Source organism: Mumia sp. zg.B53, from assembly GCF_019550935.1.
Lineage (GTDB): Bacteria > Actinomycetota > Actinomycetes > Propionibacteriales > Nocardioidaceae > Mumia.
Genome location: NZ_JAHWCK010000006.1, coordinates 113,797 through 171,467, shown reverse-complemented (window position 1 = coordinate 171,467; position 57,671 = coordinate 113,797). Strand labels below are relative to the sequence as shown.

Here is a 57,671-nt window from a genome sequence, read left to right as displayed (position 1 = left end):
TATGTCTTCGAGATGGGGCGGCACCGGACGCACGCCGCTGCCTGGGAGTCGACGAAGCACGCGATGAAGGCGGCCGGCCTGTCGATCCTCATCGAGCTCGCGGGCGGTCTGGTGTCGGCGACGCTGTGGGTCGTCGGCGTCGTGTTGACCTGAGAGTTCCTGACCCGTGGTTGCGGGGTGGCCGCGCTGAGGACGTGCCCGACGCGTGTCAGACCGGCGCTCTACTATCGAACACATGATCGAACACGGGGTTGGAGCGGAGGCCGCTGCGACGCTGCTCGACGCACTCTCCACCCGTGTCGAGCAGGTCGTCGTGCTGACACGTGCCGACCTCTCTCGCACAGACGACCTCGACCGGGCCGCCGGCGCCACGGAGATCGACGTCATCCGTGCGTGCGAGGCGGTGGTACGGATCGCCCAGGGCGTCCAGCACGACGCGGTCTCGGCCCTCGAAGCCCGCCGTTCGGGTGCCGACCCGAGCCAGGACCCGAGTGCTGGCCTGAGCGCTGCGCAGCCGCGGACGCGTTCGCTTCGGGCCGAGGTCGGGATGGCTCGCGGTGTGGGCAACGGCGCCGGTCAGCACAGCCTCGACGTGGCGATCGCGCTTCGTGACCACCCGATGACCCACGCGCTCCTCCGCGACGGAGCCATCAGTGCCTCCGTCGCCGCAGCGGTCTGCGCCGAGACGGCGCCACTCGACCGACGACGGCGTCGGCGCATCGACGAACGAGTCGTCACCACTCTTCCCGGCATGTCCGTCCGCGAGGCCTCCGCGGCGGCGCGGCGCCACGTCCTCGCACTCGACGCAGAGGGCAGCGCGGACCGGGCCGACGCGGCACGAGCAACACGGCACATCCGGCTGCGCCGACTCTCGGACGCGATGGCCGAGCTGACGGTCCGCGCTCCCGCCGAGCAGGTGATCGCCGCATGGCGACGTCTCCGCTCCGACGCCTTCCGGCAGAAGGCCTCGACCGATCCGCGGACGACTCGCCAGATCGCCGCCGACCACGCGATCGAGGCGCTCACCGGTGTTGACGTCGACACACCGGACGGCTCATCGACGCACGCACCGGCGGAGATCGGTCTGTTGATGAGGCCGGAGACCTTGTTCGGCGTCGACGACGCTCCTGGCGTCCTCGACGGCTACGGACCCGTGCCGGCGGCCCTCTGCCGGCGGTTGGCCGGACGAGAGGCGAGCTGGCTCCGCAGGGTCTTCACCGACGACCGCGGCGACCCGCGCGACGCCGACGAGAGACGGCGCCGCTTCCCAGCACGGATCGCGCGGCTGATCCGGACGATCGACGGGCACTGTCTCCGCCCGTTCTGCGACTGCGACGCCACCGACATCGACCACGTCGACCCGCACGGTGCTGGAGGGCTGACGACCGTCGACAACGCGCAGGGACTCTGTCGTCACGACAACCTCGTCAAAGAGGTGCCCGGCTGGAGAGTGCACGCCTCCACGGGGTCCGCGGCGACAGGCGACCGCACTCCCATCCCTGACACGGTCACGTGGACCACGCCGACCGGCCACCACTACGCCGCCCGGCGTCGCCACCGGGTCGACCAGCCATGGCCACACCGGGCCGGGCGAGGGCGCGGCGAGCTGAGCCCGCTCGAGACCCACCTGCGCGATCTCGTCAGCGTCCATCGACCAGACCGGCGGTGAGGGTAGCCGCACCCAGGAGCCGCGACGGCTGGACTCAGGAAAACCTCGACCGCTGGGGCTGTCGACGCTCGTGGTTGTCCCGCCGGCCGAGCCACCACGCCATGACGACGCCCGCGACGGCGCCCATGAGGTGCCCCTCCCAGGAGATGCCGGCCTGACCGGGAAGGATCCCACCGACGATGCCGCCGTACATCACGGCGACCACCACCGCGACGAGCACCGACAGCAGACGGCGTGTCACGATCCCCCACACCACGAGGAACGCCGCGTAGCCGTAGATCAGCCCGCTCGCTCCGATGTGCACCGTGTACGGGGCACCGATCAGCCACGTGCCGAGGCCCCCGAGGAGCACGATCCCGAAGGTGGCCGGCCAGAATCGGGACCGCGCCGTGTAGGCGAGGAGGATCCCGAGCACGACGAACGCCGTCGAGTTGGCGATCAGGTGGTCGAAGCCACCGTGCAGGAACGGAGCGGCCGCGATGCCGTACAGGCCGTCGGTGTCCCGCGGGCGGATGCCGTGCTGGTCGAGGAAGACGCCCGGAAGCGCGTCGAACAGCTCCAGCAACCACATGGCGCCGAGGAGGACGAGCACCGGGATCGCGGGGCCGAGGAACGACCGACGGCCCGGTGTACGCGTCGTGGACATGCCCTCAGCGTATCGGCGTACGACAAGGCAGCTCACGCACGAGCGCCGCGTACGGGATCCGTACGCGGCGCTCGTGAACGCTGCTTGTGACTGCTGAGATATCGCTCAGTCGAGGTAGTCGCGCAGGACCTGCGAACGCGACGGGTGACGCAGCTTGCTCATCGTCTTGGACTCGATCTGACGGATCCGCTCGCGCGTCACGCCATAGACCTTGCCGATCTCGTCGAGCGTCTTGGGTTGGCCGTCGGTCAGGCCGAAGCGCATCGACACCACACCGGCCTCACGCTCGGACAGCGTGTCGAGCACCGCGTGCAGCTGCTCCTGGAGCAGCGTGAACGAGACGGCGTCGGCGGGGACGATCGCCTCGGAGTCCTCGATGAGGTCACCGAACTCCGAGTCGCCGTCCTCGCCGAGAGGCGTGTGGAGGCTGATCGGCTCGCGGCCGTACTTCTGGACCTCGACGACCTTCTCCGGAGTCATGTCGAGCTCCTTGGCGAGCTCCTCCGGCGTAGGCTCGCGACCCAGGTCCTGCAGCATCTGACGCTGGACACGGGCGAGCTTGTTGATGACCTCGACCATGTGGACCGGGATGCGGATGGTGCGCGCCTGGTCGGCCATCGCACGGGTGATCGCCTGGCGGATCCACCACGTCGCGTAGGTCGAGAACTTGAAGCCCTTGGTGTAGTCGAACTTCTCCACCGCACGGATCAGACCGAGGTTGCCCTCCTGGATCAGGTCCAGGAACAGCATGCCGCGGCCGGTGTAGCGCTTGGCCAGCGAGACGACCAGTCGCAGGTTGGCCTCGAGCAGGTGGTTCTTGGCGCGGCGACCGTCCTCGACGATCCACTCGAGCTCCTCGCGCACCGGCTCCGACAGCTTGCCGCCCGAGGCGAGCTTTTCCTCGGAGAACAGGCCGGCCTCGATCCGCTTGGCCAGCTCGACCTCCTGGCCGGCGTTGAGCAGCGAGACCTTGCCGATCTGCTTGAGGTAGTCCTTGACCGGGTCGGCGGTGGCGCCGGCGACGGTGACCTTCTGCTCCGGCTCGTCGGTGTCGTCAGCCGCGGAGATCGTGAAGCCCGACGCCTCGTCCTCCTTGAGGGTGGGGTCGGTCTTGAGGTCCTTCACGAAGACCTCGTCGGGGATGTCCGGCAGAACCTTCTTGCCGTTCTCGTCGACGATGATCGCGCCGGCGGTGATGTCGACCTCGGCGGCGCCCTTGGCCGCGGTCTTCTTCGCCGGCGCCTTCTTGGCCGCCGTCTTCTTGGCGGCCGCGCTCTTGGCCGGTGCCTTCTTGGCCGCCGGAGCCTTCTTGGCAGGCGCGGCCTTCTTGGTCGCGCCCTGCGAGGCCGAAGCCTTCACCGTGGTGCGGGCGGATCCCGCCTCCGCCACGACCGTCTTGCGTGCTCGGCTATCGGGCGCTGAAACCACGAGATGACTCCCTAGGGGTGCTCGGACCAGAAGGTCGCTGCAGTCTTGAGGGCGCGATCAACCGGCCTCCCGTCAACCGCGGCTCGTCCAGTCTGCCACGCGCTGGGGGCGAACCACGAACCGCCTGGCCCACGATCTCGTACCGTGACCGAAACGCGACCTTTTCGACCAAGGACGGCCGCGTCGTCGACCCGCCAGTCGCCGTCAGGCCTTGACGGCGAGCACCGGGCAGGTGGCGTCGAGCAGCACGCGCTGCGCGTTGCTCCCGAGGATCAACTTGCCGACCGGCGACCGGCGACGCAGGCCGATGACGATGAACTCCGCCCCGGTCTCCTCGGCGACCTTGATCAGATCGTCGGCGGGATCCATGCCGCGGACCAGCTGGCGAACCTCGGAGTCGACGCCCGAGTCGGCGAGCTGCTCGCGGACGTCCTTGAGCTGGGCCTCGGTCCGGACTGCGTCATCGTCGTCGAAGTCTCGCCCGCCGCGGTGAGAGTTGACCACCACGAGGCTCGACCCCCGGAGCTTTGCCTCCTCCACGGCCCGCGCGAGAGCCGCACGTCCCTCTGCCTTAGGGACGTATCCCACGACGATCGTGCCCATCCTCGACCTCCATAGCTCGACGGTGCTCCGACAGTATCGTGATCCATGTCGCTCGACAGCCTTCCACCGCCCTCGGCGCCGCGTCACCCCGACGTGTGGACATCCGAGCTCCGGCGAGACGAGGAGGACCCACCCTGGGTCCATGCCCTCGCTTCCCTCCGGCCCGTCGGTCGGCATCCCTCCTGCGGCTGCCTCGCGGCTCCTCGACGCGCTCGTCGAGCGATGGGTGCGGCGGGCGACCCCGCCGGACGGCGAGCCGAGACTGTCGCTCTGGTCGTACGACGCAGGGCACGCGTCCCTCGTCGGGCGCTGGTCGTCGTCGCCGCGCGTCGTCCAGCGACTTGACGCGTGGATGCGTGCGGACGTCGTCGGTCGGCTCGTGGCCCCGGTCGCCGCAGGCACAGGACCGCGCGACCGCGTGCTCGTCTGGGAGCGCGCGGGTCGGCCGGAGGTACGCGGCGCCGACCTCGCCTGGTACGCGGCGTGGCGGACCTGCGCGCGCGGCGACGGTGAGGTGTTCCTCGTCGTCACGCGGGCGGGCTGGGTCAGCGTGCCTGACGCCACCGTCGGGCCGCGCCGCTCGCGTCGGACGGCTCGGTGAACCGTCGACACCCCGCAGCGGGACGAGCGCGGTCAGTCCCAGGTGTGCACGGGCTCGTTGGTGTGCATCCGCTCGCGATAGTGCATCGTCATCTCGCGCAGCGCCTCCGTACGGTCGGTGCCGGCGCGTTCGTACAACGTGCGGAAGCGTTCGCTCTGCCAGGTCGCACCGTTGCGACCCGTCAGGCACCGCTGCTCGATGATGCCGAGGTACTTGTCGCGGTCGGAGGGGTCCACCCCCATGGCGTCCAGCCCGTCGGCCGCCATCGGGAGGAGACGACGGAGCACCAGCTCGGTCACACCGACGGTGCCGATGCCGGGCCAATAGATGCTCGCGCCGATCCCGCCCCTCGCCGCACTCGTGAAGTTTTCCTCGGCCGCGCTGAACGACATCTGCGTCCAGAGCGGACGGTCGGCATCGGCCATGGCCCGGACCAGCCCGAAGTAGTAGGCCGCGTTGGCCACCGTGTCGACCACCGTGGGCCCGGCGGGAAGCACGCGGTTCTCGACGCGCAGGTGGGGGCGGTCGCCGATCACGTCGTAGATCGGTCGGTTCCACCGATAGATCGTGCCGTTGTGCAGACGCAGCTCCGCCAGTGTCGGCGGGTCGCCGGCGGCGAGGACCGCCTCCGGGTCCTCGTCGTCGAGGACCGGCAGCAGGGCCGGGAAGTAACGGACGTTCTCCTCGAAGAGGTCGAAGATCGACGTGATCCACCGCTCTCCGAACCACACGCGCGGGCGGACCCCCTGGGCCTTGAGCTCCTCCGAGCGGGTGTCGGTCGCCTGCTCGAAGAGCGGGATCCGGGTCTCGTGCCACAGCTGCTTGCCGAGCAGGAAGGGCGAGTTCGCGCCGAGCGAGAGCTGGGTGGACGCGATGGCCTGGGAGGCGTTCCAGTACGACGCGAACTCGGCCGGTCCCACCTGGAGGTGGAGCTGCACGCTGGTGCAGGCGGCCTCGGGCATGATCGACTCGGAGGTCGTGGTCAGGCGCTCCTCCCCCGAGATCGAGATCGCGATGTCCTCCCCGCGAGCGGCGAGGACCTGCTCCGAGAGAAGGGAGTAGCGAGGGCTGGCAGAGATCGTCGACGGGGTCATGTGGCCCGCCTTGAGGGTCGGCATGATGCCGATCATCAGCAGATGTGCGTCGACCGACCTCGCGCGCTTCTCGGCGTGGTTGAGGTCCTCGCGGATCGTCTTCTCGTAGTGGCTCAACCCGTAGCCGTCGAGGGGCCGGGGGTCGATGTTGATCTCGATGTTGAACTGGCCGAGCTCTGTCTGGAAGTCCTCGTCGGCGATCGCCGCGAGGACGTCCTCGTTGCGCAGCGCGGGGTTGCCCACCTCGTCGATCAGGTTGAGCTCGATCTCCACCCCGGTCATCGGCTGGACCGCGTCGAATCGGGTGTCGCGCAGCATCCGGGAGAACACGTCCAGGCTGCGCCGGACCTTCTCCCGGAAGGCGGTCCGGTCCTCGCGGGTGAAGACCTGGTCGTCGACCTCTTGACCCATCTCAGCCTCCTCGGCCTCGTGACCGCGTCGTCGGCGTGTCGCAGCACCAACACTATGAGAGGCCGGGCACCGTCCGCAGAACGTCGTCGGTGTCGAATCCCTCCCAGTGCGCCGGGTCGAGGCACTCGGTGAGCGCCTGCTGCACCAGGGCGGCCATAGAATATCTCGGCGCGACCTCGGCGACGCGGTCCAGCGCGCACTGGGCCTGTGCCCCGTCCCCTGCCAACCATGCCGCGAACGCCGCAAGCGTCAACGGGGCCGCCTGGAACGGAGCCACGGCGCTCACGGCGACCTCGCGCCACATCGTGAGGCTGGCGAGCGCGTTGGCAGGCGTGATCCTCGACCAGAGGACGTCGCGTACGACGACGAGCGACGTCCACACCGACAGCGCAGCCACGTCGTCGGGGACCAGGCGATGGCCGCTGCCGCTCCCCCCGCCGCCCGTCGCCGGTCCACCCGGCCCTGCGCCGAGAGCCGCATCCACCACCGGGAGGACGCGGGCGAGTCCACGGCGCACGGTCTCGGCGTCGCGCTGAGCAGCTCCGTGCGCCCCGACGCGGCCCAAGCCCTGCACCTCTCGCTCGGTCGCTCGCTGCGCCTCCTCGAGCGCACGACCCGACACGGGGGCGAACCGGCGTACGAGGTCGTCCCGGTCGGACAGCACTTCGTGGCCACGGAAGACCGCCTCCGCGAGCAGCGGGGACGAGGAGACGTCGCACGGCACCCCCTCGCGAGGGCAGCACGTCGGGTCCTGGCAGGAGTAGGAGTAGTAGCGCGTGCCGTCGTAGCGGACGGCGTCGGTGACGTGGACGCCGTCCGCGCGGAGCAGTCGGGTCATCGCGTCGGTGAGTGCCCGCGCACCCTCGTCGAGATCGGTGTCGGCGTAGGCGATCAGGGCGACCGCGTCCGGATCCTGGCGGAGCAGGTAGCCCACCAGCTGGTCGGCGGCGAGCTCGGCGGCCTCCGGCGGAGGCAGGTCGACCCGCAGCCGGAAGCCGGCACGGCCGGCAGGACCGTCGAGGCACACGGCCACCAACGAGTCGCGGGGGTGGAACCCGAGCAGGACGGGGACAACACCGATCAGGTCGGACAGGGTGCGAGCGCGCATCACATCGGTCATGCCGAGAGGGTGGGTCCTCGGAGAGCACTCGGGACAGGTGACTTCTGGCCTGTGGACACCGGCCTCTCGACACTGGCCGACGAGCCGTCCGCAGCCGGAGCGAGAATGGGGCCATGCGCCGCCAGGCCACGATCCTCCACCTCGACCTCGACGCGTTCTTCGCCGCCGTCGAGCAGCGCGACAAGCCGTCGCTGCGCGGCAAGCCGGTGGTGGTCGGTGGTCTTGGTCACCGGGGCGTCGTGTCCACCGCCTCGTACGAGGCTCGGCTCTTCGGCGTCAGATCCGCCATGCGGACTGCGGAGGCGCGCGCCCGGTGCCCGCACGCGGCCTATCTGTCGGGACGCTTCGACGCCTACCGTGCCGCGAGCCGGGTCGTGATGGGTCGGCTCCGCGAGATCTCTCCGCTCGTCGAGCCCTTGTCTCTCGACGAGGCGTTCGTCGACCTCGCCGCCGGAGACGAGTCACGCCACCTCGACCTGGACGGCGTGACCGCGCTCGCCGAGCAGATCCGCGCCGACGTCGCCGAGCGCACCGGCGGTCTGACCGCCTCGGTGGGTGTCGCCTCATCCAAGTTCCTCGCCAAGATCGCGAGCGAGCTCGCCAAGCCCGACGGATCGTACGTCGTCGCGCCCGGCACCGAGATCGCGACGCTCGACCCGCTCAGCGTGCGCACGATCCCGGGCGTCGGCCCGGTGACCGCCGAGCGCCTGCGCCGGATCGGCGTCCACACGGTCGAGCAGCTGCGTCGACTCGACCTCCTCGAGCTCACGTCCCTGCTTGGCACGGCGTACGGGACCTCGCTGCACTCGCTCGCTCGCGGAGAGGACCACCGTGGGGTGGTCGCGGAGCGCGAGACGAAGTCGCTGAGCGTCGAGGACACGTTCGAGACCGACATCACCGATCCGCGCGTCCTCGCCGACGTGGCGACCACCATGAGCCGTCGAGTGTCGGAGCGGCTGCGCGCCAACGCCACCTCCGGCCGTACGGTCACGCTCAAGATCCGCCACCACGACTTCGAGACCCACACCCGGTCGGCGACTCTCGCCGGACCCACCGACGACGCGCGCGTGATCGCACGCACGGTGACAGGGCTGCTCGCCGAGATCGACACCTCGTCAGGCATTCGGCTGCTCGGGGTCGGCGTCTCGGGGATGGCCGACTGGGTCCAGGACGACCTCTTCCCGCCCGACGACGACGAGCTCGCGGCCGCCACCGGATCGACGGGCGCTGCGACCACGCTCGCCGGCGAGCCGGACATCGCGACCGCCGGCGCGGTCCCGCGTCCGCTCCGTGCCCGCTCGCGATGGGCCCCAGGCGCCGACGTGGTCCACGACGAGCACGGCCCGGGATGGGTCTGGGGGTCGGGTCTGGGACGGGTCACGGTGCGCTTCGAGACGGCCACCACGGGGCCTGGTCCCGTACGCACGTTCGACGCCGAGGACCCGTCCTTGACACCCGGTACGGTCGAGCCATGAGCACGTCTTCCGGTCCGCGGCCTCCGGTCGCGCCGCGCCACCCCCAGGTCAGGGTCCACCACGGCGACGAGGTCGTCGACGACTACGAGTGGCTCCGTGACAAGGACGCGCCCGAGACCCGCGCCTATCTCGAGGCCGAGAACGCCTACGCCGCCGAGCGGACCGAGCACCTCGAGGCGCTGCGCGGGCGGATCTTCGACGAGATCAAGTCGCGCGTCCTCGAGACCGACCTGTCCGTGCCGGTCCGGCGCGGATCCTGGTGGTACTACGCACGCACCTTCCAGGGCCGCGAGTACGCCGTCCACTGCCGCTGCCCCGTGACGAGCCCCGGCGACTGGACGCCGCCCGAGCTCGGCTCGGACACGCCCGTCGAGGGCGAGCAGGTCCTGATCGACGGCAACACCGAGGCCGAGGGACACGACTACTTCGCCCTGGGCGCGCTCAGCGTGAGCCGTGACGGGTCCCTGCTCGCCTACTCCGTCGACACCGCCGGCGACGAGCGGTTCACCCTGCGGGTCAAGGACCTGAGCTCGGGCGCCCTGCTCGACGACGAGATCAGCGACGTGTCGTACGGCGCGACGTGGTCGTTCGACGCCGATCACCTCTACTACTCGACCGTCGACGACGCGTGGCGTCCGGACAAGGTGTGGCGGCACACGATCGGGACGCCCTCGGACGCCGACGAGCTCGTGTTCCACGAGACCGACGAGCGCTACTTCACCGGTGTGGGCGCGACCCGCAGCGACCGATTCCTCGTGATCGCCTCGGGCTCCAAGGTCACGACCGAGATCCGGGTGCTCGACGCGACCGACCCCACGGGCGAGTTCCGAGTGGTGGCCCCCCGGCGCGAGGGCATCGAATACTCCGTCGAGCACGTCGTGGTCGGCGGCGAGGACCGCTTCCTCGTGCTCCACAACGACGGCGCGGTCAACTTCGAGCTGGCGAGCGCCCCGGTGTCCACGCCCGGACCGGAGCACTGGCGTACGGAGATCCCGCACCGCGACGACACCCGTCTGGAGGACGTCGACGCCTTCGCCGGGTTCGTCGCGCTGAGCCTGCGACGCGACGCGCTCAGCCAGGTGGCCGTGATCACCCTCGACGACGACGCCCGACCGGGCGCTCCGCTCGGCGACCCTGTCCCCGTCTCGTTCGACGAGCCCTTGTTCACCAGCGGGCTCGGGCCCAACCGCGAGTGGGAGCAACCGCTCGTCCGCCTCGGATACACCTCCTTCGTCACACCCGAGACCGTGTACGACTACGTCGTCGCGACGGGTGAGCTCCTCCTCCGCAAGCAGCAGCCCGTGTTGGGCGGCTACGACCCCGCCGACTACGAGCAGCACCGGCTGTGGGCGGTCGCGCGCGACGGCGCGAGGGTGCCGATCTCGCTCGTCGCTCGCAAGGGTGTGGCCCGCGACGGGAGCGCTCCGGCGCTGCTGTATGGCTACGGCGCCTACGAGTCGAGCATCGACCCCGGTTTCCGCGCGACACGGCTGTCGCTGCTCGACCGCGGGGTGGTGTTCGCGGTCGCCCACGTCCGCGGCGGCGGTGAGATGGGGCGCGGCTGGTACGAGGACGGCCGCCTCCTGCACAAGAAGAACACCTTCACCGACTTCGTCGACTGCGCTCGTCATCTCGTCGCCGAGCGGTGGACCACGAGCGAGCGCCTGGTGGCGGAGGGCGGTTCGGCCGGGGGCCTGCTGATGGGTGCCGTGGCCAACGACGCCCCGGACGACTTTGCCGGCATCTTGGCGGTCGTGCCGTTCGTGGACGCGCTGACCTCGATCCTCGACCCCTCGCTCCCCCTGACGGTCATCGAGTGGGACGAGTGGGGCGACCCGCTGCACGATCCCGAGGTCTACGCCTACATGAAGTCCTACACGCCGTACGAGAACGTCACCGCACAGCGATATCCCAAGATCCTCGCGATCACCAGCCTCAACGACACCCGCGTGCTCTACGTCGAGCCCGCCAAGTGGGTGGCGCGTCTTCGTGCCGTCGCGGGCGCGGACGTGCTCCTCAAGACCGAGATGAGTGCGGGACACGGGGGCGTGAGCGGGCGGTACGAGTCGTGGAAGGAGCGGGCGTACGAGCTCGCGTGGGTCATCGACACCCTCGGCGCTGCTCACGAGCCGCTCGCCGTCCGAGACTGAGGAAGGACGTCGGCGAGACTGACCGACCGGGCCAAAACTGTCGGTGCTGTCCGGGACGATCAGCCGATGACCCGGACGATCTACTACACCGCCAGCAGCCTCGACGGATTCATCGCCACGTCCGACCACGACCTCGGCTGGTTGCTCTCCCAGCCTGTCTCGGAGGACCTCGCGGGTGAGATGGAGGGTCTCACCACGCGCTTCGGGGCAATGGTGATGGGTTCCAGCTCCTACGAGTGGATCCTCGACCACGAGAGCCTGCTCGACAACCCCCAGGCCTGGCCCTACACCTCACCGAGCTGGGTGATGACACATCGCGACCTCCCGCGGGTCCCGGGGGCCGACATCCGCTTCGCCCAGGGCGACGTGGCGGCGGTCCACTCCGAGATGCTCGCGGTCGCCGACGACAAGGACGTCTGGGTGATCGGCGGGGGCGAGCTCGCCGGCCAGTTCGCCGACGCGGGTCTCCTGGACGAGCTCGAGGTCTCGTACGCTCCCGTCACGTTGGGTTCAGGCCAGCCGCTCCTCCCCCGGCGCCTCGACCTCACGCTGCGTGACGTTCGTCACGACGACCCGTTCGTGATCGCTCGATACGCGGTCGCCCACCCCTGAGCGGCCCGTGGTTAAGGGATATGGCCTAAGAAACACCTGAGACCGGCACCTTTAGCACGCTCTGTTCGTCTTTTCCAGTGCCAGACGGAATCGACCGGCGGCTGATCGCGTTGTGATGGATCGAGCCGAGAAGAAGTGAAGGAGCTGGTCTGCGTGACGACAGCAACGACTCAGGTGCGTGAGCGCGCCGAGGGACGAGACAGCGTCGGTATGTACCTCGACGAGATCTCGCGCACCCCTCTGCTCGACGCCGCCCGTGAGGTCGAGCTGAGCAAGACCATCGAAGCCGGACTCTTTGCCAAGCACCTCCTGGCCGAGGGTCGCGTGGGCCGCAAGAAGGGCGGAGCCCCGAAGTCGGCGACCCAGGAGGAGCTCGAGTGGATGGTCGCCGAGGGTGAGCGCGCCCTCGACGAGTTCATCACCGCCAACCTGCGTCTGGTCGTGTCGATCGCCCGCAAGTACGGTCGCTCGCAGATGCCGATGCTCGACCTGGTCCAGGAGGGCAACACCGGCCTGATCCGGGCGGTCGAGAAGTTCGACTACCTCAAGGGCTTCAAGTTCTCCACCTACGCCACGTGGTGGGTCCGCCAGGCCATCACCCGCGGCATCGCCCAGCAGGGCCGTGTCGTGAGGCTCCCCGTGCACGTCGTGGAGGAGCTCAACCAGGTGGGTGCCGCTCGTCGCAACCTCGAGCGCAAGCTGGGCCACGAGCCCGACCCGGCTGAGATTGCCGAAGAGCTCGGCATGCAGGTCGAGCGGGTGATCGACCTCATCTCGTGGGGTCGCGATCACGTCAGCCTCGACTCCCCGGTGGACGAGGACGGTGACACGTCCCTCGGCGACCTGGTCGCCCGCGAGACCCAGCCCGGCCCGGACCACGCGGTGCTCGACACGGAGTCCCGTGACCGCCTCTCGGGTCTGGTGGAGCACCTCGGCGAGCGCGAGGCCGACATCATCCGCTGCCGTTACGGTCTGCTCGACGGCCGCCAGCACAAGCTCGCCGACATCGGCAAGCGCCACGGAATCTCCGCCGAGCGCGTCCGCCAGCTCGAGCGAGAGGCGATCCAGCGTCTCCGCAAGATCGCCGACCCGGATCTCGCCGCCTGACGGGGGCGCAGCGAGTCCGCAGACGAACGGGCCGGTGTCCGCGACCGAAGGGTCGAGGCGCCGGCCCGTTCGTCGTCCCAGGCACCGCGCTGCCCCGGCGAGGTCAGCGAGGGGCAAGTGCGGGACGGAGCTCCTCGTACGCCCAAGCGGCCAGCGTCGTCGGCGTCGTGGTCACGGCGTCCCTGGGCTGCTCGGGGACGAATCCGTCGCGGATGCCCGACGTCATGCCCACGATCCCCTGCGCAGCCCTCTTGCCGAGACCGACCGACGTGAGCATCGCGAAGAGCTCGTCGTCCTCGACGTGGTGCACGGCCACGGGATGACCGGTGACGTCGCTCACCGTGCGCGCGACGTCGGAGAACGACAGGTCCTCTGGTCCGTGCACACCCTGGATCCGTCGCCCCGGCCGTCCGCTGAGCAGGTTAGCGGCCACGACGTCGCCGATGTCGCGCGGCGCCACCCACGGCAGCCGGCGATCGGGGGCCATCGCCGTCGGGAGCACACCACCACGGATCGCGTCGATGTCGTCGAGCAGGTTGGTGAAGAAGTAGCCGCAGCGCAGGACCAGCAGGTCGACGCCGGTGTCGCCCAGGATGTCCTCCGCAGCGCCCAGCCCGTCGATGAGTCCGACGCCCTGCCGGCGCTCGGCTCCGACGCTGCTCTGCAGCACGAGCCGCGAGATCGTGTTGCGCCGCACCGCGTCGGCGGCGTGCTCGGCGAGCTCTCGTGTCGAGGCATTGGGGTCGTCGACGGTCAGGTCGGTCGGATCCACCCAGAACAGGGCGTCGACGCCCTCGGTCGCGCGCACGACGTAGTCACGGTCGTGCAGGTCTCCCTCCCTCACCTGCACGTAGGGCAGGAGGTCAGGGTCGAGTCTGGCCGCGTCTCGCAACAGGAGGACGGGCCGCGTGCCGGCCTGGACGAGCAGGCGCACGACATGCGCCCCGACGTGACCGGTTGGCGTTGTCACAGCGATGGTCGTCATGCGATCTGACGCTATCGGCGGTGTCTGACAACCTCTGGGCTCAAGAGCGTGGTCCAGAGCTGCTCCACCTCGCGCGCGAGGTCGTCGAGCGAGCCGGTGTTGTCGATGACGACGTCGGCCGCCGCGAGTCGGTCATCACGTGACGCCTGAGCCGCGATCCGGCTCGCGGCTTCCTCGCGCGACATGCCCCGCTGGGTCACCAGGCGCTCGATCTGGACCTCGACCGGAGCGTCCACGACGACGACCAGGTCGAAGCGAGAGGCCTGCCCCGTCTCCACGAGGAGAGGGACGTCGTGGACCACGACAGCATCGGGCCCTGCCTGGGCCTCGAGGTCAGCGCCACGAGCACGGACCAGCGGATGGACGATGTCCTCGAGGTCTCGACGAGCCGACAGGTCGGAGAAGACCAGCGCGCCGAGCGCCGGACGGTCGAGCTGCCCGTCGGCGGTCAGCACATCGTCGCCGAAGCGTTCGACGACCGCAGCCAACCCCGGCGTACCAGGCTCGACCACCTCGCGCGCGAGCACGTCGGAGTCGATGATGACAGCGCCGCGGTCTCGCAGCAGGGTTGACACAGCGCTCTTGCCGGAGCCGATCCCCCCGGTCAGACCGACGCGGATCACGCGGTCCGCCGTGCGCCGAGGTCAGCGCCCACGCGATGGTCGCTCTTCAGGCTCTCCGCACGCGCGCGGGTCACGTCGTCGAGCGGGATCACGTCGACGCTGGTCATGCGGTCGTACGCACGCAGCAACGTGCTCGCCACCGTGTCGACGTCGAGGCCTGGCACCTCGTCGTAGACCGCGCCCACCGAGCGGCGGCGCATGGGCAGCTCCAGGCGGTTGTGGATCACCGGAAGGGCCGCGCGGAGCATCGGGGCGTCTCCGAGGACGATGACAGCGCTGAACAGCCAGGCGCCTCGCACCACGCGCTGTGCGGTGCCGACCAGCTTGACGAGGCCGCGTGCATTGACGCTGTAGTCGCCGGGGCAGTACTCCCCCGGGACAGCACCGACACGGGCATCGACACCGAGCTCGCCGAGGACCGAGGTCAGGAGGACCCCGTAGTCACGGAACCGGTCACGCATCCCTGTGCCCGGGTCGGGGTCGGGGCTGACGTGGTCCACGACCAGGGTCTGCCCGGTGTACGCGGCCACCCGGCCGCCCGCACCGCGGATGATCGGCTCGAAGCCGAGGGCACGACAGGCCTGCGCCGCAGAGGCGAAGCCAGGCCGGCGGACGTCCGAACGTCCGAACGCCGCGGTGGGGCCCACCGGGACGCTGATGCGCACCGTCGGCCCGATCTCACCGTCGGACGCCTGGCGGAGCAGGGCGTGCGCGGTCGCGACGTCGGTGACCGGGTCGTGATCGACCGGCCGGGGGTCGAGGATGAAGCGCACGGGCACAGGCTACCTACCGCCCGTGGGACGCGACGAGGCCCCCGCCCAGATGGGCAGGGGCCTCGTGCAGCATGTCAACGGGAGCGGGTGATCACTCGCCGCCGGTCAGCTTGTCGCGCAGTGCCTGAAGTGCCTCGTCGGAGGCGAGCGCACCGCCGGTCGACCGGCCGTTGTCCTGCGACGACGACGAGGACGACGAGCTGCTGGAGCCGCCGCCGGTGCTGCCGCTGCTGCTGCTGCTGCTGGCGCCACCGGACGAGTACGACGAGCCGCTCGCGGCCTGCTGGCCGGCCTCGCGGGCCGAGGCCTCGGCGTCCACGATCTGCTTCTTGTGGGCCTCCCAGCGCGAGTGGGCCTCGGCGTACTGCCGCTCCCAGGTCTCCCGCTGGTCGTCGAACCCCTCGCGCCACTCGCCGGTCTCCGGGTCGAAGCCCTCGGGGTAGATGTAGTTGCCCTGCGCGTCGTAGGACGATGCCATGCCGTACAGCGTGGGATCGAACTCGTCGGCGTCCTGCGCGACCTCGGTCTCGTTGGCCTGCTTGAGCGACAGCGAGATACGACGACGCTCGAGGTCGATGTCGATGATCTTGACCATCACCGAGTCACCGACCTGGACGACCTGCTCGGGGATCTCCACGTGGCGCTCGGCCAGCTCGGAGATGTGCACCAGGCCCTCGATGCCCTCCTCGACGCGGACGAATGCGCCGAACGGGACGAGCTTGGTGACCTTGCCCGGCACGATCTGACCGATCTGGTGGGTCCGGGCGAAGTGCTGCCACGGATCCTCCTGGGTCGCCTTCAGCGACAGCGAGACGCGCTCGCGGTCCATGTCGACGTCCAAGACCTCGACCGTGACCTCGTCGCCGACCTGGACGACCTCGGACGGGTGGTCGATGTGCTTCCAGGACAGCTCCGAGACGTGCACCAGGCCGTCCACGCCGCCAAGATCGACGAACGCACCGAAGTTGACGATCGACGAGACGACGCCCTTGCGGATCTGACCCTTCTGGAGCTGCGTGAGGAAGTTCTGGCGGACCTCGGACTGGGTCTGCTCGAGCCACGCGCGACGGGACAGGACCACGTTGTTGCGGTTCTTGTCGAGCTCGATGATCTTGGCCTCGAGCTTCTGACCGACGTACGGGGCCAGGTCGCGGACACGACGCATCTCCACCAGCGAAGCAGGGAGGAAGCCGCGGAGCCCGATGTCGAGGATCAGGCCGCCCTTGACGACCTCGATGACCGTGCCCTCGACGACGCCGTCCTCTTCCTTGATCTTCTCGATGTCGCCCCAGGCGCGCTCGTACTGCGCCCGCTTCTTCGAGAGGATCAGACGTCCCTCCTTGTCCTCCTTCTGGAGGACGAGGGCCTCGACGGCGTCTCCGACGGAGACGACCTCGTGGGGATCGACGTCGTGCTTGATGGACAGCTCCCGCGAGGGGATGACACCTTCGGTCTTGTAACCGATGTCGAGGAGCACCTCGTCCCGGTCGACCTTCACGATGATGCCGTCGACGATGTCACCGTCGTTGAAGTACTTGATGGTCTTGTCGACCGCTGCGAGGAAGTCCTCCTCGCTGCCGATGTCGTTGATCGCGACCTGCGGCGCGGGTGCTGCCTGGATGCTGCTCGTCATATGGGATTGAGCTCCGATGGGTGGATAGGAGTTGTGCGGGGGGCTGCGGACCCGGATCGCAGCGTGCCGGTCGTTGCCGCGTGAGAACCTCGTGCGGTAGGACTGGAGACGCTGGCGAGCACGAACCCGCTCGGTCTGGGGCCGTACGAGTCCACAACGCACATCCAGGGTACGGGGTCGTTCGTCACACGGTCAACGCGGGCTAACACACGCCCGCGGACCACTCAGTACTCGGGGGCCAGGAACGCCGCGAGCGCGTCGGTGTACATCGCCGGGTCGGCCGCTCCCATCAGCTCCCTCGCCGCGTGCATCGCCAGCTGCGGGGCTCCGACGTCCACCGTGGTCATGCCGGTGCGGGCGGCCGTCAACGGACCGACGGTTGACCCGCAGGGCAGGTCGGCGCGGTGCTCGTAGCGCTGGAGCGGGACGCCGGCCTGCTCGCAGGCGAGCGCGAAGGCGCCGGCGCCCGACGCGTCGGTGGCGTAGCGGAGGTTGGGGTGAACCTTCAGGACGGGACCGCCGTTGGGGAGGATCCGGTGTGACGGCTCGTGGCGGTCGGCGTAGTTGGGGTGCGTCGCGTGAGACATGTCGCCCGACGCGACGACGGACCCCGACACCGCGCGATGGTAGTCGTCACGCGTGCCGCCGGCGGCGAGGACGATGCGTTCGACGACGGTCACGAGGAGGTCGGAGTCGGCGCCGCGGTCAGAGGTCGAGCCGACCTCCTCGTGGTCGAAGAGGACGAGCAGCGGAACGACACCCTCGGTCGGCTGGTCGACCACGTCGAGGAGGGCGGTCGTCCCCGCCCAGCACGTCGTCTGGTTGTCGAGGCGAGGAGCCGCCAGCAGGTCGGCCTTCCGGCCGAAGACCTGGCTCGGCACCAGGTCGTGCGTCATGATCTCCCAGCCGAGGAGCGCGTCTGTCTCCACATCGAGCCGGCCGGCGACGTCGGCCAGGAGGTCGGCCTTCTCCCCCACCCCGTAGATGCCGTCGAGATGACGCTGCGGGTCGAGCGCGACGCCCTTGCGGTCCTCCGAGAGGTGGATCGCGAGCTGGGCGACGGTGAGCACCGGTTCGTCGATGCGGACCAGCAGATGCTCCGCGCGCCCCCCGCGCCTCACGGTCACCCGACCTGAGAGGCCGAGCTCGCGGTCGAGCCACGAGTTGAGCAGCGGGCCGCCGTACGGCTCGAGGGCCACGGTCTCCCAGCCGGCGCTGGAGCGGTCCGGGCGCTGCTTGACACGCAGGTTGGGAGAGTCCGTGTGCCCCCCGACGATCCGGAACGCCGACTGAGGTCCGGCCGCCGACTCGGTGGACCAGGCCACGACCGAACCGCCACGGACGAGGAAGTAGCGTCCCTGCTCGGTCGGCCAGGCCTCGGTCTCACGAACCTCGACGAACCCGGCCGCCCCGAGTCTGCGGGCCACCTCCGCGCAGAGGTGGAACGGACTCGGGGAAACGTCGACGAGCGCGCACAGGTCCTGTGCGCGCTCGTCTCGTGGGCTGGGGTCAGTGCTCTGCGTCGACATCGCCGTCATCGTAGCCAGCCGCTACGACAACGTCACACCGCTAGGCCTTGGCGGTCGACGGCTCGGCCGGCGAGTCCTCGTCGGACGAGGTGTGCTTGGGCGTCGAGTCGTCACCGTCGCGGCGTCCCCGGAGCAGCAGCAACGCACCGGCGATGATCAGCAGTCCGCCGAGGATGGCGCCGACCAGCGGGATGGTGGTGCGCACCATCCCGAGGAGCGAGGCCTTCGTCTTGTACTCGTCGACCGTCGCCTTGACCGTCTCGTCGTCGTAGGCCAGCTCCGCGTCGGTGATCGTCGCGCGAGTCTCGCCGTCGACGTCGAGCGTCGCGAGCTGGGCCTCCTGACCCTTGATGATCACACCGGTCTCCGGCTCGACCCACAGCGTGCGAACGTTGCCGTACATGCGGTCGGCGACCACGGTGGACGCCTCGGGCATGCCCACGAGGTTGCCCGGGACCTGCTGCTCGGCGATCTTGGTCGGCTCGATCGTCTGGACGAACTTGTAGACGGTGAGGCCCTCGAGCTCGTCGGTGCCCTCGTACTTGGCGGGCACCGCCTTCTTGAGCGAGCCGTCCCAGAAGTCGAGCGACTCCTTCTGCGTGTTGAACGGGAACTTGAAGTAGTTGCCGAAGAAGCTGAACGGCTCGATCTCGACGCCGGTGCTCTCCGTCTTGGCTCCGGCCCACCGGACCGTCTCGCCGGTGTGGCGGTCGAACGGCACCACGTCGCGCGTGCCGCTGAGCGCCTCCTCGGCCGGCGTGCCCGGAGGCGCCGTGTAGGAGAGCGTGTCCCACACCGCGACGTCCTTGTCGAGCTCGTCACTCGCATCCTTGCCGGCCTCGACCTGGCCGACGACGACGCGACGGGACTCGAGCGGACCCGACTCGATCACGGGGCCGCTCGGAGCGGCGACGTTCAGGTAGGACGCGTCCTTGCCCTCGGCAGTCTTGGAGACCGTCGTGGACTCCTGGTCGAGCGGCACTACGGCCAGCTGGTCGTACGCGTACGTCTTGGCCAGAACGGCCAAGACCAGAAGGAACGCGCCGATCACAACAGCAGCGAACCCGGTCTTCTTGCCCACGTGAACTCCCTCACAGTCGATGAGACGCCGGTGACACTACCAGCCGGTAGCCCGGTCCGGACACGATGTGGTCGACGAGCGAGGCAATCGTGTCCTAATCGCGACCCGGCCGGCCGATGCGTGCACCGAAGCCCGCGGGCCGACGCGCAGAGTGCGGCTATAGTCCGCACGGTGATCCCCGTCTCCCAGGCCGTCACCAGCTGGCTCCCCGACGACCTCGAACGGCGGCAGAAGGCCCGTGCGCTGGCCGGCTCCCTCGTCGTGGTCCAGCTCGCCCTCCGAGCGTGGGCGGTGTTCGGCGGCTTCTTCCTGCTCGACGACTTCAAGATGCTTTCGCAGGCGACCGAGCGCGGACTGACGCGCTCCCTGCTGCTCGAGCCGTACGACGACAAGCTGATGCCGGGCGGTCGGCTCATCGGCTGGCTGGTCAGCGAGGCGGGTCCCTTCAACTGGACGGCCGCCGCGTGGACGCTCATCGCCCTCCAGGCCGTTGCGAGCATCCTGTGCTGGGTCATGCTGAGCACCCTCTTCGGCGAGCGGCTGGCCACGCTGGTGCCGTTCGCCGTCTTCCTCTTCACCCCGATGACGCTGACGGCGCTCATGTGGTGGGCTGCCGGCATCAACCTGCTCCCGGTCCAGATCGCCTTCTTCGTCGCCGTGACCGGGCACGTCGCCTATCTCCGCAGCGGCGCTCTCCGGCACGCACTCGTCGCCACGGTCGGGCTCGCGGGTGGCCTGCTCTTCTACGACAAGGCGCTCCTCATCGCGCTCGTGTTGCCCTTCCTGGCGGTGGCCTACTTCCGCCGGGGCCCGCTGCCCTCGCGGCTCCTGGGTGCCCTTCGGCAGTGGTGGAAGGGTTGGGCGCTGTACGCGCTGGTGCTCGCCGGCTACCTCGGCTACCGCTTGGCGTTCGTCGACTCACCGGTCGCCACCACCGGCGACCTTCGCCTGGGCCTCATCATGCAGACGCTGCTCGTGGAGAGCTTCCCCGTCTCGCTCCTCGGCGGACCGTGGGCCTGGGACCCGGCTGCGGCACCGACCGTGGGGATCGATCCACCGCTGGTGCTGTGGGCAGCCAGTCTCATCCTGCTCGCCGCGGTCGTCGCGACTGGGTTCCTGCTGCGGGTGCGCACCGGGCGGGCCTGGGTGCTCCTCGGCGCCTACCTCCTGTGCGAGGGCGTGCTCCTGGCCCTCGGACGCGGCAGCGCGGCGGGAGAGATGGCCGCGCACGAGCTCCGCTACCTCGCCGATGTAGCGCCGGTCACGGTGCTCGTCCTCGGTCTCGCGTTCCTGCGGCTACGCGGCGCACCCGACTCCAGCGCCCCGCGTCGGGAGCCGCTGCTCGCCGTCGTCCCGTCCCGGAGCGCGATCGTCGCCGTGATGGCGCTGCTCCTGATCGGGTCGGTGGTGTCCACCGTGCGCTACGTCAACTTCTGGCACGCCGACTTCCCGGCACGGGTGTACGTCACCAACGCGATGAAGGCCGTCCAGGGCGAAGGACGGCTGACGATCGCCGACGAGAACGTCCCGGCATCCACCATGTGGCCGCTGCTGTATCCGGCGACCCTCCCCTCCCACTTCTTCGCACCGCTCCCCCAGATCACCGCCGTCGACGCGGGCACCAACCTGGAGACTCTGACCGAGGCCGGCATCCCCGTCTCGGCAGGCGTCACCCCGAACATCGTCGGAGAGGCCGCGCCCGGTGCCGAGCCGGGCTGCATCGCCAGCCTGTCCGAGGGCGACCGCGTGAGCGTCAGCACCAGCGGCCCTGTCCCGGGGTACGCCCCGTGGATCTATCTCCAGTACCGTGCCGAGACCAGCGGCACGGTCGTGGTCTCGTACGGCGGCAACGCCGACGAGATCCCATTGGACGCGGGGGTCAACACCTACGTCGTCCGCAACGACACCACGTTCCGTCACATGGTGTTCGACGACCTCCGAGGCGGTGACCTCTGCGTGACGAGCCTGCAGATCGGCAACCTGGTGGCGGTCCAGTGAGCGGCACACCACCGGCCGCCGGCATCGTGCGGCACCGCCTCCCGGACCACGCCTACCCCGGGCTCGACACGCTGCGCGCGTTCGGCGCGCTCGCGGTCATCATCACCCACGTCGCGTTCGCGACCGGTCACTACCAGACCGAGTTCTTCGGTGGGCTCCTCGCGCGGCTCGACGTCGGCGTGGCGGTCTTCTTCGTCCTCTCGGGCTTCCTCCTCGGACGACCGTTCCTGAGCGCGATGCGCGACCGCCGCCGCCGACCGGCCACCGGGCGATACCTGTGGCGTCGGGTGCTCCGCATCTGGCCGACCTTCGCCCTCGCGGTGGTGGCAGCGATGCTCATCCTCCCCGACCAGGACCTGAGGCCCGTCGAGTGGCTGCGCACGCTCACGCACACGCGACTGATCACGGTCGGGTACGACTTCCCGCACGGGCTGACGCAGATGTGGAGTCTGGAGGTGGAGGTCGCCTTCTATCTGGCCCTCCCCGTCATCGCGTGGGCGATCGCGCACACGGTCACGCGTTCCCGGTGGCGCCCACGGGCCGTCGCGATCGTGCTCGTCCTTCTCGGCGTGGTCAGCGTCGCGTGGACGGCAGGGGTCGCCGATCTGGTCGCACCCGGCGCATCCGCCCCGACGATGTGGCTCCCCTCCTATCTCGCCTGGTTCGCCGGCGGCCTGCTCCTCGCGCTGGCCGATCTCGAGCCCGACAGTGCCTGGACCGGGCGGGCGCGCGTGGTCGCGTCGAGTCCCGGAGCGCTGTGGGTCATCGCCGCGGGTCTGCTTCTCGTCGCCTCGACCCCCGTCGCAGGCGAGGTGGCGCTGGTCCCGGAGTCGGAGTTCCAGCGGGCGATGCGCATCCTGCTCTTTGCCGCCATCAGCACCGTCGTCGTGCTGCCGGCCGTCTTCGCCGATCCCGACAGCCCGTACGCCCGCGTCCTCGCGTGGAAGCCGCTGCGCTACCTCGGAGTCATCTCGTACGCCAGCTTCTGCTTCCACCTGCTGGTGCTCGAGCTGACCTTCCGCTGGCTCGACATCCCTCAGTTCGCCGGCGCGTTCGGCATGGTCCTGCTCGTCACTCTCGCGGCGACGCTCGTCGTGTCGGTCGCCGTCTACGAGCTGGTCGAACGCCCGCTCGAGCGCGCCCGCAACCTCAGTCTGGGGCGGGTCCTGCGGCGACCCCGCAAGTCCTCCAAGCAGGTCGCCGTGACCACGCCCAGCGACGCCAGCGCCAACCACTGAGGCCAGGCCATCCGCCACGCCTCGATCTCGGTCCCGCCGTGCGGGCGGAGAGCGTAGGCGAGCACGAGAGCACACAGCAGGGACGCCGCGAGCGCGAGCGGCACCAAAGGACTCGTCGAACGCCGCCTCACCAGCACGGCCACCCCGGCTCCCGCGCCCGCGGCGAGGAGCGCACTCGTGCCCCCGATCAGGAGCAGCGCGCCTGCGGCGAGAGCGCCGGCGAACCACGGCCAGACCCTCGCCGCACCCAGAGGTGCCGCGGAGGCGCCGAGACGTCGCAGCAGCGGACTGGCCGCCAGGGCGAGGAAGAGCGCCAGGAGGCCGAGACCACCGAAGATCGCGGCGCGGTAGGCCCGGTCCGGGACGAACTCGAGCGTCACCTCACCGCCTCCGGGGGTCGCCCACGCCTGCTGCCACCCGTCGATGGTCATCGCCGTCAGGCGCTCCCCGTCACGCTCGGCGACCCATCCTGAGTTCTGGTTCTCGCGGACGTTGAGCAGTGCCTGTCCTGACGGGACCTCCACCTGCCGACTGGTCGCCTCCCACCGCTGGAGGGCGGCAGGTCGTGCTCCGTTGGCGGCCAACGCCTGCCGCTGGAGGACCAGGGTGGACGGGCGGGCGTACGGGGAGGCCTCGGCGAGGACCCTGCTCGGGCCGGCGGTGAGGGTCACCGGTCCGTCGCCGCACAGTCGCGCGGGGACGGGCGCGCCCGAGAAGAGCTGACGCTGAGAAGCGACGAGCGCGGTCTCGCGACGTACGCCGTCGACCTCGACGGTCGGACCTGTGCCGCAGCGGTACTCGCGACTGGTGTCCCCGAGCAGAGCACCGACATCCGGCCCGCGCCCAGGCAGTGAGATCTCGCTCACGCCGAGGCCGAGGGCCCCGGAGTCGCCCAGGTCCGACAGTCCCCGGCTCAGGCGCGGGGCGTCCAGGTGCACCTCGACGCTGCGGACGCCTCTGACGCGCTTGAACGACACAGGCCGCTTGGTCCCGAGGGTGACCTCACGGACGGATCCGTCGTCGAACCGAAGCGTCGCGCGCGTCGGCGTGGTGGCGGGAAGGTTCTCGTCGTTGCGTATCGCGATCTGCGAGACGACGCTCGGATCGCGCCACCGCAGGGTGAGCGTGGGGTCGGGGTCGAAGGCCGAGGCGATCCAACCCGTGCCGTCGTCGAGGTCCACGGCCGCGAGGCCGCTGGAGGCCAGTCCGTGCGTGGCGCGGCTGGACGTGGTCGCCCTGACCTCACGACCGCGCTGAGCGAGCTCCTCGAGCTCTTCGCCTCCCCAGGGAACCGCCCGCAGGTCGGCGTCGAACGACTCGGCCGCGGGCAGCGACACGAGACGGTCGATCCGGCGGCCGTCCTCGCCGAGACGCTCGCTGAGCTCACGGCACCGTGTCTCTCCGTCGACGGTGAGGCAGCCCGGCCGCTCACGCGCGTCGGTCGACAGGAGGATCTGCGAGGGAGCAGGCCAGCCCTTCGGCAGACTCGGCAGCACGAGCGGTCGCCGCACCGCGACTCCCGCGATCGTGACCTCGCTCAGGCGGAGCGGACTCGTCAGGTCACGGTCGGTGCTGACACGAACGAACCGTGTCTCTCCCCCGAAGAGCGGCACGGTCACCGTCGTCCCCGGCACGAGCCGGGCAGTGCGGCTTCCGGCATCGGTCGTGACGACCACGTCGCGGCCCCGCGCGCCTGGGACGCGAGGGCTGCTCAGGACGACCTCTCGGACCTCCCTCGGCGTGGTCAAGCCCAGCTCGACCGCGTGCTCGCCGTCCACGGCGAAGCCCGACTGCCAGAACGTGTCGGGGTCGCCGTCGAACGCCGCGTACGGCGCGCGCGAGGGCTCCATCTGGCCGAGGTAGTCGGCGTCCGAGGCCGACGTGGTCGCGGTGATCGAGCGGGCGCCTTCGACCATCGCCGCCGTCCTCCAGCGCCCGGAGTCGCCGGACGTAGCGTAGTCGTGGGCAGGACGGTCGACCTTCCACCGGTCCTCGGCGGTCAGCGTGGTGCTGCGGTTCTCGTGCACGCGACCGAAGGTGACCTCCTGCCGTCGGGCACCGTCGGTGAGCACCACGGAGGACGGGGTGCCCCGCACGTCCGGCGCAAGCTGCGTCGGCTGGTCCGTGAGCACGCCGGCCTCGCCGAGCCGGAGCAGCGTCGCGGAGTCCCCGACGACCGCGGGCACGTCGTCGGAGTCGAAGGCCACGACGGCGTCGCCCGCGGGATCGGGATCGATCCGGTAGACCTCGACCGCCGTGTGCCAGGCCTGCCAGCCGCCGTTCACGTGGACGGGGCCGATCTCACCGCCGTCGAGGACCGACTCCCCACCGACCTCGGGCCCGAAGCCCGCGACCCGCTCGAGGCCGGGCGTGTCGGTGATCGACTGGTAGACCCGCGCCATCCCCGGGACGTCAGTGCGCGGGCGGACGTCGTTGCGGACCACCAGGTAGCCGATGCCGGCACGCCGCAGATAGTCCGCGAGGGCCTGCGAGCCGACTCCGCTGACGAGACGCTGCTCGATGGCGTCCAGCATCCTGATGTTGCTGCCCGGGGCCAGCGGCACCACGTTGCGGGTCGCCCACGGGCTGCGTGCCAGCGCCTGGAGCACCTCGTCGTTCGTCGTCCCCCAGAGGTAGTCGCCGAAGTCCTCCCCCGGGACGAGCAGCGCGCGACGACCGTCGTCGTTGTCCGCGAGGTAGTCGACCGTCTCCTGCCAGTAGCCGGGCAGCGACGGGAAGGATCCGCGCGGGGACAGCTGGCCGGACCACGCAGGTGTCGAGGCGCCGAAGACCAGCACGACGGCGAGGACCACGGCACCGGCAGCCCCGAGAGACGGCCGTGCCCCCGGCGCCCCCGACTCCGACGGTCGCGCACGCGCACTGGCCTGACGGGATCGCGCGACGATCGACGACAGCAGGGAGACCATGCCCAAGACGATGGGTATCCGGACGACGGCGTCGTACTTGTGAAGGTTGCGGAAGGGTGCGAGGACACCGTCGAGCGCGTTGTGGAGGTACGCCGAGCCGAAGCCCTCCACGGCACCGAGATGACCGAGGGTCAGGAGGACCAGCCCGGTGAGCAGACCCGCCAGCAGGAACCGCCGGTGCGGCATCCCACGTCGGGCGAGCCCGGCGACGCCGAACGCCATCAGCAGGCCGGTGTTGAGGATGAGCAGCGGCTCGACCAGGAACGAGTTGCCGGGTCCCGAGACGTTGGAGAGATACGGCACCCACTTGGTCGTCCCCCGGAGGGCGTCACCGAGCGACGACGTGAGAGTGGTGGTCTGCGCACTCTCGATGTAGTCGAGGAACTCAGGGCTGTGGCGACCGAGGAGAAGCAGAGGGACGACCCACCACAGCGTCGCGACCGCGACGAACGTCGGCCACCAGACCATCAGGGACCGCCGACGGGGCCCGCGTTCGCGGGTGAGCAGCCACAGGACGCCCAGCGGGAGCACGGCCGAGGTCGCCACGGCGTTCACACCGCCCACGCAGCCCACGGCGACGGCGCTCAGCGCGGCCGCTCGTACGGGCGAACCCCGCCGGCTGCCGAGCACGAGCGGTAGGAGGACCCACGGCGCGAGCGCCAACGGCCACACCTCGATGGAGATGGGCCCCAGGTTGGTCAGCATGCGCGGCGACAGGGCGTACGCCAGGCCGCCGAGGATGCGGAACCACGGTGATCCGATGCCGAGTGAGCCGGCAAGCTTGACCAGGCCCAGGAACGCGACCACGAGCACGAGCGCCCACCACAGACGCTGCACGATCCATGGCTCGATCCCCAGGGAGGACCCGAGCCAGAAGAACGGTCCCATCGGGAAGAGGTAGCCGTACGCCTGGTTCTGCACCTGCCCGAACCCGGCTGTCGGGTCCCACAGGTGGAGCGTCCGGGCGAGGTACAGACCCGGCTCGACGGCCTGGTCCAGCTTGGTGTCGGCGACGATCTCGCCCGGCGCGGAGACGAACGCGACCCCCGTGAGGAGGACCGAGCACGCGAACAGGCGGAGTCGCCACGTCAACCGCGCGGGCGCGTCCTTCATCGTCGCCGGCCCACGATCAGGATGTTCCAGCACGCCACCTCGCGCAGGACAGGCACGTGCACGACCCAGCGGGCCCATCCGGGGTGGTAGCGGGGGAACACGTCGAGCAGGTCCAGGTGCTCCGCGTTTCGTGCCCAGGAGAGCCCGTCGGCAGCCGTCACCTTGAACAACGAGGTGCCGAACCGGTTCTTCGGGCGTTGCGCGCGGACCCGCTCGTAGCGGCGAGCGGCGTACTCTCCGCCCAGGTAGTGCCACGGCGAGGTCTCGTGGCCTCCCCACGGTCCGTACCAGAGGGTCCAGGAGATCGCGACGAGCCCGCCGGGGCGGGTGACCCGCACCATCTCGTCGGCCATCCTCCACGGCCGCTCCACGTGCTCGAGGACGTTGGATGAGTATGTGACGTCGAACGCCCCGTCGCGGAAGGGAAGGTCCATGCCGCTGCCGATGACCGTGCCCCGCTCGGGCTCACCCCGACCCGACAGCTCGCCGATGTCGGAGTCCAGCGGCATGTACGAGGCGCCGGCGTCCCGGAACGCCCGGGCGTAGTAACCCGGACCGCCTCCGACGTCGAGCACGCTCTTGCCCCGGAGGTCGACGTAGTCGGCGACCTGCGCGACCGAGTCCGCCGCCAGCATCCCGTAGAAGTACGCGGGATCGGTCTGCTCGACGCGGTGGGCGCGGAACAGACGCACCGAGCGACCCAGCGTGGGGCGCGAGCTCGGGACAACGGGCGGGGACGCATCGATCACGCGCCGACGATAACCGACCGTGACGAACGTTCCGTGACCCCCTGACTCGCTGGTAATATTGCCCGACTTTGGGAGGGAGTCCGATTTCGATGTCACGGACCCATGTGCTGATCTGTAACTGGCGCGACACCCGCAACCCTGAGGGTGGCGGGTCGGAGCGATTCGTCGAGGAGGTCGCCCTCGGGCTCGTGCAACGCGGGTACGAGGTCACGGCGTTCTGCGCCGCCCACGACCACGCCCCCCGCGACGAGGTGCGCGACGGGATCCGCTTCGTGCGCCGCGGCAGCAAGATGGGCGTGTACGCCTTCGCGCTGCTTGGCCTGCTGCTGCGCCGGTTCGGGCGGGTCGACGTCGTCGTCGACGTGCAGAACGGTCTCCCCTTCTTCACCCGTTTCGCCACCCGCAAGCCGGTCGTGGTCCTCGTGCACCACGTCCACCGTGAGCAGTGGCCGGTGGTCTACCCCGGTTTCGTCGGACGGGTCGGCTGGTGGATCGAGTCGCAGCTCGCACCGCGTCTCTACCGTCGGTCCCGCTACGTCGCGGTCTCCACGGCGACGCGCGACGAGCTGGTGGCGCTCGGCGTCGCCGCAGACAGAATCTCGATCGTCCACAACGGCACCGACCCGAGCCCTGTGACGCACGTTCGGCGCACGGCTCACCCGTCCCTGTGCGTCGTCGGTCGCCTGGTCCCCCACAAGCAGGTCGAGCACGCGATCGACGCCGTCGCCGCGCTCACCCAGCTGCCCGACCTCGAACTCACCATCGTCGGCGACGGCTGGTGGGAGGAGGAGCTGCGCGCGTACGCGGCCGAGCGGGGCGTCGCGGACCGCGTCGTGTTCGCGGGCTTCATCGACGAGCGCACGAAGCACGAGATCTACGCCAGCTCCTGGCTGATGGCGCTGCCGTCGCTCAAGGAGGGGTGGGGCCTCGTCGTGGGCGAGGCCGGCTCGCACGGCACGCCGACGGTGGCCTACCGCTCCGCCGGCGGCACCCGCGAGTCCATCGACGACGGCGAGTCCGGCATCCTCGTCGACGACCACGCCGAGTTCCTCGACGCGATCCTTGCGATGCTGACCGACGACGAGTACCGCGAGCGTCTCGGCAAGGGAGCGTACGAGAAGTCGCGGGTCTTCACGTGGGCACAGACACGAGAGGGCTTCGCCAGTGTCCTGGCGAAGCCCTCTCGATAAGTGTCTGACAGGTCAGCTATTGGACCCGTAGTCGACCACCGACGTCGTCGGCTGTGGCGGATCGTTGTCCGCCGCGTTGCTCTGAACGACGCCGACGACGGTCGCGGCTCCAAGACCGACACCGATGACGATGGCGGCCACGCCACCAAGGAAACTGCCCACGTGAATCTTCCCTCCTGAGGTCCGGGGGCTCACGTTACCAGTGAGTTGCACCGGATGACCAACATCTTGGCGAGGTGGTTCGCGCGGTCACACCGGCCCCTCTCCGTACGGTTCCGATCCCCTAGTGTGACGTCATCATGAGCCCCACCACAGCCCGCCGGTCACCGAGCCGGTCGCTCGTCGTCTCCACGCGGCCACGTCAGTGGCTGAAGAACGTCGTGGTCGCCACGGCGCCCCTCGCCGCCGGCGTGCTCACGCAGCCGCAGGTCGCCCTGCGGGTCGTGGCAGCCGTCCTCGCGTTCACGGCGGTCTCAGCCGCCGTCTACCTCGTCAACGACGTGTGCGACGTGGAGGAGGACCGCCGTCATCCCCTCAAGGCGCTGCGTCCGATCGCCGCCGGCGAGGTGAGCGTGACGACGGCGCTCGTCACCGCGGTCATCCTGTCCGCGGGGGGGATCGGCGGCGGGGCGCTGCTCGACTGGCGGTTCGGGCTGACGCTGCTCACGTACGCGGTGCTGCAGGTGGCCTACGCACTGTGGCTCAAGCACATGTCCGTGATCGATCTCGCCGTCGTCTCCTCGGGATTCCTGCTCCGCGCCGTGGGTGGTGGTCTCGCCGCGGGGGTGCCCCTGTCCCAGTGGTTCCTGCTGGTCGCCGCGTTCGGGTCCCTGTTCATGGTCGCCGGCAAGCGCTACTCGGAGTTCTACGCCCTCGGCAGCAGCAGCGGCACCCGTCGCTCGCTCGAGCAGTACTCCGAGTCCTACCTCCGCTTCGTCTGGACCCTCGCGGCCGGTGTCACGATCACCGCCTACAGCCTCTGGGCTTTCGAGATCTCCTCCGTCGACGGAAACCCCTGGCAGGCCATCTCGATCGCGCCCTTCGTCATCGGAGTCCTGCGCTATGCCGTCGACGTCGACCGGGGGCTCGCGGGGGAGCCGGAGGACATCGTCCTGCGCGACCGCGGTCTGCAGGCGGTCGGAGTCATCTGGTTGCTGATCTTCGCCGTCGGGACAGTCACCGCATGAGCACTCCACCGGCACGCCGTACCAGCCTGTCCGGATGGGGTCGGACCAGCGCAACCGTGGGCGAGCTCCGCGTGCCGCTGACCGTCGACGAGGTCCGGCGCGGAGTCCTCGACTCCGGTCCCCGCGGCGTCGCTGTCCGAGGACTGGGACGCAGCTATGGGGACGCCGCGCAGAACGCCGGCGGCACGGTCCTCGACCTCACCGCCCTGGACGGATTCGTGGCGATCGACGAGGACACCCCCTCGGTGACCGTCCAGGCCGGTGTCAGCCTCGACACCCTGATGAAGGTGCTTCTCCCACGGGGACTCTGGCTGCCGGTGCTGCCGGGGACCCGTCAGGTCACGGTGGGTGGCGCGGTCGCGGCGGACGTGCACGGCAAGAACCACCACCGCGACGGCAGCTTCGGTCGGCACGTGTCCGCGCTCGAGCTGCTCACCGCGGACGGCACGGTCCGGCGGCTGACTCCTGACGGCGACGAGAGCCCGCTGTTCTGGGCGACGGTCGGCGGCATGGGCCTGACCGGCGTCGTGCTCTCCGCGACGATCGCGCTGACCCGGACGTCGTCCTCGTACTTCCTCGTCGACACCGAGCGCACGCGTGACATCGACGACCTCATCGCCGTGCTCTCCGACGGAGACCAGCGCTACCCGTACAGCGTCGCCTGGTTCGACACGACCCTCACCGGGCGCGGGCTGGGGCGGGGGGTGGTGACCCGGGGCCGTGCAGCCACCCCGGCCGATCTCGGTCCGCGCTACGCGAACGACGCCTTGCGGTTCGACGCCCCGTCGCTCGGGACGGTCCCGAGCCTGGTCCCGAGCGGTCTCGTCAACAGCGCGACCGCGCGCGCGTTCAACACCGCCTGGTACCACAGGGCCCCCCGGCACCGCGAGCAGGAGGTGCAGAACATCACGCAGTTCTTCCACCCGCTCGACGTCATCTCCGACTGGAACCGCCTCTACGGTGCGCGCGGGTTCGTCCAGTACCAGTTCGTCGTCCCGTTCGGCGCCGAGGAGACGCTGCGCAGCATCGTCGTGGACATCGCCCGCTCGCCGTACGTGTCCTGCCTCAACGTCCTCAAGCGATTCGGACCGGGCGACCCCGCGCCGATGTCGTTCCCGATCGAGGGATGGACCCTCGCGGTGGACCTTCCCGTGGCTCCGGGACTCGGAGCGTTCCTCGACCGCTTCGACACCCGGGTCGCCGAGGCCGGTGGACGGCTCTACCTCGCCAAGGACTCACGGGCGGCGCCCTCGACCATCGCCGCTATGTACCCTCGGCTCGACGAGTTCCGCCGGATCCGTGCTGACGTCGACCCCGACAACCGTTTCTGCACCGACCTCGCCCGCCGCCTCGCCCTCTGACCTTCGGAGACCCATGATCGACGCCACCGGCACCCCTCAGTCCGTCCTCCTGCTCGGGGCGACGTCCGACATCGGGCTCGCCATCGTCCGTGCCTACGCGGCCAGGCGCCCGGGACTGCGTGTGATCCTCGCCGGCCGTCCGTCCTCCCGTCGCGACGACGCGGTCGCTGCCGTGGGCGGTTGGGGTGCCACGGTCGAGACCGTCGACTTCGACGCCCACGACCTCCAGAGCCACGAGAGGGTCGTCGAGGCGGCGGCCGCCGGCGGCGACATCGACCTCGCCGTCGTGGCCTTCGGGCTGCTCGGCGACAACGAGCAGGCGTGGCAGGACGCGAGCGCCGCGGCCGAGCTGGCCACGGTCAACTACACCGCCGCCGTGACCGTGGGCGTCGCACTCGGTGCGCTCGTGCGACGTCAGGGGCACGGCAGCATCGTCGCCCTGTCGAGCGTCGCCGGCGCGCGGCCCCGGCGGTCCAACTTCGTGTACGGATCGACGAAGGCCGGCTTCGACAGCTTCTACACCGGACTCGGCGAGGCGCTGCGTCCGTCCGGTGGGAGCGTCCTCGTCGTGCGCCCTGGGTTCGTCCGCAGCACCATGACGGCCGGGCTTGACCCCGCCCCGCTCGCCGTCGCGCCCGAGGACGTCGCTGCTGCGGTCGTCTCCGCGGTCACGGCCGGACGCGACCAGATCTGGGTCCCCCGCGCGATGCGTCCGGTGATGTCGGGGCTGCGCCACCTTCCCCGCCAGGTCTTTCGGCGACTCCCGATCTGACGTCCGGAGGGCCGGTCAGGGGCGGGTCGGCGGCACCTCGTAGACCGTGAGCTGATCACCGCTGAAGACCGGCTCGAGGCCCGCCCGGACGGTGTCGAGCTCGTCGGCACCAAACGCGTCCTCCTCGACGACCACGAGGCCGATCCCCTCGGCCCGTAGGGCCGCGGCAGGATCCTCCGACGCGAGTGCGCTCGCCACCGCCCGCGCCCGCTCGTCCTCTCCCGCGACGACCTTGCCGGACACGACGAGGTCGTCATTCACGACCGACGACCGGGGGAAGTATCGGCCCGCGGGATCCAGCACGACCCGGCCGTCGTTCCACGCCGGGGCACGGAACGCGCTGAACGGAAGCACCAGGAGGTCGCCCGTGGCATCGCTGTCGGCGATGGCCTCGCGCGCCTGCTCCCACTCGGCCGGGTACGAGACCGCCTGCAGCCGGCCGCCCGCACCCCAGGCGAGATCGGGCATCACCGCGATCGGCAGCAGGATCGCGACCCCCAGCACGCTCCAGCGAGCGAATCCGGCACGAAGCCGCCCCGCGAGCACGGTGAGGCCCGCCGCCACGAGAATCGCCTGCAGCGGCGCCAGCAGAGCGAGGTAGCGCGCACCGTCACGGAGCAGCCCTCCACCGGGCACGAACTCGACGACCCACTCCAGCAGCCCGGGCACGTACGCCCCGAGGAGGGCGACGACGAGTCCCACGACCGCGGCCGGCGCGAGCGCGCGCACCGGTTCGCGGGCTGGGCCACCCCGCCACGCGGCCGCCGCACCGACGACCATCACCACCCACAGCACCACGCAGAACACCGTGGCGGTCACCAGGCTCCGCGAGTCGGGGACCACGTCGGCGTTCCAGATGCCGCCGAGGCTGAGTGCCGCGCCGAGCCTGCCGAGCCCCGCCTCCGGCCTCAACGCGAAGGCGGCGACCCCTGCCGGGTCGCTGCGGCCCGTCCCGGCGTGGGCGAGTCCGGCCACGATCCAGGGCAGGTTGACCGCCACAGCCACGACGACGACCCTCCCGCAGCGCCGCCAGCCGCACACCGACAGCGCCAGGACCGCGCCGATGACCCCCGACGCGGGACTCAGCGCGGTGGCGGCGAGGGGGACCACCCAGCGCCACCAGCGCACCCCCTCCCCCGCACGGACCTGGAGACAGGCGACGACGAGCCACGGCAGTGCCGCGTACGCCACCAGCAGCGGCCAGTGACCGATGACGAGGCGCTCGGCGACGTACGGGTTCCAGACGTACCAGGTCGTCCCTGCTACCTGGGCGCCGAGACCGAAGCGCTCCAGCATCCTCATCGCTCCGGCACCGGCCGCGACGAGGCTCCCGACCAGGACCACCTTCTGCAGCAGCCACCCCGGGACCACCAGGTTCGCGAGCGCCACGACGGCATCCGACGGAACGGCGCGCGGCGTCGCCGAGCCCAGTCCCCACACGTCGGAGCGGGCGATGTCCAACCGCGGCACGAAGACCATGTCGTAGGACAGGACGTAGCCGCCGGCGAGCATCGGCGCGCACACCAGCAGCGCCATGACCCACGGCCAGGCCTTCCCCCAACGTCGTCGACTCATCACGCATGGTTATATCTGGTCCGTGTCTGAGCCCACGTCCCCACCGAGCCCGTCGTCGACCGCCGTGAGCGCGGGGGGACGCATCGCCGTGGCCATGATGGTCATGAACGCCGGCGCGTACGCCTTCAACCTCGTCGCCGCGCGGGCGCTCGTGCCTGCCTCGTTCGGTGCGCTGACCGCGCTCCTGGGCGTCATCCTGGTCGCCAACGTCGCGGCGCTCGCGGTGCAGACGACGACGGCCCGTCGGATCGCCGTCGCACCTGCCTCGGCCGAGCGGGTCACGGCGACGGCCACGACGGTCTCCCTCGCCCTGGGGGCAACCGTCGGCGGCGTGCTGGCCGTCCTGAGTCCGTTCATCGCCGATGCTCTCCGGCTGGACTCGCCCTGGCCCGTGGTGCTCTGCGGAGCGGCGGTCGTCCCGCTGACGTTGATGGGCGCGCTCGCCGGCATCGCGCAGGGGCAGCACCGGTGGACCTCGCTGTCGGCGGTCTACGTGGCCAGCGGGGTGGGGCGCATCGTGTTCGGGACGGCGGCGATGCTGATCAGCCCGACCCCCACGGCGGCGATCGCCGGCGTCATGGTGGGCGCGTGGCTGCCGATCCTGCTCTGCGGGAGGTTGTTGCGGGTGGGCGGCGTCGTCGGCGCTCGACCGTACGTCTGGGAGGTCCTCGCGGGCTCGCACGCCATGCTCGCCTACCTCGTCCTCAGCAACCTCGACGCGCTCCTGGCCCGCGTCGCCCTCGACCCGCACGACAGCGGGCTCTACGGCGCCGGCCTCATCCTGACCAAGGCGGCGCTGTTCCTTCCGCAGTTCGTGGGCATCGTCGCGTTCCCCCGGCTCGCTCGTGCGCGGGCGGAGAGAGCTCGGAGGCTCGCCATCCTCGCCGTGGCGATCGTCGGCGCCTGCGCGACGGCGGCGACGGCAGCGCTGTCCGGTCTGGCGCTCATCCTCGTGGGAGGAGACCAGTACGCCGAGGTCCAGCCCCTGCTCTGGCTCTTCGCGCTGGAGGGCTCGCTGCTGGCGATCGTCCAGCTCCTCGTCTTCGACGCGCTCGCGCGCCGCTCGCACGGCATCGTCTCGCTCCTGTGGGCCGCGAGCGCCGTCGCCGCGAGCGTGATCCTGCTGGCACCGCTCCACGTCGGTGGCGTCGTGACCACGATGGTGGCGACGTCGGCCGTCGTCGCCGCCACCGCCTGGGCGCTGTCGACCCGCGCCCGAGACTGACGTCGCCGCCGGCGACGACGGGCGCTGCTAGTGGCCCGCCTCGTGCCAGGACCGCCCCACACCGACGGACACGTCGAGCGGGACAGCGAGGGTCGCAGCTGCCGCCATCTCGGCGCGGACGAGCTTCTCGACCTCGTCCCGCTCCCCCGGCGCCACCTCGAGCACCAGCTCGTCGTGGACCTGGAGCAGGAGCCGCGACGCCAGCCCCGACTCCCGCAGGGCCCGGTGCACGCCGAGCATCGCGACCTTGATGATGTCGGCGGCCGATCCCTGGATCGGGGCGTTGAGCGCCATCCGCTCGGCCATCTCGCGACGCTGACGGTTGTCGCTGGTGAGGTCGGGGAGATAACGCCGGCGACCCATGATGGTCTCCGTGAACCCGGTCCGGCGGGCTTCGTCGACCACGCCTCGCAGGTAGTCGCGCACGCCGCCGAACTGAGCGAAGTACTCGTCCATGAGCGCCTGGGCCTCACGGGTCTCGATGCCCAGCTGCTGGCTCAGGCCGTACGAGGAGAGCCCGTAGGCCAGGCCGTAGTTCATCGCCTTGATCCGTGAGCGCATGCCCACGTCGATCGACTCCGGGTCGACCTGGAACACCCGGGCCGCGGTCTGCGTGTGGAAGTCGGTGCCGGAGTTGAAGGCGTCGATGATGCCGTGGTCCTCCGACAGGTCGGCCATGATCCGCATCTCGATCTGGCTGTAGTCGGCCGTCAGCAGCGTCTCGAACGCCTCGCCGACGACGAACGCCTCACGGATCCGGCGCCCGGCAGCCGTGCGGATCGGGATGTTCTGGAGGTTGGGGTCGGCCGAGCTGAGTCGACCGGTGGCGGCGATGGTCTGGTTGTAGGTCGTGTGGATGCGACCGTCGGGCGCCACCGTCTTGCGCAGGCCCTCGACCGTCACCCGCAGCCGGGTGGCGTCGCGGTGCTCGAGCATGTGCAGGAGGAACGGGTGCTCGGTCTTGACGTAGAGCTGTTGCAGGGCGTCGGCGTCGGTCGTGTAGCCGGTCTTGGTCCGCTTGGTCTTGGGCATGCCCAGCTCGTCGAACAGGACGACCTGCAGCTGCTTGGGCGAGCCGAGGTTGATCTCCTTGCCGATCACCGCGTACGCCTCCTCGGCGGCGGTGCGGACCCGCGTGGCGAACTCGTCCTCGAGCGACTCGAGGGCGTCGCCGTCGACCGCGACCCCGACCTCCTCCATGTCGGCCAGCACCTGGACGAGGGGCAGCTCGACGGTGTCGAGCAGCGTGCGCCCACCCTGCTTGTCGAGCTCGGCGTCCAGCGCTGAGCCGAGCTCGACGACGGCGGCCGCCTGGAGCATCGCGTCCTGCGCCGCGGCGTCGTCGGCTACGTCGAGGGTGAGCTGGTCGCCGTGGTCCTCCACCCGCAGCTCGCGCTTGAGGTAGCGCAGCGCGAGGTCCTCGAGGTCGTAGGAGCGCTGGTCGGGTCGTGCGAGGTAGGCGGCGAGCGCGGTGTCGCTGGCGATCCCGTCCACGGCCCATCCCTGGGCCCGCAGCGCGAGGATCGGCCCCTTGGCGTCGTGGATCACCTTGGGCCGGTCGGCATCGCCCAGCCACGACGCGACCGCGGTGTCGTCGGCCGGTGTGAGGGTGGAGACGTCCCACCAGGCGGCAGCGCCCTCGGCGGTGGCGACGGCCAGGGCATCGACGCGCCCCGTGCCGCGCCCCCAGGCGCCGCTCACCTGGACACCGACCCGGACGCCGGGTGGCGCGTGCTCGGCCAGCCAGGGGCCGACCTGGCCCTCGCCGAGCACCTCGCCGGCCACCTCGAAGCCCTCCTCGGCCTCCGGCTCCTCGGTCGAGAGCGTCTCGAAGAGGCGGTCGCGCAGCACTCGGAACTCCAGCCCGTCGAAGACGCGGTGGACGGCATCGCGGTCCCACTGCTGCAGGCTGAGGTCGGCCGTCGTGACGGGGAGGTCGAGATCTCGGACCAGGGCGTTGATCCGACGGTTACGCACGACGTCGCCGAGGTGGTCGCGGAAGGACTGCCCCGCCTTGCCCGGCACCTTGTCAGCGTCGCGGACCAGGCCCTCGAGGCCGTCGAACTGGGCGAGCCACTTGGCCGCCGTCTTGGGACCGACACCGGGGACGCCGGGGAGGTTGTCGCTGGTCTCGCCCACGAGTGCGGCGACGTCGGGATAGCGCTCCGGGGCGACCCCGTACTTGTCCTGGACCGCCTGCGGCGTCATGCGCGCGAGGTCGGAGACGCCCTTGCGGGGATAGAGGACGGTCGTGCGGTCGGTGACCAGCTGCAGGGCGTCGCGGTCGCCGGTGCAGATGAGCACCTCGAAGCCGTCCTGCTCGGCGCGCGTCGCGAGGGTGCCGATGATGTCGTCGGCCTCGTAGCCCTCGAGCTCCAGATAGGTCACCCGCAGCGCGTCCAGCACCTCTTTGACCAGGGCTACCTGGCCGCTGAACTCCTCCGGCGACTTGGAGCGGTTGGCCTTGTACTCGGCGTACTGCTCGCTGCGGAACGTCTGCCTGGACACGTCGAAGGCGACCGCGAGATGGGTCGGCTGCTCGTCGCGGAGCACGTTGATCAGCATCGACGTGAAGCCGTAGACCGCGTTGGTGTGCTGTCCGGTGGTGGTCGAGAAGTTCTCGACGGGGAGCGCGAAGAACGCGCGGTAGGCGACGGAGTGACCGTCGATGAGGAGCAGACGGCCGTTGTCGACCGTTGCGTCGTCGGCCGGTGCGGTGTCAGCGGTGCTGGTCGAATCCACGCACCGACTCTAACGGGCGCGGCAGACAGCGTTCGTCCGGCCGACCGGCCCCTCCCTCGACCGACCGGCTCAGTCGCCGGCGGGGACCGCGGCGAGCTCCCCGCGCGTACGGCGCAGCGACCGGCGCACGGCGATCAGGCGCCCCGTGCCCCGGCTGGCGCCCGTACGGCCGACGGCGCGCGCCCTCAGGACCCGCACTTTCGCGGCACGCACGGTGGCGTAGTGGCCGAACCCCAGCCGGGTGAGGAAGCGGTGCGCGTCGCGCGAGTCCGACGGCGCCCACGCGTACACCAGCGAAGAGTCGACCTGCTCGGCCCAGTCCACCGCGACGTTCATCAGCGCGCAGGCGACGCCCTTGCGGCGGAAGCGCGGGTCGACGTGCAGCTCGCTCACGACGACGACCGTCCGAAGGTGCAGCGGCGTCGCCGGGGACAGGTCGACGTGGATGGCGCCGACCACCCGGTCACCGAAGACCGCCACGCACAACCGCCGAGACGTGGAGTCGCCCACGAGGGTCAGCGCCTGCCGCGCCTCGTCCTCCGAGGGTTCCTCCCACGCGGCCACGACCTGCGTCGGGTCGGCGAGCGCAGCGCCCTCCGCGACGCAGACCGACCACAGGTCGATCAGGCTGCGGGCGTCACCGGGGACTGCCTCACGGACCTCCATCTGAAGGCGCGCCACCACTCCTCCTCCTGCGAGCGGCGGCCCGCGACTCGTGCTCCGGCGGGCGAAGGCCCGCACCGAGCGGCATGGTGTCGAGTTCGGAGTGAAACACTACGCCGTGGCGGAGCCCGCTGTCAGCGGGCTGGGGAGGGAGACTCGTGTTCGTCGGAGCAGGAACGGTCGCCAACGTGGTCGCCGTCCTCGTCGGGTCCGGGATCGGCCTGCTCGTCGGCAACCGTCTGCCGGCCCGCACCCGCGTCGTCGTCACCGACGGGCTCGGCCTGGTGACGCTCCTCATCGCCGGGCTCTCGGCCGTTGCCGTCACCGACCGCGTCCTGTCCGACGCCGTCGGCCCGAGCGCGCCCGTCCTCATCGTGCTCGGTGCGGTCGTCATCGGCGGGCTGATCGGGTCGCTGCTCCGCCTCGAGCACCGTCTGGAGAGCTCGGGCACGTGGCTCCAGAGCCGTCTCGGCGGATCGGACGACGAGGGGGCCCGCGCACGGTTCGTCGAAGGCTTCGTCACCGCGTCACTCGTGTTCTGCGTGGGGCCGCTGACGATCCTGGGAGCCCTCACCGACGGTCTCGGCGGGGGTGCCGAGCAGCTCCTCCTCAAGTCCGCGCTCGACGGGTTCGCGGCGATCGCGTTCGCCGCATCGCTCGGGGTCGGCGTGATGGCAGCGGCCATCACCGTCGGGGTCGTCCAGGGCGGCCTCACCGTGCTGGGGGCGCTCCTGGGGTCCTTCGTGCCCGAGCCGCACGTCGTGGCGCTCACCGCCACCGGTGGCGTCCTCCTCGTCGGCGTGGGCCTGCGGCTGCTCAACCTCAGATCCGTCGCGGTGGGCGACATGCTGCCCGCGCTCGTCGTCGCGCCGCTGCTCGTCCAGTCGGTGGTTTGGCTGCGCTGACGACCGTCGGGCCTACTCCCGCGCGTCGTCTGCGGGTCCGGCAGCGCCGTCGGCGACCGCCGCACCACCGAGGGTGGGCCCGTGCTCCACGACGCCCTCGGCCACGGCACGCATCGGCAGACGCAGGTCCATCGCGGTCTTCTGGATCCACCGGAACGCCGCCGGCTCGGACACCCCGAGAGCCTCCTGCAGCAATCCCTTCGCCCGCTCCACCGCGCGACGCGTCTCGAGCCGGTCCTCCAGGCTCGCCACCTCGGCCTCGAGGGCCGCGACCTCGGCGAACCGGCTCACGGCCATCTCGATCGCCGGGACGAGGTCTGCCTTGCTGAAGGGCTTGACGAGATAGGCCATCGCACCCGCGTCCCGGGCCCGCTCGACGAGCTCGCGCTGGCTGAAGGCGGTCAGCATGACGACGGGGGCGATCCGCTGCGCCGCGATCCGCTCGGCGGCCGAGATCCCGTCGAGCTTGGGCATCTTGACGTCCATCACGACAAGGTCCGGACGAAGCTCCTCGACGAGGGCGACCGCCTGCTCGCCGTCGGCCGCCTGACCGACGACCTCGACGCCCTCCTCGGCAAGCATCTCGGCGAGGTCGAGGCGGATGAGGGCCTCGTCCTCCGCGATGACGACGCGACGGACGGGAGGGGGACTACCAGGGGTGCTCTGCGCAGATGTCACATGAGTAAGGTTATCCCGCGCCTGCCGGTGTCCGACGGGCGCGAGCCGGGTTGGCGGAATGGTAGACGCGGTGGTCTCAAACACCACTGTCCGAGAGGGCGTGCGGGTTCGAGTCCCGCACCCGGCACACCTCACCTTCGCGAGCGCGCCGAGGAATCTCCGCGCACCATGCGTCCCTGACGCTCGCCCTCGCCCAAGATCGTTGACTGGGACAACCGTGTCGTAAGGGATTCCAACCGTTTCATAACGGCTTGCCATCATCGGGCTGCGAACGCCCTCGGCTGTGCTAAAACGATGCAGTTACTGCATGGGACGCACCACCCCCGCCCTCGGCACTTCCGGGGCCGGGCACGACGAATCGGAGGACACCACCGTGTCTCGTTCCACGAAGGCGCTCGCGCTCGCCGCAGCGCTGGCCCTGGCCCTCGCGGGCTGCGCCAACAACGACGATGGCGACAACGGCGACGACAACAACAACGCCGCTCCCGAGCTCGAGGTCCAGACCGCAATCGACGCCCCGGACGATGCCGTCACCCCGGCCGGCGACGGCAAGGCGGAGTGCCCGGCGACGACCACGCTCGCCTACCTCGGCGCCGAGACCGGCCCCAACGCCCAGCTGGGCATCAACATCCTCAACGGCGTCCAGCTCGCGATCAACGAGCACAACGAGGCCAACCCGAACTGCCAGGTCAAGCTGCGCAAGTTCGACACCGAGGGCGACCCGAACAAGGCCACCGGCCCGGTGACGCAGGCGACCAACGACGAGAACATCATCGGTGTCGTCGGTCTCCCCTTCTCGGGTGAGTCCAAGGCGACGGGCAACATCTTCGAGCAGGCCGGACTCGTCCACATCACGCCGTCGGCGACGAACCCGCTGCTGACGACCAACGGCTGGACGACGTTCTTCCGCGGTCTCGGCAACGACAACGTCCAGGGCCCGGCCGTGCCGGTGCTCGCCGAGAAGCTCGGCGCCGACAAGGTCTACGTCGTCCAGGACGACTCCGACTACGGCATCGGCCTCGCGACCTCCACGACCAAGGCGCTCGGTGACGCCCTCGTCGGCACCGACAAGGTGACGACGGGCCAGAAGGACTTCTCGGCCACGATCTCCAAGATCCTCGCCGCGAAGCCGGACGCGGTCTTCTACTCGGGCTACTACGCCGAGGCGGCACCCTTCAACCAGCAGCTGGTGAGCAAGGGCTACAAGGGCATCTTCATCGGCCCGGACGGCGTCAAGGACGACCAGTTCGTCAAGCAGGCCGGCGATGCCTCGAGCAACGCCTACTTCACCTGCCCGTGCATCCCCGGTGAGCTGATCACCAGCTTCGCCGACGCCTACAAGGGAGTCTCGAAGGGTGTCGACCCCGGCACCTACTCGGTCGAGGGCTACGACGCCACGACCGTGCTCCTCGCGGGCATCGATGCCGGCAACACCGACCGCGCCAAGCTGAAGGACTGGGTCAAGAACTACGACGCCCAGGGCATCAGCAAGACCTTCAAGTGGGACGAGACCGGTGAGCTCACCGAGCTTCCCGTCTACGGCTACAAGGTGCAGGACGGCAAGATCGTCTCGGTCGGCGTGATCGAGTAACAACCGACTGCCCAACGGAGGGGGTCCGTCTGATCCAGACGGGCCCCCTTTCTGCCCCTTCCGACTCCCAAAAGGAGCCCTAGTGGACCAGTGGATCACCCTCGACTGGGAGGCACTGGGCGCGAACTTCTGGAGCGCGACCGTCGACGGACTCACGTTCGGCGGCATCTACGCACTCGTCGCGCTCGGGTACACGCTCGTGTACGGCGTTCTCAACCTCATCAACTTCGCGCACTCCGAAGTCTTCATCGTCGGTGCGTACGCGATCGTCTTCACCCTCACGTCCCTCGGCTTCGGCCCTTCCGTCCCGAACCTCGCCTGGTACGCGATCGCAGCGAACCTGCTGCTGGCGGTGGTCTTCGGCATGCTCGCGTCCGCCATCACAGCCTTCATCGTCGAACGGGTGGCCTACAAACCACTGCGTGACAAGGGCGCGCCACGGCTCGTCTTCCTGATCTCCGCGATCGGCATGTCGTTCGTCATCCAGTACCTGATCTTCGTCTGGCGCGGGCCCAACCCCGAGCCGTCGGTGATCATGTTCGAGAACAAGGCGATCTTCGACATCGGCGGGACGCTGATCTACTTCGACTCGATCCTCATCGTGAGCGCAGCGATCCTCATGATGATCCTGGTCGACCAGTTCATCCGGCGGACCAAGCTGGGTCGAGGCATCCGCGCTGTCGCGCAGGATCCCGACACGGCCACCCTCATGGGCGTGAACCGCGAGCGGATCATCATCAGCACGTTCATCATCGGTGGCCTCCTCGCCGGTGTGGCAGCGCTCTTCTACGTCATGAAGGTGCCGTCGGGCGTCCTCTACCTCGGTGGCTTCCTCCTCGGGGTCAAGGCGTTCACGGCGGCAGTCCTCGGCGGCATCGGCAACGTCCGGGGAGCACTCCTCGGCGGGCTGCTGCTCGGACTGATCGGCAACTACGGGCAGATCCTGCTCGGGAGCGCGCAGTGGACCGACGTCGTCTGCTTCGTCGTCCTGATCGTCGTCCTGATGGTCCGACCGGAAGGCATCCTCGGGAGCAACCTCGGAAAGGTGAGGGCATGAGCACCGGTACGCCGATGGGCGGGGCCTCGGAGTCCCAGGCCCGCGCCGACGAGCTGGTCGAGGAGACGACCAAGCCGTCCCGCCTGCGAGGTCTCTCGTACTGGTGGAACCATCTTCCGCGCACGGGTCAGTGGGGCTTCCTGCTGATCGCCGTCGCGGCGGCCTTCGCGCTGCCGCTGGTCAACATCCCGCTGATCACCACCGAGCCCGGCAACAACTGGCCGCTCGCCTGTGCCGAGATGGCCCGTTACGCCCTCGTCGCGATCGGCCTGAACGTCGTCGTCGGCCAGGCGGGCCTCCTCGACCTGGGCTACGTCGGCTTCTTCGCCGTCGGTGCCTACGTCGCCGCTCTGTGGACGTCGCCGGACTCCACGCTGGTGCACATCCCCTACCTCCTGACGCTGCCGCTCGCGGCCATGGTCACGGTGGTGTTCGGGGTGCTGCTCGGTATCCCCACGTTGCGGCTCCGCGGGGACTACCTGGCGATCGTGACGCTCGGCTTCGGCGAGATCATCCGCCTGCTGGCGACGATCATCCCGGCGCTGAAGGGCCAGGTCGGCTTCCAGAACGTGGGTCGCCCGCCGGGCCAGGACGCGGACGGCAACGACGTGTTCGTCAACAGCGCCGGCGCGCCGTGGTACTGGCTGACGATCACGGTGATCATCGTCATCATGATCGCGCTGGGCAACCTCGAGCGAAGCCGTGTCGGACGCAACTGGATCGCCCTGCGTGAGGACGAGGACGCCGCCGAGATCATGGGCGTCCCCACCTTCCGCTTCAAGCTGTGGGCGTTCGGGATCGGCGCCGCCCTCGGCGGCGGCGCAGGTGCCATCGCGGCCGGTCAGATCGGCTTCGTCAACAACCAGCGGTTCGACGTCCAGATGTCGATCATGTTCCTCGTGGCAGTCGTCCTTGGCGGCCAGGGCAACAAGTTCGGAGCGATCATCGGCGGGGCGCTCGTGGCCTACATCCCGCTGCGGTTCACCGCGATCGCCGAGTACAAGTACCTCATCTTCGGTGCCGTGCTCGTCGTGCTGATGATCTTCCGGCCGCAGGGTCTCTTCGGCAAGCGTCCCCACCTGCTCACGTTCGAACGCCGAGCGCACAAGCGGATCGCGAACCTCTCCGAGGCTCCCTCCGCTCCGGCCACGAAGGAGGCAGGACAGTGACCGACAAGCTCACTCCCCCGTCGGCCACCCCGAAGCCGGACGCCCCGCCGCCGCTCGACTCCGAGGTGGCCCAGCTCGCTGCTCCGGAGCGCGAGATCGCCGTCGAGGTCGGGGACAAACTGGTCGAGATCCAGAACCTCACGATGCGCTTCGGCGGACTCACGGCGCTCGACGACGTGTCGTTCGACATCAAGCGCGGAGAGATCCTGGGTCTCATCGGTCCCAACGGTGCCGGCAAGACCACGTGCTTCAACGCGATGACCGGCGTCTACCGCCCCACCGAGGGCCAGGTGCTCCTCGAGGGCGAGGCGATCGGCCGACGCAAGCAGCACAAGATCACGAGGCTCGGCATCGCGCGGACCTTCCAGAACGTCCGCCTGTTCGGCGAGATGACGGCTCTGGAGAACGTCGTCGTCGGTCTCGACGCCCGGCACAAGGTGGGTGTCTGGGGCTCGCTGTTCCGTACCCCGCGGCTCTACCGCGAGGAGAAGGAGGCCATCGACCGCGGCATGGCGCTGCTCGAGTTCGTGGGCATCGCCGACAAGGCGATGGACCAGGCGAGCGCTCTCCCGTACGGCTACCAGCGCCGGCTCGAGATCGCCCGCGCGCTGGCGACCGACCCCAAGCTGCTGTGCCTGGACGAGCCGGCGGCAGGCTTCAACCCTGCCGAGAAGGAAGAGCTCATGGAGCTCATCCGGACCATCCGCGACGACGGCTACACGGTGCTGCTCATCGAGCACGACATGCGGCTCGTGATGGGGGTGACCGACCGGATCGTGGTCCTGGAGTTCGGCAAGAAGATCGCCGACGGGCTCCCCAAGGACATCCGTAACGACCCGACGGTCATCGCCGCCTACCTCGGAGAGGAAGACTGACGTGGCGTTGCTCGAGATCAACGACGTCTCTGTCCACTATGGACGCATCCAGGCGCTGCACGGCATCTCGCTGACCGTCGACGAGGGTGAGATCGTCACCCTCATCGGCGCGAACGGTGCCGGCAAGACCACGACGATGCGCGCGCTCGCCGGGCTGCTGAGCCTGTCCTCCGGCACCGTGATGTTCGAGGGCGAGGACATCTCCAAGCTCGCGGGCCACAAGCGCGTCGTGCGTGGCATCTCCCTCACGCCGGAGGGTCGAGGCATCTTCCCCGCGATGACGGTGCGCGAGAACCTCGAGATGGGGACGTACGCGCTCAAGGAGCGTGACACGGTCAGCGAGAGCTTCGACCGGGTCTTCGACCTGTTCCCTCGGCTCAAGGAGCGGGAGACCCAGGCGGGAGGCACGTTGTCCGGCGGCGAGCAGCAGATGCTCGCCATCGGGCGCGCCCTGATGGGCCGACCCAAGGTGCTGCTGCTCGACGAGCCCTCCATGGGACTGGCGCCGCAGTTCATCCGGCAGATCTTCTCGATCATCTCGCAGGTGAACGAGCAGGGCATCACGGTGCTGCTCGTGGAGCAGAACGCCAACCAGGCGCTCAGCCGTGCCGACCGGGCGTACGTGCTGGAGACGGGACGGATCACGCGCTCGGGCACCGGCCCCGAGCTGCTGGCCGACCCGGCCGTCAAGGAGGCCTACCTCGGCGTCGCCTGAGCGCCGTCGCCGTACGACGAAGCCGGCCCACTCCCTCTCGGGGTGGGCCGGCTTCGTCGTGGCAGGAGTCCGCGCGCGCGGCGACGCTAGTCGCGGACGAGCCGTGTCGTGTACGCCGGGGAGATGCCCTTGATCGCGTCGCCCATCCGGTGGATCCGCAGGGCGTTCGTGGAGCCGGCGATCCCCGGCGGGCTGCCGGCCACGATGACGACCTCCTCGCCCTCCGAGCACTGACCGATGGCGAGCAGCGCACGGTCGACCTGGAGCACCATCATGTCGGTGTGCTCGACCTCGGGCACCAGGAAGGTCTGGACTCCCCACGACAGCGCGAGCTGGTTACGGACGACCGGGTCCGGGGTGAAGGCGAGGACCGGCACCGTCGACCGGTAGCGTGTCATGCGCCGGGCGCTGTCACCCGACGTCGTGAACGCGCAGAGATATCTGGCACCGATGCTCTGTGCCACGCCCGCCGCCGCACGGCCGATGACGCCGCTGCGGGTCCGGGGGTCCCAGTGGTACGCCGCCATCCGCGGGAGCCCGTGCTCCTCGGTGCTCTCGACGATCCGCGCCATCGTGCGGACGGTCTCCATGGGGAACTCCCCCACGCTCGTCTCGCCCGACAGCATCACGGCGTCGGCACCGTCGAGGACGGCGTTGGCGACGTCGGAGGCCTCGGCTCGTGTCGGCCGCGGAGCCGAGATCATCGACTCGAGCATCTGCGTGGCGACGATCACCGGCTTGGCGTTGCGCCGAGCCTTCTCGACGATCAGCTTCTGGACGATCGGGACGTCCTCCAGCGGCAGCTCGACACCGAGGTCGCCTCGCGCGACCATGATGCCGTCGAAGGCATTCATGATCTCGTCGAGGTTCTCGACGGCCTGGGGCTTCTCGATCTTGGCGATGACCGGTCGGCGGACGCCCACCTCGTCCATGATCGCGCGGACGTCGTCGGCGTCCGCGCCGTGGCGGACGAACGACAGCGCGATGAAGTCGACGCCGGCGCGCAACGCCCACCGGAGGTCGTCACGGTCCTTCTCGGAGAGAGCGGGCACGCTCACGCTCACGCCAGGCAGGTTGATGCCCTTGTTGTCGCTGAGCAGGCCGGGCACCTCGCACTCGGTGACGACGTCCTTGTCCGTCACCTCGGTCGCGCGCAGACGCACCTTGCCGTCGTCGATGAGGATCGCGTCGCCCGGATTGACGTCGCCGGTCAGCCCGGCGTACGTCGTCGAGCACCGGTGCTGGTCACCGACGACGTCCTCGACGGTGATCGTGAACGAGTCACCGACCGCGAGCGGCACCGGGCCGGAGCCAAACCGACCGAGGCGGATCTTGGGGCCCTGGAGGTCGGCCAGGATCGCGATGGGCTCCCCGTGTACCTCTGCGGCGTTGCGGATCCAGGCGAACGAACGATCGTGGGTCGCGTGGTCGGCGTGGCTCAGGTTGAGGCGGGCGACGTTCATGCCTGCTTCTGCCAGCTCGAGGATCTTCTCCTCCGACCAGACGGCGGGACCGATGGTGCAGACGATCTTTGCTCTACGCACCACTCAACCCTAGAGCGCACCCCCAGGACCACGCGACCCGACCCGCGATATTTGTTGTTCGAAAACCAGAATTCTGTCGAACGGCGGCCCCACGGCAGGGCCGCGTCCCCGATGTGGGCGGTTGGACACGAAACCGTGTACGGGATTCCGTGATGAACTGCCCACATCGGGGACGAGAGGTCCGCTCAGACGACGAGGGGCCGCTCGGTCGGCCGGATCGGCGACGGCAGCGTGGTGGCGCCGTTCAGATAGGCATCCACGCCCGCGGCGCAGGACCGGCCTTCGGCCAGGGCCCAGACGATCAGCGACTGCCCGCGGCCGGCGTCGCCGGCGACGAAGACCCCGTCGACCGACGTCATGTAGGACGCGTCCCGCGACACGTTGCCACGCTCGTCGAGCCCGACACCGAGCTGCGAGACGACTCCGTCGGTCTCCGGGCCGGTGAAGCCCATCGCCAGCAGCACCAGCTGCGCGGGGATCTCACGGACGCTCCCCTCGACCTCCTGGAACCGGCCGTCGACCAGCTCGACCTCGACCATCCTCAGCGCGCGGACATTGCCCTCGTCGTCGCCGAGGAACTCCTGCGTGGAGACGGCGTAGACACGCTCGCCACCCTCCTCGTGGGCCGAGGCCACCCGGTAGGTCATCGGGTACGTCGGCCACGGCTGGTGGCCGGGTCGCTCCTCGGCCGGACGGGGCATGATCTCGAGCTGGGTGATCGAGCGAGCCTGCTGCCGGATCGCGGTCCCGAGGCAGTCCGCGCCGGTGTCGCCGCCACCGATGATGACGACGTCCTTGCCCTCGGCCGTCACCTGTCCCTCGACCGACTCGCCGAGCGCCACCCGGTTGGCCTGCGGGAGATAGTCCATCGCCTGGTGGATCCCTCCGAGCTCACGTCCCACCGTGGGAAGGTCCCGGCGCACCGTCGCACCGGTGGCGAGCACCACGGCGTCGTAGCGGTCGCGAAGCTCGTCGCCGGTGATGTCGGCACCGACCGCCACCCCGTTGCGGAAGATGGTGCCCTCAGCCGTCATCTGCTCGATGCGGCGGTCGAGGACAGCCTTCTCCATCTTGAACTCGGGGATCCCGTAGCGGAGCAGACCACCAGGGCGGTCGTCACGCTCGTACACGGCGACCGTGTGGCCGGCCCGCGTCAGCTGCTGGGCGACGGCCAGGCCGGCCGGTCCGGAGCCGACCACCGCGACCGTCCGACCCGTCAGCCACTCCGGCGGCTCGGGCACGACACGACCGTCGTCCCAGGCGCGGTCGATGATCGAGACCTCGACGTTCTTGATCGTCACGGCGTCGCGGTTGATCCCGACGACGCAGGCGGTCTCGCACGGTGCCGGGCACAGGCGTCCGGTGAACTCCGGGAAGTTGTTCGTCGCGTGCAGCCGCGAGAGCGCCTCGTTCCAGTCGTCGCGCCAGACCAGGTCGTTCCACTCCGGGATCAGGTTGCCCAGCGGACAGCCGGAGTGGCAGAACGGGATGCCGCAGTCCATGCAGCGTCCCGCCTGCTGCGTGATGATCGGCAGGAGGGCACGCCCCGGGCTGCCCGGATAGACCTCTTTCCAGTCGTGGATCCGGTCTCCGACCGGACGGCGCGGCGCGACCTCGCGCGGCGTCTTCATGAAACCCTTCGGATCAGCCACGGATCGCTGCCTCCATCATCGCTGCGGTGGTCTCGTCCTCGCCGAGACCGGCCTCCTCGGCTGCGGCTCGCGCCTGCAGCACCCTGCGGTAGTCCATCGGCATCACCTCGGAGAAGCGTGCCAGCGCGGTCTCCCAGTCGGCCAGCAGCGCCGCTGCCACCTCCGAGCCGGTCTCCTCGGCATGGCGCGTCACGAGCGCCTTGAGCTCGTCGGGCGCACCGACCTCGTGGACCTCGACCAGCTCACGGTTGACGAGGTCCGGGTCGAGGTCGAGGACGTACGCGACTCCCCCGCTCATGCCCGCCGCGACGTTGCGGCCGGTGCTGCCGAGGATCACCACGCGGCCACCGGTCATGTACTCGCAGGCGTGGTCGCCGACGCCCTCGACGACCGCGGTCGCTCCCGAGTTGCGGACGCAGAACCGCTCGCCGGCGCGTCCGCGGACGAAGATCTCGCCGCTGGTGGCGCCGTACCCGATGACGTTGCCGGCGATGATCTGCTCCTCGGCGGCGAACCGCGCCTCACGGGGAGGACGGATCACGAGGCGCCCGCCGGACAGGCCCTTGCCCACGTAGTCGTTGCCGTCACCCTCGAGCCGCAGCGTGATGCCGCGAGGGACGAAGGCGCCGAACGACTGACCGGCGGAGCCGGTGAACGTGATGTCGATCGTGTCGTCAGGCAGGCCCGCCCCGCGGTAGCGCTTGGTCACCTCGTGGCCGAGCATCGTGCCGACGGTGCGGTTGACGTTGCGGATCTCCAGCTGGGCCCGCACCGGCTCGCCCCGCTCCAGGGCGTCGGCCGAGAGGGCGATCAGCTCGTTGTCGAGCGCTCGCTCCAGGCCGTGGTCCTGACCGACGGTGTGGTGCCGAGGCGTGCCCTCGGGCAGCTCGGGCACGTGCAGGATCGGCGTCAGGTCGAGCCCGCTGGCCTTCCAGTGAGCGATCGCCTCGCGGGTGTCGAGCATCTCGGCGTGTCCCACGGCCTCCTCGATGGAGCGGAAGCCGAGCGCCGCGAGGTACTCCCGCACCTCCTGCGCGATGTACTCGAAGAAGTTCACGACGAACTCCGGCTTGCCCGAGTACATCTTCCGGAGCTCGCGGTTCTGGGTGGCCACGCCCACGGGGCAGGTGTCGAGGTGGCAGACCCGCATCATGATGCACCCGGACACCACCAGCGGCGCGGTCGCGAAGCCGAACTCCTCCGCACCGAGCAGCGCGGCGACGACGACGTCGCGTCCGGTCTTGAGCTGGCCGTCGGCCTGCACGACGATGCGGTCGCGCAGACCGTTGAGCAGCAGCGTCTGCTGGGTCTCCGCGAGGCCCAGCTCCCACGGACCACCGGCGTGCTTCAACGACGTCAGCGGGGAAGCACCGGTGCCGCCGTCGTTGCCCGAGATGAGGACGACGTCGGCGTGGGCCTTGGACACACCGGCGGCGACGGTACCGACGCCGACCTCCGCGACCAGCTTGACGTGGACCCGCGCCGACGGGTTCGCGTTCTTGAGGTCGTGGATGAGCTGCTTGAGGTCCTCGATCGAGTAGATGTCGTGGTGCGGGGGCGGCGAGATGAGGCCGACACCGGGCGTGGAGTGGCGCGTCCTCGCGACCCAGGGATAGACCTTGGGCCCCGGCAGCTGACCGCCCTCGCCCGGCTTGGCGCCCTGGGCCATCTTGATCTGGATGTCGTCGGCGTTGGTGAGGTACTCGGCGGTGACGCCGAACCGTCCCGAGGCGACCTGCTTGATGGCGCTGCGCCGCTCCGGGTCGTACAGGCGGTCGGGATCCTCGCCGCCCTCACCGGTGTTGGACTTGCCGCCCAGACGGTTCATCGCGATCGCGAGGGTCTCGTGCGCCTCCTGGCTGATGGAGCCGTACGACATCGCGCCGGTGGAGAACCGCGTGACGATCGCTGAGACCGGCTCGACCTCGTCGACCGGCACCGGCGGGCGGGCGCCCTCCCTGAGCTTGAGCAGACCGCGCAAGGTCATCAGACGCTCCGACTGGTCGTCGACGCGCTCGGTGTACTGCTTGAAGACGTCGTAGCGACCTGCCCGCGTGGAGTGCTGGAGCCGGAAGACGGTCTCGGGGTCGAAGAGATGCTCCGCACCTCCACGACGCCACTGGTACTCGCCGCCGACGTCGAGCTGGCGACGCGAGGCCGAGATGCCCGCCGTCGGGTACGCCTTCGCGTGCCGGGTGCGCACCTCCTCGGCGACGACGTCGAGGTCGATGCCGCCGAGTCGCGACGTCGTCCCGCTGAAGTAGCGGTCGACGAGCGCGGCGGACAGTCCGACCGCCTCGAAGATCTGCGCGCCCGTGTACGAGGCGACGGTCGAGACGCCCATCTTGGACATCACCTTGAGCACCCCCTTGCCGAGGGCGTAACGCAGGTTGGCGACCGCCTTCTCGGGCGTGACACCGTCGATGTAGACGGCGTTGCGGGCGAGATCCTCCGCAGTCTCGAGCGCGAGGTAGGGATTGACCGCCGACGCGCCGTAGCCGAGCAGCAGGGCGACGTGGTGGACCTCGCGCACGTCGCCGGCCTCGACGAGGAGCCCGACCCGGGTGCGAGTCTTCTCGCGCACCAGGTGGTGGTGCACGGCGCCGGTCATCAGCAGCGACGGGATCGGCGCGAGCTCGTGGTTGGCGTGCCGGTCCGACAGCACGATGATGCGCGCGCCGTCGGCGATGGCCGCCGAGACCTCGGTGCACAGCTCGTCGAGCCGTGCGCGCATCGCGTCGGCACCACCGGCGACGTCGTACAGGCCACGGACCACGTACGTCGAGAGCCCGGGCATGTTGCCGTGCCGGTTGACGTGGCGGATCTTGGCCAGCTCATCGTTGGTGATCACCGGGAACGACATCTGGAGCTGCCGGCACGACGCCGGCGTCGCCTCGAGCAGGTTGCCCTCGGCACCGACCGTGCTCAGCAGCGACGTGACGAGCTCCTCACGGATGGCGTCGAGCGGCGGGTTGGTGACCTGGGCGAACAGCTGGTTGAAGTAGTCGAAGAGCAGCCGCGACCGGTCCGACAGCACCGCGATCGGCGTGTCGGTGCCCATCGACCCGATCGGCTCGGCACCCGTGCGTGCCATCGGCGCGAGGAGGATGCGCAGCTCCTCCTCGGTGTATCCGAAGACCTGCTGGCGTCGCGTCACCGAGGCATGGGTGTGGACGACGTGCTCGATGTCGGGGAGGTCCGAGAAGCGGACGAGGCCGGAGTAGAGCCACTCGTCGTACGGGTGAGCACCGGCGAGCTCGTGCTTGATCTCGTCGTTGGTCACCACACGCTTCTCCTCGAGATCGAGGAGGAACATCTGACCCGGCTCCAACCGGCCCTTGCTGACGATCGTCGCCGGGTCGAGGTCGAGGACGCCGGCCTCCGATGCGAGGACCACGAGTCCGTCCTCGGTCTGCCAGTAGCGTCCCGGTCGCAGCCCGTTGCGGTCGAGGACCGCGCCGATCTGCGTGCCGTCGGTGAAGACGACACAGGCCGGCCCGTCCCACGGCTCCATCATCGTCGAGTGGAACTCGTAGAACGCCCGCAGCCGCGGGTCCATCACCGGATTGTTCTCCCAGGCCTCCGGGATCATCATCATCATCGCGTGAGGGAGGCTGCGACCGCCGAGGTGCAGCAGCTCGAGCGCCTCGTCGAACGACGCCGAGTCGGAGTCCTCCGGGTCGACGATCGGGAAGAGTCGGCTCAGGTCGCCCGGGATCAAGGACGACTCGAGCAGAGCCTCGCGGGCCCGCATCCAGTTGCGGTTGCCGCGGGCGGTGTTGATCTCGCCGTTGTGCGCGATGAAGCGGAACGGGTGGGCCAGCGGCCAGCTCGGGAACGTGTTGGTCGAGAAGCGGCTGTGGACCACGGCGAGCGCCGAGGCCATCCGAGCGTCAGTGAGGTCGGGGAAGAAGTGGTCGAGCTGGTCGGTGGTCAGCATGCCCTTGTAGGTCAGGGTGCGGGCCGACAGCGACGCGAAGTAGACGTCGAGCTCGTGCTCGGCGCGCTTGCGCAGTGCGAAGGCGCGGCGGTCGAGATCGATCCCCGTACGCTCCCCGTCGGCGTCGGCGACGAACAGCTGGGCGAACGAGGGCATCGCGCCTCGCGCGGTCGCCCCCAGGATGCCGGGATTCACCGGGACCTCACGCCATCCGAGCACCGTGAGGCTCTCCTCCGCGGCGAGCCGCTCGACACCCTCGCGTGCCGCCTCCGAGAGCGCCGCGTCGACGGGCAGGAACGCCGTTCCGACGGCGTACGCCCCCGGGTCGGGGAGCGCGAAGTCGACCGCGTCACGCAGGAACGCGTGCGGAACCTGGATGAGGATGCCGGCGCCGTCGCCGGAGTCGACCTCGGCGCCCACGGCGCCGCGGTGGTCGAGGTTGCGCAGGGCCGTGAGGCCCTGTGCCACGATCTCATGGCTGGCCTGGCCGGTCAGGGTCGCGACGAAGGCGACGCCACAGGCGTCGTGCTCGTCCTCGCCGGAGTACAGGCCTTGAGCTGGGGGAATCCCGCGCATGCCGCTCTTCTCCCGTCGTCTTCGCGATGGTGCTGCGGACGGGGGACTCACGTCGAACGCGAGGGCCAGTCCGTCAGCGGGGAACAACCACACCGAAGGGACGACAGTGGCCCTCTATGGCCTGCTCAGGTTACACGATTGTTGCCGCTGGCGACCCGCTGGTACGAATCGGACTCAGACGGCCACTCCCCCGACGAGACTGCCGACGAGGAACGTGAGGCCGGCGGCAGCTCCACCGAGGATCAGCTGGCGCAGCCCGCCGAACCACCAGGGCCGGTCGGTGATCGCGGTGACGACGGCGCCGACGCCGAACAGCGCGAGCAGGGACACCGTGACCGTCGGAACGACCGAGACGATCCCGAAGAGCAGGGGTACGAGCGGGATGATGGCCCCGACGGCGAAGGACAGGAACGAGGAACCCGCGGCAAGCATCGGCGACGGGAGGTCGGTGAGGTCGACCCCGAACTCCTCTCGCGCATGCACCCGCACGGCGTTCTCGGGATCGGAGTGGATCTGCTGCGCCACCTCGCGCGCCACGTCCTCGTCGACGCCCTTGGCGACGAACATGGACGCGAGCTCCGCCTGCTCGGCACGGTCATGGCGGGCGATCTCTCGGCTCTCCCGCTCGACCTCCGCGCGTGCGAACTCTGCCTGGCTGGCGACGGAGGTGTACTCCCCCACCGCCATGGAGAAGGCGCCCGCGGCCAGTCCGGCGAAGCCCGCGAGGATCACGGGCTTCGGGTCGGTGGTCCCGCCTGCCATGCCCATGATCAGCGCAAAGTTGGAGACCAGTCCGTCCGAGGCGCCGAAGACCGCTGGTCGGAGCCAGCCGCCTGTGACGTCGGGGTGCTCGCTCCCGATGGTCGCCGGATCGGGCAGCGGGTACGACGGCTGGTCCGGCGCGTCGTCGGGCGTGCGGCGGTCACTCATGCCCTGAACCTACGACCGCGGCTCGTCGCCGTCATCCCGGGCACGGCTCGTCTCATGGTCGCCGGACGCCGTCGTCCGGTCCTCCGCGGGGTCCTCGGCAGCACCGCTGTCGTCACCGTCGGACGCGCCGTCGTGGTCGCGCCCGTCGATCTGGACGGTCGTCTCGCGGTCGCCACGACCGGTCCGGGTCAACCAGACGAACAACGCGACCGCGGCCACGAACAGCACGATCGACGTCCACTGGTTGAGCCGGAGCCCGAGGAACTCGTGGGCGGTGTCGATCCGAAGACCTTCGATCCAGAACCGGCCCGCGGTGTAGATCGCGACGTACAGCGCGACGACGCGGCCGCCGCCGAGCCGGAACCGTCGGTCGGCCCAGATGAGCACGAAGAAGCCGAGGAGGTTCCACAGGGACTCGTAGAGGAAGGTGGGGTGGAACGTCTCGTACTGCGCCACGTCCGCGGGACGGTGGGCAGCATCGATCTCCAGGCCCCACGGGAGGTCGGTCGGGCTGCCGAACAGCTCCTGGTTGAACCAGTTGCCGAGGCGACCGATGGCCTGGGCGAGCAGGACCGCAGGAGCGAGCGCGTCGGCGAAGGGAGCGAAGCGGATGCCTTGGCGACGGCAACCGATGTAGGCGCCGAGCGCGCCGAGCGCGATCGCACCCCAGACCCCGAGGCCACCCTCCCAGACGTAGAGCGCCCGGATCGGCTCTCGACCCTCGCCGAAGTAGAGCTCAGGGTTGGTCGCCACGTGGTAGAGCCGAGCGCCGACGAGGCCGAAGGGGATCGCCCAGACCGCGACGTCGGCGACGGCTCCGGGCTTGCCGCCGCGAGCCTGGAATCGGCGGTCTCCGACCACGATCGCAGCGACGACGCCGGCGATGATGCACAGCGCGTACGCCCGCAACGGGAACGGCCCGATGTGCCAGACCGACTCGGCCGGACTCGGGATGGACGCGAGGATCACGCGGGAGCTCCCTCTTCTGGGCTGTGAACGTCGGCACGAGCCCGCTCGACGCCGGCGCGGAGGTCCTGGGCGAGGCTGCGGACGGCGGCCACACCCGCGGGGCGGTCGGAACCAGCCTGGAGCAGGCACGCCACCAGGGCGGAGCCGACGATCACCGCGTCGGCGAAGCGACCCACGTCCGCGGCCTGGTCACCGTTGCTGACCCCCAGACCGACGCCGATCGGGATGTCAGTGAGGCGTCGGACGCGTTCGACCAGCGCCGGCGCCGCCGTGCTCGTCGCGGTGCGCGCGCCCGTCACTCCCATGACCGAGGTCGCATAGAGGAACCCGCTCGACGCGGCACCGGTCATCGCGATGCGCTCGTCGGTCGAGGAGGGCGCGACGAGGAACACCCGGTCGAGGCCGTGCGCAGAGGCTGCGGCGACCCACTCACCGGCCTCGTCGGGGATGAGGTCCGGCGTGATCAGGCCCGCACCTCCCGCAGCCGCGAGCCGGGAGGCGAACGTGTCGACGCCGATGCGCTCGACCGGGTTCCAGTAGGTCATGACCAGGGTGGGCGCCCCCGTGGCGGCGACAGCCTCCACGGTGTCGAACACGTCGGCGATCCGGGTGCCGGCGCGCAACGCCGCGTCGGCCGCCTTCTGGATGGTCGGCCCGTCCATCACCGGGTCGGAGTAGGGCAGCCCGATCTCGACGATGTCGACACCGGCGTCGACCATCGCGACCATCGCCTCGATGGCCGTCTGCTTGTCCGGGAAGCCCGCCGGCAGGTAGCCGACGAGTGCGGGGCGACCCTCCGCGCGGGTCTTCGCGAGGACCTCGTCCAACCGGCTCATGCGTCATCCTCGGCGAGCAGGCCGAAGTGCTCACCGGCGGTGTGGACGTCCTTGTCACCGCGACCGGACAGGTTCACCAGAATCGTCGGCGTGCGCCCGAGCGTCTCGGCGAGCTGCGGTGCGATCCGCAGCGCGCCCGCGATCGCGTGCGCGGACTCGATCGCGGGGATGATCCCCTCGGTCTTGCAGAGCAGGTCGAAGGCGGCCATCGCCTCGTCGTCGGTCACCGGCTCGTACGTCGCCCGGCCCGTCTCGGCGAGGTAGGCGTGCTCGGGACCGACCCCCGGGTAGTCCAGGCCTGCCGAGATCGAGTGCGACTCCATCGTCTGCCCGTCCTCGTCCTGCAACAGGTAGGAACGTGTGCCGTGCAGGACGCCGACGTCACCGGCCGTGATCGTCGCGGCGTGGCGCCCGGTCTCGAACCCGTCGCCACCAGCCTCGAACCCGTACAGCCGGACGTCGGCGTCGCCGACGAAGGCGGCGAAGAGCCCGATCGCGTTGGACCCGCCGCCGACGCACGCGGCGGCGGCGTCGGGGAGCGAGCCGGTCAGCTCGAACGTCTGAGCGCGGGCCTCGTCGCCGATCCCCCGCACGAGGTCGCGGACGATCTCCGGGAACGGGTGGGCGCCGGCAGCGGTGCCCAGGAGGTAGTGCGTGTCGTCGACGGTGCCGACCCAGTCGCGCAGCGCCTCGTTGATGGCATCCTTCAGCGTGCGGCTGCCGGTGGTCACCGGCACGACGGTGGCACCGAGCATCTGCATGCGGGCGACGTTGAGCGCCTGGCGCTCGGTGTCGACCTCGCCCATGTAGACGACGCACTCGAGGTCGAGATACGCGCAGGCGGTGGCCGTCGCGACGCCGTGCTGGCCCGCACCGGTCTCGGCGATCACGCGACGCTTTCCCATCCGGCGGGTGAGCAGGGCCTGGCCGAGGACGTTGCGGATCTTGTGGGCCCCCGTGTGGTTGAGGTCCTCACGCTTGAGCAGGATGCGCGCACCGGCCCGCTCCGACAGCCGGGTCGCCTCGTAGAGCGGGCTCGGCACGTTGGCGTACTCGCGGAGCATCCGGTCGAGCTCGCCGGTGAAGGTCGGGTCGGCCTTGGCCTCACGCCATGCTCGCTCGAGCTCGTCGAGGGGCGCGATGAGCGCCTCGGGCATGAACCGTCCCCCGAACTGGCCGAAGTGGCCGTGCGCGTCGGGGAGCGTCGAAGGGCTGGTGCCGGCCGAGGCCGCGGAACTACTCATAGATCGATCCTTGCAGGTGGCGTCAACACGAGGTGCGACGGGAGATGGAGGCCGGAGCGAGTCCGGTCACCATCGGTGCTGCAGCGCCGGGTGGGATCCGGCCGCCACCAGGTCGGCCACCGTCGAGCGCGGGTTGCCGCCGGTGACCAGGGTCTCGCCGACCAGGACGACCTGGGCTCCCGCGCGGGCGTACTCGATGACATCCTTGGTGTCACGGACACCGGACTCGGCGATCTTGACGACCGAGTCGGGGATCCGTGGCGCGAGGCGTGAGAACGTCGTGCGGTCGACCTCGAGCGTCTTGAGATTGCGTGCGTTGACACCCACCAGGGTCGCGCCCGCGTCGATCGCCCGCTCGACCTCGTCCTCGTCGTGGACCTCCACCAGCGGGGTGAGGCCGATGGACCTGGCCCGCTCGATCAGCGACTCGAGCGCCGACTGGTCGAGGGCGGCGACGATCAGGAGCGCCATGTCGGCCCCGGCTGCCCGCGCCTCCCACAGCTGGTATGAGGTGGTGATGAAGTCCTTGCGGAGCACCGGGCAGTCGACCTGGGCCCGCACCGCGCGGAGATCGTCGAGGCTCCCCGAGAAGCGACGCTGCTCGGTCAGGACCGAGATCGCTGCGGCACCTCCCGCGGCGTAGTCCACCGCGAGCGCCGCCGGGTCCTTGATGTCGGCCAACGATCCCTTGGACGGGCTGGCACGCTTGA

The 57,671-nt window shown here is 70.1% G+C and carries 45 protein-coding genes, 1 tRNA gene and 1 pseudogene (2 of these 47 only partly in view); 21 read left to right on the top strand and 26 right to left on the bottom strand.

Annotation, left to right across the window (positions count from 1 at the left end; genetic code table 11):
- Together KV102_RS17915 and KV102_RS17910 are read left to right on the top strand one after the other, a co-directional pair.
- Positions 1-153, top strand: the final stretch of a protein-coding gene (locus KV102_RS17915) for a DUF456 domain-containing protein (RefSeq protein WP_220347086.1). It extends 330 nt beyond the left edge of the window; the window shows 153 of its 483 coding nt (coding positions 331-483); the start codon falls outside the window, past its left edge; the stop codon is at positions 151-153.
- 82 nt (positions 154-235) lie between these two features.
- The gene (locus KV102_RS17910; RefSeq protein ID WP_220347085.1) at positions 236-1,669 is read left to right on the top strand and encodes an HNH endonuclease; all 1,434 of its coding nucleotides are present in this window, start codon (positions 236-238) and stop codon (positions 1,667-1,669) included.
- Positions 1,670-1,703: 34 nt separating this feature from the next.
- On the opposite strand, the gene KV102_RS17905 is transcribed toward KV102_RS17910, so the two are convergent.
- The 3 genes from KV102_RS17905 to KV102_RS17895 form a co-directional block, all read right to left on the bottom strand.
- Positions 1,704-2,315, bottom strand: a complete 612-nt coding sequence (locus tag KV102_RS17905; RefSeq protein WP_220344454.1) for a rhomboid family intramembrane serine protease — start codon at positions 2,313-2,315, stop codon at positions 1,704-1,706.
- A 105-nt stretch (positions 2,316-2,420) separates the two neighbouring features.
- Positions 2,421-3,743 (bottom strand): RNA polymerase sigma factor, encoded by a 1,323-nt coding sequence (locus tag KV102_RS17900; RefSeq protein WP_301022723.1) that lies wholly within the window; start codon positions 3,741-3,743, stop codon positions 2,421-2,423.
- A gap of 204 nt (positions 3,744-3,947) precedes the next feature.
- Positions 3,948-4,346: a universal stress protein gene (locus KV102_RS17895; protein WP_220344453.1), complete on the bottom strand. Its 399-nt coding sequence runs from the start codon at positions 4,344-4,346 to the stop codon at positions 3,948-3,950.
- Positions 4,347-4,488: 142 nt separating this feature from the next.
- Here KV102_RS17895 and KV102_RS17890 point away from each other — a divergent pair, with 142 nt between their 5' ends.
- Positions 4,489-4,947 carry a hypothetical protein gene (locus tag KV102_RS17890; protein ID WP_220347084.1) on the top strand — a complete coding sequence of 153 codons (459 nt, stop codon included), beginning with the start codon at positions 4,489-4,491 and terminating at the stop codon, positions 4,945-4,947.
- A gap of 32 nt (positions 4,948-4,979) precedes the next feature.
- Here KV102_RS17890 and KV102_RS17885 read toward each other — a convergent pair whose 3' ends face one another.
- Positions 4,980-6,452 (bottom strand): glutamate--cysteine ligase, encoded by a 1,473-nt coding sequence (locus tag KV102_RS17885; RefSeq protein WP_220344451.1) that lies wholly within the window; start codon positions 6,450-6,452, stop codon positions 4,980-4,982.
- Positions 6,453-6,504: 52 nt separating this feature from the next.
- Complete coding sequence (locus tag KV102_RS17880) at positions 6,505-7,572, bottom strand: DUF4192 domain-containing protein (protein ID WP_220344450.1); 1,068 nt, start codon at positions 7,570-7,572, stop codon at positions 6,505-6,507.
- A 113-nt stretch (positions 7,573-7,685) separates the two neighbouring features.
- Here KV102_RS17880 and KV102_RS17875 point away from each other — a divergent pair, with 113 nt between their 5' ends.
- The 4 genes from KV102_RS17875 to KV102_RS17860 all read left to right on the top strand — a co-directional run bounded on the left by KV102_RS17875 (position 7,686) and on the right by KV102_RS17860 (position 12,916).
- Positions 7,686-9,047, top strand: coding sequence for a DNA polymerase IV (locus KV102_RS17875; protein WP_220347083.1), 1,362 nt, complete (start codon positions 7,686-7,688; stop codon positions 9,045-9,047).
- Complete coding sequence (locus tag KV102_RS17870; RefSeq protein ID WP_220344448.1) at positions 9,044-11,197, top strand: S9 family peptidase; 2,154 nt, start codon at positions 9,044-9,046, stop codon at positions 11,195-11,197. Before KV102_RS17875 ends, KV102_RS17870 begins: the two co-directional genes overlap by 4 nt.
- Before the next feature lie 66 nt (positions 11,198-11,263).
- Positions 11,264-11,809 (top strand): dihydrofolate reductase family protein, encoded by a 546-nt coding sequence (locus KV102_RS17865; protein WP_220347082.1) that lies wholly within the window; start codon positions 11,264-11,266, stop codon positions 11,807-11,809.
- A gap of 210 nt (positions 11,810-12,019) precedes the next feature.
- A complete protein-coding gene (locus tag KV102_RS17860; protein ID WP_220347200.1) occupies positions 12,020-12,916 on the top strand; it encodes an RNA polymerase sigma factor RpoD/SigA in 897 nt (298 codons plus the stop codon).
- 103 nt (positions 12,917-13,019) lie between these two features.
- Here the strand turns inward: KV102_RS17860 and KV102_RS17855 are convergent, their stop codons facing one another.
- The 6 genes from KV102_RS17855 to KV102_RS17830 form a co-directional block, all read right to left on the bottom strand.
- Positions 13,020-13,901, bottom strand: a complete 882-nt coding sequence (locus KV102_RS17855; protein WP_220347081.1) for an NAD(P)H-binding protein — start codon at positions 13,899-13,901, stop codon at positions 13,020-13,022.
- Between the two features lie 11 nt (positions 13,902-13,912).
- The gene (coaE, locus tag KV102_RS17850) at positions 13,913-14,524 is read right to left on the bottom strand and encodes a dephospho-CoA kinase (protein ID WP_220347080.1); all 612 of its coding nucleotides are present in this window, start codon (positions 14,522-14,524) and stop codon (positions 13,913-13,915) included.
- Positions 14,521-15,297, bottom strand: coding sequence for a lipoate--protein ligase family protein (locus KV102_RS17845; protein WP_220347079.1), 777 nt, complete (start codon positions 15,295-15,297; stop codon positions 14,521-14,523). Before KV102_RS17845 ends, coaE begins: the two co-directional genes overlap by 4 nt.
- 91 nt (positions 15,298-15,388) lie before the next feature.
- Positions 15,389-16,930, bottom strand: a complete 1,542-nt coding sequence (rpsA, locus tag KV102_RS17840) for a 30S ribosomal protein S1 (RefSeq protein ID WP_220347078.1) — start codon at positions 16,928-16,930, stop codon at positions 15,389-15,391.
- 224 nt (positions 16,931-17,154) lie between these two features.
- A complete protein-coding gene (locus KV102_RS17835) occupies positions 17,155-18,459 on the bottom strand; it encodes a M18 family aminopeptidase (RefSeq protein ID WP_255561209.1) in 1,305 nt (434 codons plus the stop codon).
- Positions 18,460-18,499: 40 nt separating this feature from the next.
- A complete protein-coding gene (locus tag KV102_RS17830; protein WP_220344440.1) occupies positions 18,500-19,540 on the bottom strand; it encodes a DUF3068 domain-containing protein in 1,041 nt (346 codons plus the stop codon).
- 171 nt (positions 19,541-19,711) lie between these two features.
- Here KV102_RS17830 and KV102_RS17825 point away from each other — a divergent pair, with 171 nt between their 5' ends.
- Together KV102_RS17825 and KV102_RS19340 are read left to right on the top strand one after the other, a co-directional pair.
- Entirely contained in the window at positions 19,712-21,538 is a 1,827-nt protein-coding gene (locus tag KV102_RS17825) for a hypothetical protein (protein ID WP_220347077.1), read from the top strand.
- Positions 21,535-22,590, top strand: a pseudogene (locus tag KV102_RS19340) (acyltransferase family protein); the annotation flags it as partial. The gene KV102_RS17825 and the pseudogene KV102_RS19340, both read left to right, overlap by 4 nt.
- A gap of 56 nt (positions 22,591-22,646) precedes the next feature.
- Here KV102_RS19340 and KV102_RS17820 read toward each other — a convergent pair.
- The gene (locus KV102_RS17820; protein WP_220347076.1) at positions 22,647-26,816 is read right to left on the bottom strand and encodes an alpha-(1->3)-arabinofuranosyltransferase family protein; all 4,170 of its coding nucleotides are present in this window, start codon (positions 26,814-26,816) and stop codon (positions 22,647-22,649) included.
- Positions 26,813-27,565: a class I SAM-dependent methyltransferase gene (locus KV102_RS17815; RefSeq protein WP_308290367.1), complete on the bottom strand. Its 753-nt coding sequence runs from the start codon at positions 27,563-27,565 to the stop codon at positions 26,813-26,815. The genes KV102_RS17820 and KV102_RS17815 overlap by 4 nt, the downstream gene beginning before the upstream one ends.
- Before the next feature lie 89 nt (positions 27,566-27,654).
- Between KV102_RS17815 and KV102_RS17810 the strand changes: the two genes are divergently transcribed.
- Positions 27,655-28,755 carry a glycosyltransferase family 4 protein gene (locus KV102_RS17810; protein WP_220347075.1) on the top strand — a complete coding sequence of 367 codons (1,101 nt, stop codon included), beginning with the start codon at positions 27,655-27,657 and terminating at the stop codon, positions 28,753-28,755.
- Between the two features lie 12 nt (positions 28,756-28,767).
- On the opposite strand, the gene KV102_RS19335 is transcribed toward KV102_RS17810, so the two are convergent.
- Positions 28,768-28,896, bottom strand: coding sequence for a hypothetical protein (locus KV102_RS19335; RefSeq protein ID WP_255561208.1), 129 nt, complete (start codon positions 28,894-28,896; stop codon positions 28,768-28,770).
- Positions 28,897-29,054: 158 nt separating this feature from the next.
- Between KV102_RS19335 and KV102_RS17805 the strand changes: the two genes are divergently transcribed.
- Genes KV102_RS17805 through KV102_RS17795 form a run of 3 tightly spaced genes read left to right on the top strand, consistent with a single transcriptional unit; the run spans position 29,055 to position 32,075 of the window.
- On the top strand, positions 29,055-29,942 hold the full coding sequence (locus KV102_RS17805; RefSeq protein WP_220347074.1) for a decaprenyl-phosphate phosphoribosyltransferase: 888 nt from the start codon (positions 29,055-29,057) through the stop codon (positions 29,940-29,942).
- Positions 29,939-31,303 (top strand): FAD-binding oxidoreductase, encoded by a 1,365-nt coding sequence (locus KV102_RS17800; protein WP_220347073.1) that lies wholly within the window; start codon positions 29,939-29,941, stop codon positions 31,301-31,303. The genes KV102_RS17805 and KV102_RS17800 overlap by 4 nt, the downstream gene beginning before the upstream one ends.
- A 13-nt stretch (positions 31,304-31,316) precedes the next feature.
- Positions 31,317-32,075: a decaprenylphospho-beta-D-erythro-pentofuranosid-2-ulose 2-reductase gene (locus KV102_RS17795; protein WP_220347072.1), complete on the top strand. Its 759-nt coding sequence runs from the start codon at positions 31,317-31,319 to the stop codon at positions 32,073-32,075.
- 15 nt (positions 32,076-32,090) lie between these two features.
- On the opposite strand, the gene KV102_RS17790 is transcribed toward KV102_RS17795, so the two are convergent.
- Positions 32,091-33,650, bottom strand: coding sequence for a hypothetical protein (locus tag KV102_RS17790; protein ID WP_220347071.1), 1,560 nt, complete (start codon positions 33,648-33,650; stop codon positions 32,091-32,093).
- A 22-nt stretch (positions 33,651-33,672) separates the two neighbouring features.
- Here KV102_RS17790 and KV102_RS17785 point away from each other — a divergent pair, with 22 nt between their 5' ends.
- Positions 33,673-34,875 (top strand): polysaccharide biosynthesis protein, encoded by a 1,203-nt coding sequence (locus tag KV102_RS17785; protein ID WP_220347070.1) that lies wholly within the window; start codon positions 33,673-33,675, stop codon positions 34,873-34,875.
- A gap of 27 nt (positions 34,876-34,902) precedes the next feature.
- Here the strand turns inward: KV102_RS17785 and polA are convergent, their stop codons facing one another.
- Together polA and KV102_RS17775 are read right to left on the bottom strand one after the other, a co-directional pair.
- A complete protein-coding gene (gene polA, locus KV102_RS17780; RefSeq protein ID WP_220344432.1) occupies positions 34,903-37,617 on the bottom strand; it encodes a DNA polymerase I in 2,715 nt (904 codons plus the stop codon).
- A 69-nt stretch (positions 37,618-37,686) separates the two neighbouring features.
- Entirely contained in the window at positions 37,687-38,298 is a 612-nt protein-coding gene (locus KV102_RS17775) for a GNAT family N-acetyltransferase (protein WP_220344431.1), read from the bottom strand.
- A gap of 140 nt (positions 38,299-38,438) precedes the next feature.
- Between KV102_RS17775 and KV102_RS17770 the strand changes: the two genes are divergently transcribed.
- On the top strand, positions 38,439-39,185 hold the full coding sequence (locus tag KV102_RS17770; RefSeq protein ID WP_220347069.1) for a DUF554 domain-containing protein: 747 nt from the start codon (positions 38,439-38,441) through the stop codon (positions 39,183-39,185).
- A 12-nt stretch (positions 39,186-39,197) separates the two neighbouring features.
- On the opposite strand, the gene KV102_RS17765 is transcribed toward KV102_RS17770, so the two are convergent.
- Positions 39,198-39,863 (bottom strand): response regulator, encoded by a 666-nt coding sequence (locus tag KV102_RS17765; RefSeq protein ID WP_308290366.1) that lies wholly within the window; start codon positions 39,861-39,863, stop codon positions 39,198-39,200.
- 44 nt (positions 39,864-39,907) lie between these two features.
- Between KV102_RS17765 and KV102_RS17760 the strand changes: the two genes are divergently transcribed.
- From KV102_RS17760 to KV102_RS17735, 6 genes are all read left to right on the top strand, one after another.
- Positions 39,908-39,990: transfer RNA gene (locus KV102_RS17760), tRNA-Leu, on the top strand.
- A 246-nt stretch (positions 39,991-40,236) separates the two neighbouring features.
- On the top strand, positions 40,237-41,454 hold the full coding sequence (locus KV102_RS17755; protein WP_301022374.1) for a branched-chain amino acid ABC transporter substrate-binding protein: 1,218 nt from the start codon (positions 40,237-40,239) through the stop codon (positions 41,452-41,454).
- An 82-nt stretch (positions 41,455-41,536) separates the two neighbouring features.
- A complete protein-coding gene (locus KV102_RS17750) occupies positions 41,537-42,511 on the top strand; it encodes a branched-chain amino acid ABC transporter permease (RefSeq protein WP_220344427.1) in 975 nt (324 codons plus the stop codon).
- Positions 42,508-43,680, top strand: a complete 1,173-nt coding sequence (locus KV102_RS17745) for a branched-chain amino acid ABC transporter permease (RefSeq protein WP_255559403.1) — start codon at positions 42,508-42,510, stop codon at positions 43,678-43,680. The genes KV102_RS17750 and KV102_RS17745 overlap by 4 nt, the downstream gene beginning before the upstream one ends.
- Positions 43,677-44,555, top strand: coding sequence for an ABC transporter ATP-binding protein (locus KV102_RS17740; protein WP_301022375.1), 879 nt, complete (start codon positions 43,677-43,679; stop codon positions 44,553-44,555). Before KV102_RS17745 ends, KV102_RS17740 begins: the two co-directional genes overlap by 4 nt.
- Positions 44,556-44,562: 7 nt before the next feature.
- Positions 44,563-45,270: an ABC transporter ATP-binding protein gene (locus KV102_RS17735; protein ID WP_255561237.1), complete on the top strand. Its 708-nt coding sequence runs from the start codon at positions 44,563-44,565 to the stop codon at positions 45,268-45,270.
- Positions 45,271-45,356: 86 nt separating this feature from the next.
- Here KV102_RS17735 and pyk read toward each other — a convergent pair whose 3' ends face one another.
- From pyk to trpC, 8 genes are all read right to left on the bottom strand, one after another.
- A complete protein-coding gene (gene pyk, locus KV102_RS17730) occupies positions 45,357-46,814 on the bottom strand; it encodes a pyruvate kinase (RefSeq protein WP_220344425.1) in 1,458 nt (485 codons plus the stop codon).
- Positions 46,815-46,999: 185 nt separating this feature from the next.
- Positions 47,000-48,466, bottom strand: a complete 1,467-nt coding sequence (locus tag KV102_RS17725) for a glutamate synthase subunit beta (protein WP_220344424.1) — start codon at positions 48,464-48,466, stop codon at positions 47,000-47,002.
- Positions 48,459-52,982: a glutamate synthase large subunit gene (gene gltB, locus KV102_RS17720; protein ID WP_220347066.1), complete on the bottom strand. Its 4,524-nt coding sequence runs from the start codon at positions 52,980-52,982 to the stop codon at positions 48,459-48,461. The genes KV102_RS17725 and gltB overlap by 8 nt, the downstream gene beginning before the upstream one ends.
- Positions 52,983-53,156: 174 nt before the next feature.
- The gene (locus tag KV102_RS17715) at positions 53,157-53,912 is read right to left on the bottom strand and encodes a VIT1/CCC1 transporter family protein (RefSeq protein WP_220344422.1); all 756 of its coding nucleotides are present in this window, start codon (positions 53,910-53,912) and stop codon (positions 53,157-53,159) included.
- 9 nt (positions 53,913-53,921) lie between these two features.
- A complete protein-coding gene (gene lgt / locus KV102_RS17710) occupies positions 53,922-54,881 on the bottom strand; it encodes a prolipoprotein diacylglyceryl transferase (protein WP_220347065.1) in 960 nt (319 codons plus the stop codon).
- Positions 54,878-55,717, bottom strand: a complete 840-nt coding sequence (gene trpA / locus KV102_RS17705) for a tryptophan synthase subunit alpha (protein ID WP_220344420.1) — start codon at positions 55,715-55,717, stop codon at positions 54,878-54,880. The genes lgt and trpA overlap by 4 nt, the downstream gene beginning before the upstream one ends.
- A complete protein-coding gene (trpB, locus tag KV102_RS17700) occupies positions 55,714-56,961 on the bottom strand; it encodes a tryptophan synthase subunit beta (protein WP_220347064.1) in 1,248 nt (415 codons plus the stop codon). Before trpB ends, trpA begins: the two co-directional genes overlap by 4 nt.
- 66 nt (positions 56,962-57,027) lie before the next feature.
- Positions 57,028-57,671, bottom strand: partial view of an indole-3-glycerol phosphate synthase TrpC gene (trpC, locus tag KV102_RS17695; RefSeq protein WP_220344418.1) — the 3' portion only. It continues 163 nt past the right edge of the window; the window shows 644 of its 807 coding nt (coding positions 164-807); its start codon lies beyond the right edge, outside the window; its stop codon occupies positions 57,028-57,030.

Excerpts from the sequence above, each read along its gene's own strand:
- KV102_RS17835 (WP_255561209.1), bottom strand. The coding sequence starts at position 18,459 with ATGTCGACGCAGAGCACTGACCCCAGCCCACGAGACGAGCGCGCACAG.
- KV102_RS17860 (WP_220347200.1), top strand. The coding sequence starts at position 12,020 with ATGTACCTCGACGAGATCTCGCGCACCCCTCTGCTCGACGCCGCCCGT.
- KV102_RS17880 (WP_220344450.1), bottom strand. The coding sequence starts at position 7,572 with ATGACCGATGTGATGCGCGCTCGCACCCTGTCCGACCTGATCGGTGTT.
- KV102_RS17885 (WP_220344451.1), bottom strand. The coding sequence starts at position 6,452 with ATGGGTCAAGAGGTCGACGACCAGGTCTTCACCCGCGAGGACCGGACC.
- rpsA (WP_220347078.1), bottom strand. The coding sequence starts at position 16,930 with ATGACGAGCAGCATCCAGGCAGCACCCGCGCCGCAGGTCGCGATCAAC.
- KV102_RS17890 (WP_220347084.1), top strand. The coding sequence starts at position 4,489 with ATGCCCTCGCTTCCCTCCGGCCCGTCGGTCGGCATCCCTCCTGCGGCT.
- KV102_RS17745 (WP_255559403.1), top strand. The coding sequence starts at position 42,508 with ATGAGCACCGGTACGCCGATGGGCGGGGCCTCGGAGTCCCAGGCCCGC.
- KV102_RS17865 (WP_220347082.1), top strand. The coding sequence starts at position 11,264 with ATGACCCGGACGATCTACTACACCGCCAGCAGCCTCGACGGATTCATC.
- KV102_RS17870 (WP_220344448.1), top strand. The coding sequence starts at position 9,044 with ATGAGCACGTCTTCCGGTCCGCGGCCTCCGGTCGCGCCGCGCCACCCC.
- KV102_RS17855 (WP_220347081.1), bottom strand. The coding sequence starts at position 13,901 with ATGACGACCATCGCTGTGACAACGCCAACCGGTCACGTCGGGGCGCAT.
- KV102_RS17795 (WP_220347072.1), top strand. The coding sequence starts at position 31,317 with ATGATCGACGCCACCGGCACCCCTCAGTCCGTCCTCCTGCTCGGGGCG.
- KV102_RS17810 (WP_220347075.1), top strand. The coding sequence starts at position 27,655 with ATGTCACGGACCCATGTGCTGATCTGTAACTGGCGCGACACCCGCAAC.
- KV102_RS17875 (WP_220347083.1), top strand. The coding sequence starts at position 7,686 with ATGCGCCGCCAGGCCACGATCCTCCACCTCGACCTCGACGCGTTCTTC.
- KV102_RS17895 (WP_220344453.1), bottom strand. The coding sequence starts at position 4,346 with ATGGGCACGATCGTCGTGGGATACGTCCCTAAGGCAGAGGGACGTGCG.
- KV102_RS17910 (WP_220347085.1), top strand. The coding sequence starts at position 236 with ATGATCGAACACGGGGTTGGAGCGGAGGCCGCTGCGACGCTGCTCGAC.
- KV102_RS17820 (WP_220347076.1), bottom strand. The coding sequence starts at position 26,816 with ATGAAGGACGCGCCCGCGCGGTTGACGTGGCGACTCCGCCTGTTCGCG.
- KV102_RS17805 (WP_220347074.1), top strand. The coding sequence starts at position 29,055 with ATGAGCCCCACCACAGCCCGCCGGTCACCGAGCCGGTCGCTCGTCGTC.
- gltB (WP_220347066.1), bottom strand. The coding sequence starts at position 52,982 with ATGCGCGGGATTCCCCCAGCTCAAGGCCTGTACTCCGGCGAGGACGAG.
- KV102_RS17905 (WP_220344454.1), bottom strand. The coding sequence starts at position 2,315 with ATGTCCACGACGCGTACACCGGGCCGTCGGTCGTTCCTCGGCCCCGCG.
- KV102_RS17790 (WP_220347071.1), bottom strand. The coding sequence starts at position 33,650 with ATGAGTCGACGACGTTGGGGGAAGGCCTGGCCGTGGGTCATGGCGCTG.
- trpA (WP_220344420.1), bottom strand. The coding sequence starts at position 55,717 with ATGAGCCGGTTGGACGAGGTCCTCGCGAAGACCCGCGCGGAGGGTCGC.
- KV102_RS17715 (WP_220344422.1), bottom strand. The coding sequence starts at position 53,912 with ATGAGTGACCGCCGCACGCCCGACGACGCGCCGGACCAGCCGTCGTAC.
- trpB (WP_220347064.1), bottom strand. The coding sequence starts at position 56,961 with ATGAGTAGTTCCGCGGCCTCGGCCGGCACCAGCCCTTCGACGCTCCCC.
- KV102_RS17800 (WP_220347073.1), top strand. The coding sequence starts at position 29,939 with ATGAGCACTCCACCGGCACGCCGTACCAGCCTGTCCGGATGGGGTCGG.